We start from the raw sequence: 56,025 nt of genomic DNA on the forward strand, positions 1-56,025 counted from the left end.
CGATGCGGTCAATGTCGGGCAGCTCAATGCCGTCAACGAGACCGCCAACGCCGGCTGGGACATCAGTGCCGAAGGCGAGAATGCCAGCAATGTGGCGCCGGGCGATACCGTCGACCTGGCCAACACCGATGGCAACATCGAGGTTAGCAAGAGTGCAGACAGTGACAATGTTACCTTCGACCTGGCTGATGACCTCAACGCCACCAGCCTGACCCTGGGTGATGAGACCCAGTCCACCACGTTGAACGATAGTGGCCTAAGCATTGCCAATGGCCCGAGCATGACCACTGACGGCATCGATGCCGCGGGTGACGTGATCAGCAATGTCGGCGATGGCGTGGCCGATAGTGATGCGGTCAATGTTGGGCAGTTGAACACCGCCACCAATGACCTGGATGGCGAACTGACCGCCAAGGGCCTCAACTTCGTGGGCAATGAAGGCGGCGAAGTGCACCGCGACCTGGGCCAGACCCTGGCGATCAGCGGCGAGGCCATCACGACCGGCAATTACAGTGGGGCCAACCTCAAGACCGTGACTGACCCGGCCACCGGCGCAGTCCAGCTGCAGCTGGCCGAGTCGCCCCAGTTCGGTGAGGTAACCATCAACACCACGGATGCGGATGGCAATGGTGGTGCGACCATCAATGGCCTGAGCAACACCACCTTCGATGGTGACAACATCACTTCCGGTCAGGCCGCGACGGAAGACCAGTTGGCTGCGGTCAGCGAGACGGCCAACGCCGGCTGGGACATCAGTGCGCAAGGCGAGAACGCCAGCAATGTGGCACCGGGCGACAGCGTCGATCTGGCCAACACTGATGGCAATATCACCATCAGCAAGACGGCAGACAGTGACAATGTCACCTTCGATCTGGCCGATGACCTCAACGCCACCAGCCTGACCCTGGGCGATGAGACGCAGAACACCACGCTGGATGGTAACGGCCTGACGATTGCCAACGGCCCCAGCGTGACCACGGATGGCATCGATGCCGGTGGCGATGTCATCAGCAATGTCGGCGACGGTGTGGCGGATAGCGACGCGGTCAATGTCGGGCAGCTCAATGCCGTCAACGAGATGGCTAACGCCGGCTGGAACCTCACTGCGCAAGGCGAGAACGCCAGCAATGTGGCACCGGGCGACACCGTCGACCTGGCCAACACCGATGGCAACATCGAAGTCAGCAAGACAGCAGACAGCGACAATGTCACCTTCGACCTGGCTGATGACCTCAACGCCACCAGCCTGACCCTGGGTGATGAGACCCAGTCCACCACGTTGAACGATAGTGGCCTAAGCATTGCCAATGGCCCCAGCGTGACCACTGACGGCATCGATGCTGCGGGTGATGTGATTAGCAATGTCGGCGATGGCGTGGCGGACAGCGACGCGGTCAATGTGGGCCAGTTGAATGCTGTCAGTGAAACAGCCAACACCGGCTGGGACATCAGTGCCGAAGGCGAGAATGCCAGCAATGTGGCACCGGGCGACAGCGTCGACCTAGCCAACAACGATGGCAACATCGAGGTCAGCAAGAGTGCAGACAGTGACAATGTGACCTTCGACCTGGCTGATGACCTCAACGCCAACAGCCTGGCCCTGGGCGATACCACCCAGAACACCATGCTGGATGGCAACGGCCTGACGATTGCCAATGGCCCGAGCGTGACCACTGACGGCATCGATGCCGCGGGTGACGTGATCAGCAATGTCGGCGATGGCGTGGCCGATAGCGATGCGGTCAATGTGGGGCAGTTGAACACCACCACCAATGACCTGGATGGCGAACTGACCGCTAAGGGCCTCAACTTCGTGGGCAATGAAGGCGACGTGGTGCATCGTGATCTGGGCCAGACCCTGGCGATCAGTGGCGAGGCCATCACGACCGGCGATTACAGTGGGGCCAACCTCAAGACCGTGACTGACCCGACCACCGGCGCAGTCCAGCTGCAGCTAGCTGAATCACCCCAGTTCGGTGATATCACCATCAATACCGTGGATACCGAAGGCAATGGGGGCGCGACCATCAATGGCCTGAGTAACACCACTTTTGACGCCGACAACTTCATTTCCGGGCAGGCAGCCACGGAAGACCAGTTGGCAAGGGTCGAAGCGATTGCTTCATCTGGCTGGGAATTAGGCACAATAAATGGCAACGGAGGGGTACGCGAAGGTCGGGAACTCGATGATGTCACAACCATCGATCCAGGTGAGGTTGCCGTCTTGTCCAACAACGATCCTAACATCGGTATTGCCATGGACGGCAACGAGGTGGTCTTTAGCCTGGCTGATGACCTGTCCGTCAACAGCATCACTCTAGGTGACGATACTCAGTCGACCATACTGGATGGTAGTGGCCTGAGCATTGCCAATGGCCCGAGCGTGACTACCGATGGTATCGATGCCGGAAATCAGAAAGTCACCAATGTGTCCGCAGGTGAGGAAGACACCGATGCGGTGAACGTGGGGCAGCTCAACCAGGCGGTTACGGAAAGTACCGAGCTGGTGGTGAAATATGACAATGAGAATAAAGATACGGTTACCCTGGAGGGTGAGGAAGGGACGTCTATCACCAACCTTGCAGATGGCAGGATCAGTGAGGAGAGCACTGATGCCATCAATGGTTCTCAGCTTCATGCGACCCATCAGGTGATCAATGAGCTGGGTGATGCATTCACCTTTATCTCGGGTTCCAGCGACACCATCAATCTTGATGAGATGGGGGTTGGTATCCGCTATGCGCGCACCAATGAGACGGGTTTGGAGCAAAGAGACTCCTTTGCTGAAGCGAAAGGGGCCACTGCCGTGGGCTATGAAGCAAGGTCCACGGAGGAGCAGGCACTCGCGCTGGGGTATCAGGCTACCGCTGCTCATCAGGGCAGTGTAGCGCTAGGTGCAGGGGCTCAGACCGATGAAGCGGTGGGTACTGCATCGGTGGTTATCAATGGCCAGACGTATATGTTCGCTGGTGCCAACCCTGTGGCGACCGTCAGTGTTGGTCGTGCCGGAGCCGAACGTACCATTACCCATGTAGCAGCGGGACGTATCAGTGCCGATAGCACCGATGCGATCAACGGTAGCCAGTTGTATGCCACCCATCAGGCCGTCAGTGGCGTTGCCCGTCAGGTAAACAATGTCACCGATGAGGTGAATGAGTTGAGTGATCAGGCCGTCAAGTACGATAGCAATGATGATGGCACCACCAACCACGACGTGATCACGCTAGAAGGCGATGGTGGTACCACGATTGCCAATCTGGCGGATGGCGAAGTCTCTGAAGACAGCACCGACGCGGTCAATGGCAGTCAGTTGTGGGATGTTCAGAACCAGATTACCAATATCGAGCAGGGTGGGTCCCGTTACTTCAAGGCGAATTCCGACAGGGCGGATGCCGTGGCCGTGGGGCGGGAGTCTGTGGCTGCAGGACCACAAAGCGTTGCGCGTGCGGATGACAGTAGTGCCATTGGTGCCAGGGCTGAAGTGACGGCAGATGGTGGCGTGGCGCTTGGTGCTGATGCCGTGGCGGACCGTGAAGGCATGAATGGCAAGCGAGAGCGCTTCTCCAACACGGTAGTGAGTTCCAGTAAAGGCGCCGTGTCGGTGGGGAGTGCTGGCAATGAGCGCCAGATCACCCATGTCGCGGGTGGTACCCAGGCGACGGATGCGGTCAACGTGCGTCAACTGGAAGCCGTTCAGGCTGGTGCCGTCAATTACGACCGCCGCAGCGACGGCAGCACGGACTATACCTCGGTGACCTTTGGTCATGGCGGAGAGCCGACACGCCTGCGCAATGTGGCTCCAGGTGTTGATGCGACGGATGCGGCGAACGTGGGGCAATTGCAGGAAATGGGCAGCCAGTTCAACCATGCCATTTCTGGTGTCTATGACAAGATCGATGAAGTCGAGGAGGGTGCCTACGCAGGTGTGGCGTCGGCCTTGGCAGCAGCTTCCACTCCTCAGGCCACGATGCCTGGCAAGAGCATGTTCTCTGCTGGAGGTGGCTACTACAACGGCGAGTCAGCGGTCGCCGTGGGAGTTTCCCGCTTGTCCGACAATGGGCGTTGGGTGGTCAAGGCAAATGCGACTGGCGATTCGCAGAGTAACTTTGGCGCTGGTGTTGGTGTCGGCTGGCATTGGTAAGGGGAGCGGGAAAATGACTAACAAGCGTAGTTTCCTTCAATCGAAGATCAGGCGATTGGTACCTCTTGCGATAGCCACGGCACTGGTGGGATGCAGCACAGCGGCGACGGATGGAGAGACTATCAAGGCGGGGAATGGATTCCCTGCTCGGGATAGTGCCTGGGTAAAAGGTGGCACCTTTGTTGATCCTGATAGCGTAATGCGTGTCGCTGAAGGCATGAACAAGGATCAGGTGAGATACCTGTTGGGTAATCCTCAGTTCAGCGAAGGTATGTTCGGCGTGAAGGAGTGGAACTATGTGTTCAACTTCTACACGGGTAATGGGCGGGAGTACCTTTCCTGCCAATATCAGGTGCAGTTTGATAGAGACATGAGTGTCGAGACGACACGTTGGCGAGATTCTCAGTGTGCAGAGTTGCTCATACCTGTAGAGGTTGAGTCTGTAGAGGACAATGCCGACCGGGTGGCCCTGAATGGCGATCTGCTGTTCGACTTCGATAGTGCGGTTCTGGGGCTGGAGGGTAAGCGAGCACTGGATCGGGTAGCGATGATCCTGCAGCAGGAATATATCAGTCCAGCCGTGAATGTGCTGGGGTATGCCGACCCGTTGGGTGGTGCCGCCTACAATGAGCGTCTATCGCAGCAACGTGCAGATGTAGTCAAGGAGTACTTGGTGGCACGAGGTCTGTCGAGTAGCCAGATCGTGGCACTGGGCCGAGGAGAAGATGATCCTCTTGCGCACTGCCAGGAGCTCGATTCCCGCAGTGCACTTCAGCAGTGTTTCCAGCCTAATCGAAGAGTCGAGATTGTGATTGCGGAAGCTGACTGAGCGAGCATTCCATCATCCGCATGTTGGATCTTGAAATGCAGATAAATGAAGCTTGAAGGAAGGTCATGTCATGGGTGTGAAGACATATACGTTGGGTCTTGCTGTCGCTGCTGTGGTGGGGATTCTGGTGGGAGCCGCCGGTGTCTATGCCACATCCGGGCAGAACAAGTCAGAGCAGCAGAATCGAGAGCAACCAGGAACGATAGACCAAAGCCAGGTATGTGTTGCCACCACTGACGAGCAGGTGTTGTCCTGTGAAGTCGGCAAGCCTTTCATGGCGAGGCTCAACCTGAATGGCAATGATGTCAGCCCCTTGGCGCTTGAGCAGCGGGTTCTGAATACCATGGCGCTGTACTGTGATACCAACTACCCCATCCACCATACTCAGACCGGAGTGTTGTGTGTACTGACGGATGCCCGCATCGACAAGTTGCCGTCTTCCTCTGGCCAGATCGAAGAAGCGCCAGAGCAGGAGAGTAACAGCTAATCCGTCAATCGTTCGGGGGTTTCCGGGAAGAACTCAGGCCAGAAACTCCAGGTGCATTCAACTATTCTGGTCAACATGCATGAGTTCTTGGCCAGGGAGTGGGGTATGGGACGCAAGTGGATATTGGCCGGAGTGGTCTGGGCCATGGCCATGCCGGCCATGGCAGACTATGCAACAGGTCTGGAAGAATTCCAGCGCGGTAATTATGCGTCTGCACTGTATGAATGGCGCCAGGAAGCAGAGAAAGGTGATGCGAAGTCACAGTTTTCCATGGGCCTGTTGTATGAGCAGGGGCTCGGTACTCGTAAGAGCTTGGAGGATGCCCGTAAATGGTATCGTCTGGCCGCCGACAATGACCATGTGCAAGCCCAGGCCAGGTTGGGGGAGTTGTATCTCACCGGAGAATTGGAAGGGGGAGGTGCTAAAGCGGCCGAGTGGTTCGAAAAGGCAGCAGGTCAGGGGAATGCGCTGGCCCAGTTTCAGCTTGGCATGCTTTATCTGGAAGGTCGCGGGGTGGTGGCCGACCCAGAAAAGGCGGCTGGTTGGCTTGAACAGGCTGCTGAGAAAGGTGTCATTCAAGCGCAGAACAATATCGGCAGCCTGTACGAGAATGGTCAGGGAGTCGAGCAGGATGCTGCCAAGGCTTTCGAGTGGTACGGGAAGGCCGCCAGGCAGGGAGATATCTATGCGCAGAACAACCTCGGCGCCATGTATGCCAAGGGCAAGGGCGTCGAGCGCAATAATGCCTGGGCGGTATTCTGGTTCACTATGGCGGCGAAGGGTGGCAATGAGGTTGCCGTCGACAACATTCCTGAAGTACTCGACCGGTTGGCAATCAAGCAGGTAGCGGGTTCACGCGTCAATATTCGTCGTGGAGCGGGCACCGACTACGACGTGGTGGCAGTGTTGAGGCGTGATGACAACGTTCATGTGCTGGGAGAAACGGAAGGTTGGAGCCAAGTCTATTTTGAGCTGAATGACTTTCCTGAGTTAGGCTGGGTGTCATCATCGTTGTTAAAGTAATCACGTCTGTAGTCATTCTTTTGCATGAATTTTTTGATTCCGCATGCTGAGTCTCGTGATGTTTTGTGCTGAATTTGTCAGATTTTTCTGATCCATGTCATTGACGTAGGCAAGACATGAACGACAAAATTCTCCCCTTTTGAAAACGGTGTTCTATAAAGGGAATGTCATGAAGAAGCGTCTTGCCCTCGCTGCGGCTTTTCTTGTCGGTGCTTGTGTCACGGCATCGAGTGTTCAGGCCGAACAGTGGTATGTGGGCGGTAGTGCGATGTTCTGGGATGCAGATGACAGCCATCATTCCGGTGACGATGATATCGGCTGGCGCCTGAACGGTGGTGCTCAGTTCAATCGCTATTTCGCTGTGGAAGGCCAACTGGGCGGCGGCTCTCATTTCGACTATCTGACGGGGATCTATGCCAAAGGCATTCTGCCGCTGTCCCAGGGCATTCGCCTGTATGGGTTGGCGGGTCTTGCCGAAGTCGACTTCCACCACGGCGATGATAATGATGTTTCCTGGGGATTTGGAGGGGAACTGGACTTGAGCCCCAAGTTGTCCCTGGGAGCCGACTACATGAACTATCTGGATGGTTCGCGTTATGATTTCGATGCTGTCAGCGTAGGCCTGCGCTATCGTTTCTAGGCAGAGCCTTGTTATCGCTGAGCATTATCATCCCTGATCAATCAAAAGCGCCCCTGTCAGTCATCCGGCAGGGGCGCTTTGTGTCTGTCTGGCGATCAAATATCTGAACGCTGGCTCGCCTGAATAGCTGTCAGGGCGATGGTGTAGACGATGTCGTCCACCAGGGCGCCTCGGGACAGGTCATTGACCGGTTTGTTCAGTCCCTGAAGCATGGGACCGATACTGACGACCCGGGCGCTGCGCTGGACTGCCTTGTAAGTGGTGTTTCCTGTATTCAGGTCCGGGAAGACGAAAACCGTCGCACGGCCTGCCACTGGCGAGCCAGGAGCTTTCTGTTGGCCTACGCTGGCGATAGCGGCTGCGTCATATTGCAGAGGGCCGTCAATGGCCAGGTGAGGCGCTCTCTCCTTGGCGATACGCGTGGCTTCACGCACCTTGTCCACATCAGCACCACTCCCGGAGACTCCAGTGGAGTAGCTGATCATGGCCACCCTGGGTTCTATGCCAAAGGCTTGTGCTGAAGCTGCGCTCTGCAGTGCGATTTCGGCAAGCGTTTCGGCATCGGGATCCGGATTCACCGCACAGTCGCCATAGACGACGACCTGCTCAGGCAGCAGCATGAAGAACACTGAAGATACTTGGCGATATCCCGGTGCACTTTTTATCAACTGGAACGCAGGACGTACGGTATTGGCGGTGGTATGAACTGCCCCAGAAACAAGGCCATCCACTTCGCCTTCGGCCAGCATCATGGTGCCCAGCACCACGTTATCCTGTAGCTGATCTTCTGCGGTCAACTCGTTGAGCTTGCCTTTACGACGTTCGACCATAGGGGCGATGAAGCGCGAGCGTTCCTCATCAGGGTCGAGGATCGTCAGTTCCTCGGGCAATTCCAGGCCACGAGTGGCAGCCACTTCCACGATGTCCTGACGTTTGCCCAGCAGGACACAGTCGGCGATGCCTCTGTTCTGGCACAGGATAGCGGCCTCCAGGGTGCGTGGTTCATTGCCTTCAGGAAGCACGATGCGCCGTCGCTGGCACTGGGCCATGCTGACCAGTTTGTGGCGAAAGGCTGCTGGTGACAGGCGCCGAGGGACATCATGCTGTACACACTGGGTCAGCCAGTCGAGGTCGAAGTGGCTGGCTACATAGTGTGCCACCGACTCAGCCCTGTCAGGATCATCGGCAGGAATATGATTGGGCATGTCCTTCAACTGCGACACGGTGGTATAGCTGTCGGTCGCAACGGACAACACCGGCAGGCCGGATTCCAGGGCGGGGCGACAGAAGTCTATCAGGGCGTCGCTGGGGGTTTCGCCATGGGTAAATAGCAGGCCCGCCAATTGGACCCCGTTGCGGGCAGCCAGGGCGGTTGCCAGGATGGTGTCGTCACGATCGGCGGGGGTGACGATCAGCATGCCAGGGCGCAAGGCATAGAGCAGGTGTTCGGCGTTGCGCGCACACAAGGCGGTGCCCGTCACGCGGCGTTGGTGGGCATCGCCCTCGTGCAGCAACCTGGCTCCCAGGGCCTTGGCCACATCCTGGGTACGGGGGGCGCTAAGAGAGGCCCAGTAAGGGACCGCTGCGATCAACGGCAGAGGTTGGCCGGTGAGTGAAGCAACCTGCTGTTGCCAGTGTTGTCGGAGTGACTTGGCGTCACTGTCTGTCACGGCTTCTGCCATGGTTGGCTGAGTCCGCTCGCTGGTGTCTTCCTCCCCTGTTGGAGGGAGGCGCATAAGCATGACCCCTTGGGTGTAATGAGTACCGTAGGCGTCTATGCGCTGGCGGTGCAGGCGCAGACGCTCTATCAACTGCTGGGGTGAAGCGGTGTGGCCATCGGCCACTAGAATCACCTGGGCGTTCAGAGCACTGGCCAATTGTGCATTGACGTCCAGGGCATAGGAAGCCTGCAGGCCTGGTCGTAATCCCTCGACGACAATGATGGCAGGAGCATGGCCGTCGAGGGGCTGGGCGATATGTGCATGCCGTTCCACTACCAGTTCGAGCATGGCATCGCCATCACCCCGATGAACCAGATTCTCAAGAATGTGGTAAGGCACCGGTTCAGGAGAATCCAGCCCTAGAGACGTGGAGACCAGTGTGCGGGTACGCTGTGCTGAATCATCCCCGGCGGGAGCCTGGCACACGGCCTGGAGAAAGCCGGCTTTCAGCCCCAGAGTGTCAATACTACGCAACAGGCCGAGGCAGGCGGAGGTGAGTGCGACGCCAGGGTCGACAGGGACCAGCAGCAAGGTCGAGGGCTCGCGCATCTTCATGCTGGTACCTCCTGGGGATGACGGGATGCTTGCGTGTCACTCATGTTGTCGAGCAGATGCCGTGTCTGCACGGCAATATAGCCTTCTTCATCTGTGGGAATGACCCACAGCTCCAGGCCTCTGCCCACATCGATACGTCCTTCCATGCCACGCGGCAGCTCGCCATTACTGTTGGGGGAGAGATGTACACCAAGGTGGGTGAGGTATGTCAGAGTGCGAGCCCGAATAAGTGGCGAGTTTTCGCCGATGCCGCCCGTGAAAGCAAGACCATGCAGCATGGGTAGTGCACAGGACAAACCCGCAATGCTCTTGGCCAGACGATAGCAGAAGACATCGATGGCCAGTTTGGCCCCAGCGTGGCCTTCTGCAGCTGACTGTTCCAGTTCGCGCATGTCGTTGGTCAAGCCGGATAGCCCCAGCAGCCCGCTGCGTTGATTGAGCAGTTGATCGATATCATGGCTGCTCCAGCCACACTGATGCATCAGGTGCAAAAGGATTCCAGGATCGATATCGCCACTGCGAGTCCCCATCACCAAGCCTTCCAGCGGGGTCATGCCCATGCTGGTATCGATGCTCTGGCCTTGCCAGATGGCCGTTGCCGAAGCGCCATTACCGAGATGGGCAATGATCCAGCCACCACGGCCCTGGGCGCTCAGGATGGACAGTCTTTCCGCCACATAGGCATGACTGCTGCCATGGAAGCCGTAACGGCGGATGCCATGACATTCATAGAGTTCTGCGGGGATGGCGTAACGGTACGCGTGTTCGGGCAATGTCTGATGGAATGCTGTATCGAACACGGCGACTTGAGGGAGTCCGGGAAACAGCTCCTGAGTGGCCGTAATACCTTCGAGGTTGGCTGGATTGTGCAGGGGGGCCAGGGTGGTGGTTTCACGGATATCTTGAACCACGTCCTGGTCGATCAAGGTCGCCTGAGTGAAGCGTTCTCCGCCATGGACGACGCGGTGTCCAATAGCGATTGGCCGGCAGCTGCCCAGATTGTCGAGAATGGCTTTCAAGGCTTCGCCATGGCTCGCTCCAGGCAATTCAATGGTCGTCTTCTCGCCTTGGAGATTGCGTAAGCGCAGGATGGCGCGATCACTTCCGAGTCGCTCGGCAATACCAGACAGGCGGGGCTGGCCTGAAACAGCAGGAATCAGTGCGTACTTGAGCGACGACGAACCGCAGTTGATGACGAGAATGGGAGCGTCCATACCATCTCCATGACGAGAGAAAGGCGCGAACTCTAGCTTGCTGGAACAACGCGACTATTGATCTGGATAGGTATTTCAGGTGCATTGTTTGTAGAGTTTGCCCCTATTTGAACTAGATCAACGGCAAGCGTGTTGTTACTAGACTTTAGTATAGTAATGGGCTATGAGCGTGTTGCTCATAGCCCATTGTTGACGGCATCTCGCTGTTGCGTATCACCCGTTGAGGTGGTTCCTGGCAGCCGGGTCAAACCTCCTTGTACAACTCGGCGCCTTGCTCGCGGAATGCTCGGGCCTTGTCTTCCATGCCACTCATGATGGCATCCGCATCGCCCTTCAGTTCGTGCTGCTCCGCATAATCGCGGACTTCCTGGCTGATTTTCATGGAGCAGAACTTGGGGCCACACATCGAGCAGAAGTGGGCGACCTTGGCCGAGTCCTTGGGCAATGTTTCATCGTGGAATTCCCGTGCTGTATCCGGGTCGAGGCCCAGGTTGAACTGGTCTTCCCAGCGGAACTCGAAGCGTGCCTTGGACAGCGCATTGTCGCGGCGCTGGGCAGCTGGATGCCCCTTCGCCAGGTCCGCTGCATGTGCGGCAATCTTGTAAGTGATAATGCCGGTCTTGACGTCATCCTTGTTGGGCAGCCCCAGGTGCTCCTTGGGTGTTACATAGCAGAGCATGGCGCAGCCGAACCAGCCGATCATGGCAGCACCAATGCCGGAGGTGATGTGATCGTAGCCTGGGGCAATATCCGTCACCAGCGGGCCAAGGGTGTAGAAAGGCGCTTCATCACAGTACTCAAGCTGCTTGTCCATGTTCTCCTTGACCAGGTGCATGGGGACGTGACCTGGGCCTTCGATCATGACCTGGACATCGTGCTTCCAGGCAATGCGGGTCAGTTCTCCCAGCGTCTTGAGCTCTGCCATCTGGGCCTCGTCATTGGCATCGGCCACAGAGCCGGGACGCAGGCCATCCCCGAGGGAGAAGGCGACATCATACTGTTTGCAGATCTCGCAGATTTCCTCGAAATGGGTGTAGAGGAAGCTCTCCTGATGGTGGTACAGGCACCATTTGGCCATGATCGAACCGCCTCGAGAAACGATGCCCGTCACCCGGTTGGCGGTCAGTGGGACATAGCGCAGCAATACCCCGGCATGAATGGTGAAATAATCCACGCCTTGTTCGGCCTGTTCGATCAGGGTGTCGCGGAAGACTTCCCAGGTCAGGTTTTCTGCGACGCCGTTGACCTTTTCAAGGGCCTGGTAAATGGGAACCGTGCCAATGGGAACCGGGGAATTGCGGATGATCCATTCGCGTGTTTCATGAATGTTCTGCCCGGTGGACAGGTCCATGATGGTGTCCGCTCCCCAGCGAATCCCCCAGGTCATCTTGTCGACTTCTTCTTCGATAGAGGAAGTGACGGCTGAGTTACCCAGGTTGCCGTTGATCTTTACCAGGAAGTTGCGCCCGATAATCATCGGTTCAGATTCGGGATGGTTGATATTGCAGGGAATGATGGCACGACCTTCCGCCACTTCCTGGCGTACAAACTCAGGGGTGATCTCTTGCGGCAGGCGTGCACCAAATCCCTGGCCGGGATGCTGGTGGCCCAGAATACGTTCAACTTCTTCACTGCCCAGCTGTTGCCTGCGCTGGTTTTCGCGAATGGCGATGAACTCCATCTCCGGGGTGATGATACCGCGGCGAGCATAGTGGAGTTGGGTGACATTGCCCGGGCTGCCATCGGCATTGGGCTTGGCACGGCGTGGAGTGCGGCTCAGGTCGAAGCGCAGTGGTGCGAGCATGGGATCGGCGGCGCGACGGCGGCCATATTCCGAGGTCGGACCATCAAGCCATTCGGTATCGTCACGCTCGTCAATCCAGCAACGACGCAGCTCTGCCAGTCCCTTGCGCAGGTCGATAGTGGCTCCCGGGTCGGTGTACGGGCCCGAAGTATCGTAGACCAGCAGCGGCGGATTCTGTTCATCTTCCGCGCTGGTGCGGGTCGGCGACAGGGAAATTTCGCGGAAGGGGACGCGGATATCCGGTCGGGAGCCCTCCACATGGATCTTGCGCGACCCTGGCAGTGGTTGAATGGCTGCTTCGTCGACACGGGCGGTTTCCGCCAGAAAATGAGCCGTCTTGGACATGGGCGTTCTCCTCGGTGTGATTATGGTTATTGCCGTGATTGTGGTTATTGTCTTGATGGTGACGATGACAGGGGTGATAGCTTGTCAGGGGCAGTCTTCAGTCGCTGAGATCGAGACCCATCTGCCAGAAATCGATCTCGAGACGAGTGGCGTCGCGGAAGATGGTGGCGAGACGTGAGAAGCGCTGAGGGGAAACCTGGGCCAGTTGAGCGTCGAGCCATTCCTGCTCGGACTGAGCGGCTTGCTGAAATGCTTCACCCTCATACATGGCGATCCAGGCATCGAAGGGGTTGGCCTTGCCGCGCTGAGTGAACGACTGCTGGTTCAGCCAGGTAGCGATGTCGGCATACCCGACCATGCAGGGAGATAGCGCAATGCGCAGGTCGAGCAGGTCTCCACGGCTACCGGTATCAAGTACATAGCGGGTATACGCCAGTGTGGCTCGGGCTTCTGGCAACTCAGCGAGATCCTGTTCATGGATGCCCCACTCGCGGCAGAAGTTGATATGCAACTGGAGTTCGGTATCGAGGATGGTTTGCAGGCCAGCATATGCCGCACGCAGCTCAGTCACGGACTGGCTCTTGTAGGCTGCCAGGGCATAGGCTCGGGCAAACTGGATCAGAAACAGGTAATCCTGCTGCAGGTAATGACGGAATGCCGCACTGTCCAGCGAGCCGTGGCCGAGCTGGCGGACAAAGTCATGCTCGATATAAGCCGTCCATTGCTGGTGGTTGCTATCGATCAGGTCGTTGAAGCAGTAGCCCATATGGCCTCCGGTCATGAAGATCCGGGGCAATTGGGTAGCGAAGAGGCGAGGAGAATATGCGGAGTGGGGACGGTCTGGCAGTAACGGAGAGAAGGTTTTGTCTACCACCTCTTTGTCCACCACCGCCTGATTCCCTACGCCGGTTCACTGGCTGCGTTTGTCATTGAAGGAGCAAACGAAGACCATCACCCGGATCAGGTTCCACGGGACCAGCGCTGTGTGCTGCTTTCCTGCCAGGCAGATTGGACCTGCCTTTCAGATCAACTCGCACTTGCGCCATCTCAGCCGGATTGACCGGCACCCCGTCAAGCGATGCGAAACAGCATAGCACCCCCAAGGGGCTGCGGGAAGCCACGATGCCCACTGATGCTCCAGTATCAGGGCATCAGTGGGCATCGTGGCATGTCCTGCTAATTGCGCTGTCGTTTCAAGAAAGTACGTGGACTCTTGTTCCAGCGACGTGTGAAGGACTGTATCGGCATGTCCTTTGGGAGCTCCGGAGGAGGAGAAGCAGGTTCTGCTGCTTCCGTGGCTGGATCAGGATAGTGCATCTCGGCGATAACGGCTGGTGGTTGGGTTTCACTCGGCACCAGTAACAGGCCGGCGCGGCGCAGACGCCGACCGATGCTCAGGCTGCTGCTCCAACGCACCAACAGTGCCGCCAGGATCAAGCCCAGCCAGACAGGGGTCAGCCACAACCAGAAATCTCGGGTATAGGTCCAGGTCGCGAGGGACCAGATCAACCCTGCTGCGGCCAGCACCCAAGTGTGTTTCCAGGCCATCCCCCAGGGCAAGGCTCGACCCTCACGCGCTTGAGCATTCCAGGGGACGGTGCGGCCACTGATGACCTGAATGACAAAGCGGCTATGGAATACCATCATCAGTGGAGCAATCAGCATCGAAAACAGTGCTTCAAGCAACATGCTCAACGTCAGTCGAATACGACCGCCATAGGCTGGCGCTTCCCGTAACAGACCCAGTATCAGGCCCAGTAGCTTGGGCATCAGCAACATGGCCAGGGTGCCGGTGAGCAATGGCATGATCAGGTTGGGTGGTGCAATGGGCCAGTTGGGGAACAGCTGGTAGCTGGAAGTGAAAAAGTTGGGGGGAATCAGTGCGCGTACCAAGGCATCAAGCGTGCTGATGGTCAGGATCACGAGCCATAACAGAGACGTCAGGTAGGCCAGTGCACCACACAGGAAGTGTATGCGACTGAGGGCGTGCAGGCCGCGTCCGGTCAAGAGGCGAAGATGCTGCAGATTTCCCTGAACCCAACGCCTGTCGCGTTTGGCATAGTCGAGGATGTGGCTTGGCATTTCTTCAAAGCTGCCAGTGAGGTCCGTGCGCATGCGAACCTGCCACCCTGCACGGCGCAGCAGGGCGGCCTCGACGAAGTCATGACTATGGATATCGCCACCGAGAGGTGGTTTGCCTGGCAGTTCCGGCAAGCCGCAATGGTCGGTAAAGGCTGCCACCCGAATGATGGCATTGTGGCCGTAGTAGTTGGCAGCGGTGCCATGCCAGAAGCTCAAGCCCGTGGCCAGCATCGGGGAATAGAGCGCTGCGGCGAATTGATTGGCTCGGCCGAACAGGCTGTCCTGCCTGGCCGGGATGGGGATGGTCTGCACCAACCCGAGCCGGGGATTGGCCATCATCTCATCGATCAGCGCAATGATGCAGTCACCACTCATCAGGCTGTCGGCGTCCAGCACCAGCATGAAGTCGTAGTGCTGTCCCCAGCGTTGGCAGAAGTCGCCAAGGTTGCCTGCCTTGCGCCCGGCATTGCTGTCGCGGTGACGGTAATGAATACGGATATGTCCAGCCAGGCGTTGCTGCAGGGCTGCGATCTGCGTCTTTTCGTGAGCGACGACATCGGCCTCGGTACTGTCACTGAGGACGAAGGCCTCTACTGCCATGTCGGATGGCAACTGGGTAATGTCGCGGCAGGTGGCTTCCAGCCCAGCGACGACCCTGGCCACATCCTCATTGTGGATGGGCATGACCAGCGCGGTACGTGAATGAGTGCCTTCAGGCCGTACGGGAGGATGATATGGTCCTGGTGTGCGACGCTTCAGGCTGAGGGGGTCAATGTTGCAAAGATTCAACAAGAAACCGATCACGGCGCTCCAGAAGGACACCGTGATCCAGCTGAACGTGACGGCAAACAGGATCAGGATGGCAATCTCCACGGGAGTGATGCCACCTGCATGCAGTATGCGGAACATGGTCCAGATACCTAGCGCGCTGGTGGCCGCAATAGCCAGCCCGAGACATAAGCGTCGTAGGCGCAGGCCAGGTACCTTTAGTGCGTAAGTGTCAGAGCTCATTATCGTTCCAGATAGCGTTCCAGGTTTCACTCAACGGGCGTCCCCTCAGGTTCAGCGTAAGACGCATATCGGCGGGGCTGCCGCTTTCTGGTTCAAGGCGGAAGCTGGCACGCCAGGTCTTTCCGTCGGGTAGTGCAGTGACAAAAGCATGGCTGATCTTGCCGCTGGAAGTTGTCAAGGCTGCCTTTACGGGTTGGCTGGGGTCGAGGCCATCAAGATCTTTTCCACGGAAATCGACGATGAACTGCCGGATATTCGCGTCTGGTGGCGTATCGTGGTGTCCGTTGGCTGCCAGCCCTTGACGAGAGCGCACGACTTTAGCCAGGGTGTCATTTTCTGGTGCCGAGGCGAAGGTATAGGTGCGATAGCGATAGGTACGCGACTCTCCTGCCAGCAAGGGCGTCTTCGGTACCCAGTAGGCAGTGATGTTGTCGTTGGCCTCACTGTCAGAGGGAATCTCGACCAGTTCGACGCGGCCTTCTCCCCAGTCTCCTTGCATTTCGACCCATTGGCTGGGGCGCTTCTCATAACGGCCTTCCATGTCCAGATACGCATCGAAAGTACGTGGGCGCTGGACAAGACCAAAGCCTTTGGGAGAGGTGTCCTGCAGGCTGGTGATCTGCAGTGTTTCAGGGTTGTCCAAGACCCTCCAGGTCCATTCGCCGGTACTGGTAGCCATCAACAACCCACTGGAGTCATGCACTCTGGGACGATAGTCGTCCTGTTGATGGCGACCCATCTCACCATGCAGGAACATGCTGGTCAGTGGTGCAATGCCGAGTTTGTTGACGTCCTTGCGAGCGAACAAGCGTGCCTCTGTGACGATCTCGGTGGATTGCCCCGGGGTGATGTCAAAGCGATAAGCGCCAGATAGCGAGGGACTATCCAGCAACGCGATGATGGTCATGTGATCGGCATCGGGCTGCGGGCGAACCAGCCAGAATTCCTTGAAAGAGGGAAATTCTTCCCCCTGGGGTAGGCCTGTATTGATGGCCAGTCCTCGGGCAGACATCCCGTAGCTATTACCTCTGCCGATCAAGCGGAAGTAGGAAGCACCGAGAAATACGGCAAATTCATCGGCAGTATCAGCCCGATTCAGAGGGTAGTGTAGACGAAACCCTGTATAGCCAAGTTTGCTCAGGTCCTGGTCAGCCAGGGAGGCGACCTGGTCATCATAGCTGAAGCGGCTGCTGTCGAAAGGCAGCTCCTTGACCTCTTCACCTTCTACCAGGTGAATGGTCACAGGTTTTTTATAGAGAAAGCCTGGGTGGAACAGCTCGACTTGAAACAGACCTTGGTTGCGCCAGATGGCACGATCCTTGCGGTAGCGAATCTGGCGATATTGGTCATAACTCAATTCGGCAAGCTGCTGCGGCAACTCGCCAGAAAACTTCGGTTCCTCATAGGGGGACTGGGCCAGATCGCGGGCCTGACCGCTGACTTGCTCGAACAGCGCTTCGGGCGTAATGGCAAGTACTGAGGCGCTGAGGCCCCATAATAATAACGCCGCGAATAGTCGCAGTTGTGTTCGAGTCCATCGTTGCATCTAGCACTCCTTGCAAGTCATCCGAAATAGCTCCTGCGATAGGAACCATGCACTTAAATATTGTCGTATGGAAGTATGGAGCTCCAATAAAGGGCTCCATGGATTCGAGGGCAATTATGCAGCAGGGTTCCCTGTCACTTATAGGCGACAAGTAAAGTGGGTTTTGTTGCTGCTGGCAGACATGGTTTCCGTGAATATGGTTTCCATGGCTATTATTTCCGTGGACACCGGTCTGCCAGACATTGGGCTACCAAGCTATCAACATTGAAGTGCCTTGAAATGCCCGCGGGTATTACCCGTGTTTCTTGCCGAGGCTCTTTTTCATGTTACGGCTGCTATACAAGCGGTAGCGATGAAAGTCAGGGTCGTTGCGTTCTTCCTGGGGCGTCTTGGTGTAACGCTTGTATTCCCACTGATACTGAGCGGGGTCGAGAGCTATGGCGGCCTCGACGCTAGCGTTGACCCCCGTGCAGGAGGTGACTTCAACCTCGGAATAGACACGCTCGTCAGCGGCCAGGAAATGCAAGGCATAGCCTTTACCGGGAAGGCGCCGGGCCACGCCGGTAACGACACGTGCGTTGGTCCGGGTGACCAGCTTAGGCAGCAGGGTGGCGGTATATGCCAAGCGTCCATAGAAGGGGGCAAAGGCGCCACTGCCCCAGGCCGGTTCCTGGTCCGGCAGTATCCCCACTGCCTCGCAGCGCTTGAGGGCCTTGAGCAACGCCGCGACACCTCTAGGGTTGGTCGGTACCAGCTTGGCACCATTGCGTTCGCGGCCAGCACGGATGATGGGGTCCAGCGCAGCAAGCTTGGGGGGTTCATACATGGCGGTGAAAGGGAAGTGGCTGGACAGCCAGAAGTTGAGAACTTCCCAGTTGCCGAAATGTGGAGCCAGAACAATGACACCCTGTCCATGAGCACGAGCGTCATCCAGCAACTCTCTGCCATGTACCTCGACAATGCTGGCGGCAACTTTCTCCGTCTTGCCCTGCCAGGCAAACCCCAGTTCCAGCATGGTGGCGGTGGAATGCATCAGGCTGTCGCGGGCCAGGTGGCTACGTTCACCGGCCGTGATATCGGGGTAGACCACATCAAGGTTGATCTGCGTCACTGCTCGTTCACGCCTGAGTACTGATTGGCAAAGTGACACTGCGATCCGGCTCAGGCGCCACAGGGTGGCAGGACTGGCGTTGGCAAGTACGCGCCACAGGGCTGCCACGGCAGTGGCTTGGAACTGTTGGAGTAATGAATGACGCATGATCAGATCAGCCAGCTTTCCAGATTATCGGGAGAGCGGCGTTCCTGCAGAGCCTTGAAGCCTTTGACGCAGCGTACGATGAGCCATACGGCAAGAGCCAGCATCAATGGTACCCCGACCACGATGAGGATCAGGAGGCTGGCAACGCAAAGGTACAGCAGTCCGATCCAGAAGGTGCGAATCTGGTAGCGGTAATGATCGTCGAGCCAGGAGGGGCCTTTGCCACGGTAGATATAGGCGACCACAACACTGATCAACGCAGTGAAGCCGGTAAACAGGTTGGCCAGCAGCAGCGCGTAGCTGATCAGCGCTATGGTGGTATCCGTATCATTCCTGTCGTTGGGAGGTTCCGGTGGTTCGACCTGGGGCTCATGAGGTGTCAGATCGCTACTGCTCATGCATCATATCCCTGTATTGCCATATCCTTGTGTTACTGAGTCCCTAGGTTGCTAATTTCCTAGGCTTCTGGGACTTTCTGACCGCGCACGCGCTGCATAATACCTCGTTGGTAGTAATTTAGCAGGCGGTAGGATCCTTTAGCGGGCGACAGATCTCCAGCAAGTTGCCATCTGGATCGCGTAGATAGAGTGATTCTATCCTGCTGGAGGCTCCCTGGCGTTCGACAGGACCCAGTTCGATTTCCACTGATAATGCATCGAGGTGGCGCTTGACCTCATCCAGTGGCAGTTGGCTACGCAGGCAGATATCAAGGCTTCCTGCAGTAGGTGTGGCTGCACGCGGGACAATGTCTGTGGCCGTCCAATGCAGGCGTAGTGCCATGTCGCCAAGCATCAGGTCGACACGCTCCTGGTCGCGGTAACGCACATCGAGGCCCAGGACACGGGTATAGAAGTCCACGGCTCGGGAAATGTCGGTCACGGTAATGACCAAATGATCCAGACCTGACAGCATGCCTCTCTCCGTAAAGATTTTTCAGTCACAGAGAATACGCCGATGCCGGCTTGTCCGCTATGTTCCAGCAACGCAACTTATCATTTTCATCGCGATGCGCAGCGCGACTATTTCCGTTGTCGTGTGTGCGACCTGATAGCAGTACCTCCGGGCCAGAGGCTGGACCCTGAAGCCGAGAAGGCAGTATACGACCAGCACGACAATCGCCCCGACGATCCGCGGTATCGGGCGTTTCTCTCCAGGCTGTTCATACCGCTGAGTCAACGCCTGAAAGCCGGAGCCGAGGGGCTGGACTTTGGTGCCGGTCCGGGGCCAACGCTCTCGCTGATGTTTGCAGAGGCTGGGTTCCCTACCCAGATTCATGACCCTTTCTTCCATCCCAATCCCACTGCCTTGGCGCAGCAGCACGACTTCATCACAGCCAGTGAAGTGGTCGAGCACTTGTTTGCCCCTGGCAAGATACTCGAGACATTGGTGATGTGCTTGAAGCCTGGTGGCTGGCTGGGTGTGATGACCAAACGCACGCCGGAAGATTTTTCAGCCTGGCATTACAAGCAGGACCCTACTCATGTGGTTTTCTTCAGCGAGGCATCTTTTGTCTGGTTGGCTCGCAAACATGATCTTGATCTGACTTTTCCTGGGCCGGATGTGGTACTACTGCAGCGTCTATAGAGAGTGTGTCGACAAAGGCGTTGACAGCGATAGGTACGGGGGTATATTCCCCGCCCATTGACCCCGTGCCGCGTCTTGGCTGGCCTCAGGGCTGACTACCATCTCCTCTATACGACGTTTCCTTGTCCATTTACTGTCAGAGAGGCTCCTGATGTCCCCGCAATTGTTGGCCATGGCCATTGCCCCTTTGTTAGGGCTGTTCATTCTTGGCATTGGCAATGGTTATCTGACCACTCTGGTTTCACTACGCCTGGATGCGGCAGGGGAGTCCCAGGTCGTGGTGGGTCTGGTGTCCTCGGCCTACTACATTGGCCTTGGGCTGGGGGCGATGATGAATGATCGCCTGTTGCTAAGGATTGGTCACATTCGTGCCTATGGCAGCTTTGCCTCTCTGGTTGCGGTCACGGTGCTGCTGCTGGGGCTTATCTTTGAGCCCATGGTGTGGTTCGTGCTGCGCTTGATAGGTGGCTGGGCCATGGTGGGGGTTTTTCTAGTCATCGAAAGCTGGTTGTTGACCTCCAGTGAACCCAAGGTGCGTGGACGTCTGCTGGCGCTGTACATGATTGCACTGTATGCCTCGGGTGTGATCGGGCAGTTGCTGTTGGGGGCCACGCAGAACATGGGCAAGTTCGAGCCCTTCATGCTGGTGGGGATGATGGCATCATTGTCGGTGTTGCCAATGGCCATGATTCCGCGGGTTACGCCCTTGATCGACAAGGCTGAACCACTACCTCCGTGGCGCTTGATCACCATCACCCCGACCGGTGTGGTCGGCAGTCTTGGTTCTGGGGTACTGGTGGCAGCGGTATATACGCTGCTGCCTCTTTATCTGCAGCGCAACGGTTACCCTGTCAGCCAGGTAGGCATCTACATGGCCATCACCGTACTGGGGGCCATGCTGTTGCAGTACCCGGTGGGACGTTGGTCCGATCGCCACGATCGTCAGATCGTGCTGATCATGATCGGCCTGTTCTGTGTAGCGATCTCCGCGCTGGTCATGCTTGTTCCATTGCCCTGGTGGGGGTTGGCAGGCGTCCTGTTCCTGCTTGGTGGCGGGATCTTCTCGCTTTACCCCGTGGCGGTCAGTCATGCCGCCGACAGGGCGCCTGCTGGCGCTCTGGTATCCATGAGCCAGGGGTTGCTGCTGATCAATGCCATTGGCTCGGCAGCCAGTCCTCCCGCCATCAGTCCCTTGATGGCTGCCATCGGCGATGCAGCGTTGTTCGGCGCCTTTGCTGTACTGGCAGCACTGCTGGTTACCTTCTTCCTGTGGCGACGCATGGTACGGCCGGCACCGGTACCGGTGGCGCCATTCTCTCCATCCACACCCTTGTCATCCGTGGGGGCTGAATTGGCAGTGACCGAGGAGTGGGTGCAGGGGGCCAAGGAGCATGAGCACATGGAAGATCTGTCCGATGTCCTGCCCGAGGTGGAGGTGGCTGAGCCTCTGGTTGGCCCGCCACTGGCAGAAAATGATTATGTGGCCTATTACGATGAGGACGGCTTCCATGAAGGCACGCTTGAAGCGATGCAAGACTCATCCTCCGAGCATGCCGATGGCCACGACGATCAAAAAGGGAACGAGGAACCGGTCGTCGATAGTACGGATGCCGGCGAATCTTCCAAGCGAGATGACGCTTGACCCGTTAGAGACAGCCAGGAAGCTGCTTTGGCTCAAGGGCAGTTCGGCTCAAGGGCAACTAGCGACCTTGGGCTAATAGAGACTCGCAAGTAGGGAAACTACTATCGCGGATATGGTTTTCCTATTCATCCTCTACCTCGGGCTTTCCTATGTTCCCTTATGCTGCCCCTGTCCGTGACATGAGCTTCGTTCTTACGGAGCTCTTGCGTCACGAATCCCTGTCTCTTCCTGCCTTTGCCGACATTTCTCCTGATCTGGTTGATGCGGTGCTCGAAGAAGCCGCCAAACTGGCTTCGGATGTATGGGCCCCACTCAATGCCAGTGGTGACCGCCAGGGCTGTACTCGCCGTGACGATGGTGGCGTGACATTGCCCGATGGATTTATCGAAGCCTACCGCGCCTATGCTGAAGGTGGCTGGAATGGTATCGGCGTCAGTGCCGAGCTGGGTGGTCAGGGATTGCCGGAGGTAGTGGCCACCAGTGTTCAGGAAATGCTCCATGGCGCGAACATGGCACTCGGCCTGTGCCCCATGCTGACCGCCGGAGCGATCGAAGCACTGGCCCATCATGGCAGTGATGGGCAGAAAGCGTTGTATCTGGACAAGCTCATCGAAGGAAGCTGGACCGGCACCATGAATCTCACCGAGCCCCAGGCTGGCTCGGATCTGTCGCGAGTCCGTACCCGGGCGATTCCCTGCGAGGTGACGGAAGGGGACTTTTATCGCATCTTCGGCCAGAAGATCTTCATCACCTGGGGGGAGCACGATGCCTCGGACAATATTGTCCATCTGGTGCTGGCACGTACGCCGGATGCTCCTGAAGGCAACAAGGGCATTTCCCTGTTTCTGGTACCCAAGTTCCTGGTCAACCCGGATGGCACATTGGGGGAGCGCAACGATGTGGTGTGTGCTTCCATCGAGCACAAGATGGGCATTCATGGTAGCCCGACATGCACGTTGAGTTTCGGCGAGAAAGAGGGGGCTATCGGCTATCTGGTCGGTGAACTCGGGCGTGGGCTCAATCATATGTTCACCATGATGAACGAAGCTCGCCACAAGGTCGGTGTTCAGGGGATTGGTGTGGCCGAGCGCGCTTGCCAGCACGCGTTTTCCTATGCTGCCGAACGTTCTCAGGGGCGCATGCCCAACGCCAGGGGGGGGGAGCCTTGCGTGATTGCCGAGCATCTTGATGTGCGCCGCATGCTGCTGTCCATGCGTGCTCGCACCGATGCTCTGCGTGCTCTGGCGCTGTATTGTGCGGCCCTGCTTGATGTGGCCCGTCATCATGCTGATGAGAGTCAACGTCGTTCGGCCCAGGCTCGGGTGGATGTGCTGATACCTGTCGTAAAGGGCTTTTCCACTGATCAGGCAGTGGATATTGCCTCGCTTGGCATCCAGGTTCACGGGGGGATGGGGTATATCGAAGAAACGGGTGCGGCCCAACTGCTGCGTGATGTCCGTATCTCTGCCATCTATGAAGGTACCAACGGTATTCAGGCGTTGGATCTGGCCGGACGCAAGCTGCAAATGGATGATGCTGGGGCCATGTCGTCATTGCTTGATGAAGTGAATGCGACTGCCGCGCAGATGAAGGACAAGCCCGATCTGGCGATGCTGGCCGAGGGGTTGGCGGCCGGAGCGGAAGACTTGCGCGTCTGCGTGTCCAAGGTCCTGGAGGAAGGACGCGATGGTCAGTCAGGACAGGATGCGGTTCAGGCCTATGCCACTCCGCTGCTGTCTCTGGCTGGGCATGTGCTGTGTGCCTGGCAGATGGGGCGTGCTGCACTCAAGGCCCAGCAGGCCGTGGATGCCGGCAGCGACGACGATTTCTATCGGCGCAAGCTGGCGAGTGCTGATTTCGCCATTCGCCAATGGTTACCTGTCGGGCGTGCGCAGCGCCAGGTGATTGAAGCCGGCATGCAGAGTCTTGCTGCATTCACTGTTATCCGTGAGTCCTGAAACCTACGCCAGGGGGAAAAGCATGACTGCATCGATTTTTGAACAGGGAATGCCGCAGACTCCAGCCAATCACGTGGCCCTGTCTCCACTGACATTCATTGAACGTAGTGCTTCCGTCTATCCGGATTACCCGGCAGTGATCTATGGAGATATCCGGCGTGACTGGGCGACGACCTGGGAACGTTGCCGCCGGCTGGCTTCTGCCCTCGAGAAACGCGGTATTCAGGCAGGCGAGACGGTGGCTGCCATGTTGCCGAATGTGCCGGCCATGTTCGAGGCCCATTTTGGCGTGCCCTTGGCCGGCTGTGTGCTCAATACCTTGAATATTCGCCTGGATGCCGATGCCATCGCCTATATGCTCGAGCATGGCGAAGCCAGGGCGGTGCTGGTGGACCCGGAGTTTGCCGATGTCATCGCCCAGGCAGTGGACAAGCTGGATGGCAAGCCGCTGATCATCGATGTGGCGGACGAAGCCTTCTTCCCCGGAGGGCGGGCAATCGGCGAAGTGGAATACGAGTCACTGCTGGCCGAGGGGGATCCGGACTATCCCTATCGCTTGCCCGATGATGAATGGCAGGCGATCTCTCTCAACTACACCTCAGGTACTACCGGGCGACCCAAGGGAGTGGTCTATCATCATCGCGGCGCCTATCTGAATGCCCTGGGCAATCTGTTGGCCTGGGGCATGCCTCAGCACCCGATCTACCTGTGGACCTTGCCCATGTTTCATTGCAATGGCTGGTGCTTTCCATGGGTGATTGCGGCGATGACAGGTACCAACGTATGTCTGCGCAAGGTCGAACCCAAGCGGGTCATGGAGCTGATTGCGGCAGAGAAGGTGAGCCATTTCAGTGGCGCTCCCATTGTACTCAATGGCCTGGTCAATCTACCCGAGGCAGACAAGTGCGTCATCGATCATCCCGTTAAGGCCACCACGGCTGGTGCAGCGCCTCCGGCGGCGGTCATCGCCGGAGTGGAACGCATGGGCATCGATGTCACGCATGTCTATGGACTGACCGAAGTCTATGGGCCGGTGACATCCTGTGCCTGGCGCGAATCCTGGGATGAATTGCCCCTGGAAGAGCGGGCACGCATCAAGTCCCGCCAGGGGGTACGTTATCCGATGCTCGAAGCTGCCTGTGTTGCCGACCCTGATACCCTGGAACTACTGCCCAAGGATGGCAAGACCATGGGGGAAGTGCTGATGCGTGGCAATACCGTCATGAAGGGGTATCTCAAGAACCCTGAAGCCACTGAAGCAGCGCTTGAAGGGGGTTGGTACCATACTGGCGATCTTGCCGTGTGGCATGCCGATGGCTACATCGAGATCAAGGATCGGGCCAAGGACATCATCATTTCGGGCGGAGAGAACATTTCCACCATTGAAGTGGAAGATGCTCTCTATGCTCACCCGGCAGTGGAGGAAGTTGCCGTGGTGGCAAGGCCTGATGAGAAATGGGGCGAGACCCCATGTGCTTTCGTCAAGCTCAAGGACGGCAGTGCTGATGTCTCCGAAGTGGAACTCATCGCATACTGCCGCGAGCACCTGGCTGGCTTCAAGGTTCCCAAGACGATTGTATTTACTGAATTGCCCAAGACGTCTACCGGCAAGATTCAGAAGTTCGTGCTTCGCGAAGAAGCGAGAAATCTTTAGCCAGGGCTTTCAGGAAGCATCGGGCCGTTCCAGCTTCAGGCATGAACCTGAGTAGATCATGGATAAATGGAGAGAAATGGATGAGTCAACAGATTGGCGTGGTCGGTGCGGGAACCATGGGGCAGGGGATTGCCCAGGTACTGCTGCAGAGTGGGTTTGTCGTCACCCTGTATGATGTTGCCGAAGCCCCGCTCGAGCGGGCCAGGAAGGCCATCGACAAGGGGCTCGGCAAGCTGGTGGAAAAAGGCAGGCTCAGTGACGACGAGCGTTCTTCTGCGCAGCAACGCCTGTCTACCACGATATCTCTGGAAGCCCTCGGCAGTTGCGAGGTGGTGATCGAGGCCGCGCCGGAAAAAGCGGAGCTCAAGGAAGCCTTGTTCCGTGACCTCAGTCGCCTGTCGCCAGACATCATCCTGGCTTCCAATACCTCTTCTCTATCTCTGACTCGTCTGGCTGCCGTCTGCGAAGGTCCTGAGCGAGTGATCGGCATGCATTTCTTCAATCCGGTTCCCGTGCTCAAGCTGGTCGAGGTGATTCGTGCCGAACAGACCAGCGATGCCACGGTGGCGCGAGTCGAGGCCTTGGCTGAAGCCATGGGCAAGACCTCCGTTGCCATCGCCGACTCCCCGGGGTTTGCCGTCAATCGTCTGCTGATTCCCATGATCAACGAAGCGATCTTCCTGGTGCATGAAGGAGCTGCCAGTCCAGAGGATATCGATACCGCCATGAAACTGGGGGCTGCACATCCGATTGGCCCTCTGGCCCTGGCTGACCTCATTGGTCTCGATGTGTGCCTGGCGATCATGGAAGTCCTGGCCGACGGTTTTGGTGATCCCAAATACCGCCCTTGTCCGCTGCTCAAGCGCATGGTGGATGCCGGCCAGCTTGGTCGCAAGAGTGGCCGAGGATTCTTCCATTACGCCTGATGTTTCTCCTGTCCCGTGCCTCGGGGCAAGGGTTGGCTGGTCTTGAACGAAAGCCTGCTTGTTTGCCTACCAAGCGTTCGCTAGGGTAGGCCATGGCGAATACGTCTATCAGGTATCAGGAGGGATTATGAGCGAGCAGTTGATCGAAATGGTCGATAACAGTGGTGTGGTGCGCCTGACGATCAGCCGTCCCCAGGCACTCAACGCACTCAACAGTGCTGTGATCGAGACGCTGGAACAGATTCTGGTCGAGCTGGAAGGATGGGACGACCTGCGCGCGGTACTGATCACGGGTGCAGGAGAAAAGTCCTTCGTTGCCGGTGCCGATATCAGCGAGATGCAGCACAAGACCCCGGCAGAGGCTCGCGAGTTTGCTGGCAAGGCACTGCGTACGATCAAGCGTCTCGAGACCTTGCCGGTACCGGTTGTGGCACTGGTCAACGGTTTTTGCCTGGGGGGCGGCTGCGAGCTGGCGCTGGCCTGTGACTGGGCCGTTGCCAGCGACAATGCCATTTTCGGCCAACCGGAAGTTCTGCTTGGCGTGATTCCTGGTTTTGGCGGTACGCAACGCTTGCCGCGTCGGGTTGGCCCTGCCATGGCCCTGGATCTATGTACGACGGGGCGCAAGCTCGATGCTCAGGAAGCTTTGCGTATTGGCTTGGTCAACCAGGTGATGTCTCAGAGCGAGCTGCAGGATTATGCCGACACTCTGACCAAGCAACTGAGCGGCAATGGTCCCCAGGCGGTGCGTAGTGCCAAGCAGGCGATTCACGATGGCATGGACCAGGATCTGGACAGTGCCCTGGCCCTGGAAACAGGTCTCTTTGCACTGTGCTTCGCAGGCGATGAACAACGTGAGGGAATGACGGCTTTCGTCGAGAAGCGCAAGCCCGATTTCTAAGCAGACATGCCATCTCTTCTGCTTGTACCCTGCGATGATCTGCGGGCAGCCCAGGCACTGGTTCGTGGCAACATGGCTGAAGACTATCAGCGGCATGGCTTGAGCTGGGATGAAGACAGCTTTATTCAGCGCTGGCCGAGACTGGAATGGCGGTGGCTGATGCTAGCGAGGCGGCGTTGTGGGCTGTTGGCCTGGGAAGTGCTGGAGGCCCGGCTGTATCTGCGGGAATTGCAGGTAATGGCTGATGAGCGAGGCCGGGGGCTGGGTTCCCTGGCCTTGGGTCGTGTGGAGCAGGAGGCCATGGCGCAGGGCTGCACCGCTGTGCGACTCAAGGTGCTTTCTGGAAGCCGGGCCGCAGCACTGTATCGGCGCTGTGGCTATCAGCAGGTGCAAATGACCCCTACACCGCGGGGACAGACCTATGGGCTGGAGAAGGCATTGCCTTTGAAGATCTAGCCTGATTTTGCCTGGCTTGTGTTGTCTAGCTTGATGTCGTCTTGCTCGTGCGGCGCCATTGCCAGGGGAGCATGCCGGTGGCAACCGCCGTGCCGGCCAGTGTGATGGCCATGCCGATCAGGATACGGCCATTCAATGACTCATCGAGTAGCAGGTATCCCCATAGCAGAGCACTGACGGGCACCAGAAAGGTGACGGTGGAGGCGGCTGTTGCACCAGCACTGGCCAGCAGGCTGAAGTACAGCAGGAAAGCCAGGGCCGAGGAAAGAACGGCAATGGCAATGGCGCTGGCCCAGGCCATGCTGCTGATACTGCCTTGTGGCCACATCAAGAGTCCGGGAATCAGCAGCATCAATCCGGACATGCCGCAACTGCCCGCTGCCAGTACGCGCACCGGCAAGTGGCTGAGGCGGGTCTTGGAATAATTGCCGGCAAGGCCATAACCGCAAGTAGCACCGAGTACCGCCAGGATGTACCAGCCATCGCCGCCTAGCGCGAAATCGAGGCGGTCTGCTGACAGCACATAGACGCCAAGGAACGCCACTGCGAGCCCCAGGTACTGGTGCTTGCGGATCGGAGTGGCAAAGCAGGCTGCTCCGATCAAGGCAGTGAAGATGGGGGTCGTGGCATTGATCAGGGAAGTGAAGCCTGCTTCCAGGCGCATGGTGGCCAATGCAAGGAGCGAGAATGGCAGCACGTGATTAAGAAAACCAAGCAGTGCCAAGGGGCCAAGATTCTCGCGTACCAGTCTCAGATAGTGGCTGGACATCAAGACGAGAGGGGCCAACAGCAAGGCAGCCAGCCCCATGCGGATCAGCACTAGCGGTAGCGGGCCAAATTCTGGTGCGGCGACACGCATGAAGATGAAGGACATACCCCATAGTGTCGATAGCAGCAGAAGCTTGAGAGCGTCAGAGGCTGACATGCTGAATCCTTGGGATCTGGGCGAGCGTGGTGCGTTTGGGCAAAACTCGATCCTATGCTTTATATGTGTTCAGGAAAAGACGAAAACGGAATAGATATCGCCGTGTTGGTCAGTCTCGATGTCAGATGGGGAAGGGCTGAGGCAGGGGTGGCATGGAGACTGGGTCAGGAGACCGGAGCAATGAAAACCATTGGACTGTTGGGTGGCATGAGCTGGGAATCCACCGTGAGTTACTATCAGGCCTTGAATCGCGGGGTGAATCGTCGCCTGGGAGGGCATCATTCGGCGAAGATCCTCATGTTCAGCGTCGACTTTGCCGAGATAGAGGACCTGCAGCGCGAAGGGAACTGGGCCGTGGCGGGAGATCTATTGGCACAAGCCGCGCAGAGATTACAGGGGGCTGGGGCTGAACTGCTGCTGATAGGCACCAATACCATGCATAAGGTGGCCGACCAGGTTGCCAGTGCCATCGATATTCCTCTGCTGCATATTGCCGATGCGACGGCGGATGCCTTGTTGGCGGATGACATGCAGCGCGTGGGGCTACTCGGTACCCGCTTCACCATGGAGCAAGCGTTTTATCGGGAGCGCCTAGAGGACCGTGGCCTGGAAGTTCTGGTTCCTGAGGAAGATGAGCGAGAGTGCGTGCACCGGATCATTTACGACGAGTTGTGTCAGGGAGTCATCGAGCCTGGCTCGCGCGATGCAATGTTGCGTATCATGGATGCCCTGGCGGCCCGTGGTGCCGAGGCCATGATTCTTGGTTGTACCGAAATTGCCTTGTTGGTTTCTCAGCAGGACACGGCAATGCCGCTCTACGATACTGCCGCTTTGCATGCTGAGTGTGCAGTGAAGCATGCACTCGACTGACAAGGACGTATATGCATATCACTCAATTGGCCATTTATCCTGTCAAGTCCCTGCGGGGCATTGTGCTTGACCAGGCCGAACTCACCGAGCGAGGGCTGGCGTTCGATCGTCGCTGGATGATCGTCGACAGCAATGGGGATTTTGTCACCCAGCGCGAAGTGTCTGCCCTGGCCACCATTACGGTGGAGCTGGGAGAGCAGCATCTCACGCTGCGTCATGAAACCTTACCGGCCTTTTCCCTTGCACTTGCCGAACCCAAAGGGGGGGCACGCACGGTACGTGTCTTTCGCTCCTACTGTGAAGCTCTGGATGAAGGCGATGAAGTGGCAGCCTGGCTGGCATCGGTACCCGGTCTGGAGGTGGTGGAAGGGTTACGTCTGATGCGCTTCCCCGAGTCTGGGCGCCGAGAGGTGCCGGCGGATTACCTCGCTGAGGCCGAGAAAGGCTATGTGCATGTGGCCTTTTCTGATGAGTATCCATTGTTGATTGCGCATCAAGCCTCGTTGGATGCCTTGAATGCACAGCTTGAGCAGAAGGGTGAGAGCAGGGTGCCAATGACCCGCTTCCGGCCTAATGTGGTCGTGGAAGGTAGCGATGAACCTTTCGCCGAGCGAGACTGGCGTACCTTGCAAGGGCCCGAATACCGATTGGGTCTGCGTAAGCCCTGCAAGCGCTGCAAGATCGTCACTCAAGACCAGTTGACAGGCATCGCGCCATCGGTGAAGGAACCTCTGCGCACGCTGGTGACGATGGACACTCAGCCCGGATGGAAGGGCGCCTATTTTGGCCAGAATGCTGTGGTGGAGGAGGGTGTCGGGGTGGTACTGCGAGTCGGGGATGTCTTGAGTCTGGCCTGAACCTGATTGATCACCACGCGCCGACTTTGTCAGATTGCCTTGGGAACCCTGTTGCTCCGGTCACTCCGGGACGTCATGCAGGCGGCGGTGTAGCTCGCGAATCTCTTCCGCAAGCTCTGCCGCAGGCCCTTCCACCTGGGCAGCAGGGACGATATCGGTAATCGGCAAGGCGGCCACTGGCCCCGGAGCAATGTCCCACTGTGCCAGCCACTCGCCCAGTTGCTGGGTGGAGCTGGCATAGACGATTCTTCCCAATCCTACCCAGCCGTGAGCGGCGGCACACATCGGGCAATGTTCCCCCGAGGTGTAGACAGTCGCCGCGGCTCTTTGCTGCGGTGTCATGTGCTCCGCTGCCCAGCGAGCAATGGCGAATTCAGGATGACGGGTGGCATCACCTCCGGCCACACGGTTGCGGTCCTCGAAGCGCACTTCGCCGTTGGCGTCGACCAGTAGCGAACCGAAGGGCTCGTCGCCGTCTTCCAGTGCCGCCCGGGCCAGGCTGACGCAGCGGCGCAGGTGTTGCAGATCAGTGCTGTTCATGGGGTGTTCCTCTTGAAGGGCAGGGCTTGAATGGTCAGGACGATGGCTCACGGTCATCGGGTAATGTATCGACCAGTTCCAGCGCTACGGCGAGACGTACCAGTTGCGGCAGGCTGGCGGCGTCAAGGGCCTTCATGATGCGGTAGCGGTATACCTCCACCGTCTTGGTGCTCAAATCCAGGTGAGTGGCGATGTCCCGACTGGTATGGCCACGAGCGACTTCGACCAGTACCTCCTGTTCCTTTGGCCTCAGGGCCTGATAACGCTGCCTGAGCCTGTCCAATTGCTGATGACGCTGCAAGGCTTGAGCTTGTCTGGCCAGTGCCTGCTGGATGACGTCGATCAACTGTTGCTGGTTGAAAGGCTTTTCGATGAAGTCAAAGGCGCCGGCCTTGAGGGCGCAAACGGCCATGGGGACATCGCCGTGGCCGGTCATCATGATCAAGGGCGGGCATCGCTCGAGAGCATTGAGCTGTTGTTGCACTTGCAGGCCACTCAGGCCTGGCATGCGCACATCGAGCAGCAAGACGGCGTGGCCTTCTACCCCGGCATGAAGAAATTCATCACCACTAGCGTAGCTGACTGTCTCGAGTCCTACCGACTCAAGCAACCAGGAGAGCGACTGACGCAGGTCGTCATCATCGTCGATGATGGCAATGCGTGGTGCTGGAGAGTGGCCTGGGGCGGTGGGGCGACTCATGGGGTGTCCTTAGGTGGTTGTCGGTATGACAGCGAGTTCATGCGAAAGGCAGTATCACTCGGAAGGTAGCGCCACCTTCGTCGGGTTTTTCATGCTCAAGGCTGTTATCTGGCTCAAGGCTGTCTTTTCGCTCAAGGCTGTCCACCAAGGTAAGGCTCCCCCCCATGGCTTCGGCCAGTGAATGGCTGATCGAAAGGCCCATGCCAAGGCCATTGTCGTGGCCGCTGACGAAGGGGGCAAAGATCTCCTGGCGCTTTTCCTTGGCAATGCCGGGGCCGTTGTCAGCCACTTCAATATAAAGCTCGATGGGTGAGGCCCGCCTGGCGCTGACACGGATTCGGCCGGGACTGCCGACATGGCGGCAGGCTTCATATTGGCAGGCTTCCAGGCTGTTGAGCAGCAGGTTGACCAGAATCTGCTCCAGCCCGATAGGGTCGGCCAGCGTTGCTGGCAAGTCCGGCTCAATCAGGCGATCAAGACTGACGCCTTGTTGATGACATTGCCACTGGCATAGCAGGCAGGCTTGTTCGATGACGTCATGGACGGCTACGGGAATCGGGCGGATATCACCGTGGCGGACAAACCGACGGATATGACGCAGGCGTGCAGATAGCCGTTCGACCTGTTCACTGATCCGGGTAAGTGGCATGGCCAGGTGCGAAGCAGGTTGGTCCGGGTTGTGCTCGAGTTGTATCAAGGCGCCATGGGCATAGTTGGCCATGGTGGCAAGAGGCTGGTTGCACTCGTGGGCAATATTGCTGGCCAGTTCCCCCAGCGTTGCCAAGCGATTGGCATGGGCGATGTATTGCTGATGGCGGCGCGACTCTGCTTCGGCAATAACACGGCGGCTGACATCCCGGGAAACGCACAGCACATCGAGCAGCTCACCGCTGGATGGGTCGCGGCGGGTGCGGCTGGTCGTCTCGAACCATACATAATGCCCATTCTTGGCCCGAAATCGGTAAGTCTGTTGATAGAAGCCTTCGTAGTAGTAGATGAGCGGCGACTTGCTCAGCAGTGCCTCGAGGTCATCTGGATGAAAGAGATCGTAGGCAGAAACGCCCAATAACTCGTCGGGTTCGTAGCCGAGGAGGTCCCGGGCCGCATGTGAGGCGTACAGGAACACGCCATTGCGATCATGACGGGAGATCATGTCGGTCGTGCTTTCTGCCAACCATTGATAGTGGCGTTTCTCGGCTTCGAGGAAGGCCACTTCGGCTTCCAGTTCACGTATTCGCTGGCTCTCGCTCATTGGCCACCTCATTCGGCTATCGCATCCGCCCTTCAGAATCAGTGAGCGGGATCGATAACGCCGCCCAGTGATGCGTTGCGTCGGAACCAGCCGGCAATGCTGCTGCGTGGCTGTCGAGCCGGAAGCACTTCGTGAGGGACCTGCTCAGACAGGAAACAGGCAAAAGTGCCAGCCTTGGGTATCACTCGAGCCACCTCGCGGTCAGGGTTCTCGGCATCATAGATGACCATCTCTCCTCCGCCATCATCAGGCCAGTCCGGATTGAGATAGCCCACGGTGGAAACGACGCGATTGGCACGTCCACGGAAGCTGTCCAGATGGCGCTGGTAAAAGGCGCCAACAGGATAATGGGCGAAATGCGCCTCGTATTCGAACAGTCCCAGGTACAGCGCGGCATTGAGTGACTGCTGCAGTGCGCCCATGGCTTCCAGATAACGGCGCTGGGCCAGACTTTCGCGGTCCAGCCAATGAATGGCATCACCTCGGATATCGCGGCGCAGTTCGAAGTCATGGCCGCGACCGATGCCGGCCTGGGACAGTTCCTGCTGCTGGTGCATGATCTCGATTTCCTGGTGCAGGGCCAGGCATAGCTGAGGGTCGAGCAGTGATTCGCCGATATACCAGCCTTGTTCCACCAGGGCATCGATCAGTTCGTTGATACGTTCAGCAGGCAAGGGACAGGCATCAGGATAGCCCGTGGAGTGGTTCATTGATGTCGTGCTCAATCAATTGGAAACGAGCCGTAGTTTACCCTCAGGACGCTGTAGAACACTCATGGATAATCCAAACCCCTCGGACATCAGTTCTACCAGCATCATGGCGGATAGTCCCCAGATGATGTAATCGTCCATTCCTGGCTCGGCAGGAATCCGGTAGCTGGGGATATACACCTTATTACCGTTGCGCTGGATCACATCAGTATGAGTGCGGCGATCTTCGAGGAAGTGTTCAAGTGGCACTTCGAAAATGGCATCCAGCTCGTTTTCGTCGGCGACCAGGGGCAAGTCAGGGGGAATGATTCCGACGAAGGGAGTGACCTTCAAGCCGTGCAACGACAGCACATCCGACAACTGGCCAATGACCGTCACCTGGTGACGGGGCAGGGCAATCTCTTCTTCAGATTCGCGCAATGCAGTGACAAGCAGATCGTCATCCTGCGGTTCGCGTTTACCTCCGGGGAAGGCCACCTGGCCACTATGAGTCGACAGGTGACTGGCTCGAAGGGTAAACAACAATGTCGGTTCAGGGCGAGCAACGATGGGGACGAGTACGGCCGCTTCCGCCAGCTTGGCATGCATGCGGCGTGGCCGGTGGGCTTGCAGTCGTTGGCGCAGGGTTTCTAACATGGGGGAATCCAATGCGTTCAGGTGGCACTGGGTAAGGCTGCCGACAGATGTCGCGGAGCTTTTTCTCTCCGGCCTCCAGCACTCTGCGATATGCTGTCTAGATTAACTCAATCTCCGTCCCGGGAGCGACATGAACTACTGTAGCCACTGTGGCCAGCCGGTCAGCTTTACCATTCCAGAAGGGGATGATCGCCCGCGATATGTCTGCCGTTCCTGTGGCACTATCCATTATCAGAACCCGATCATCGTGGCCGGCACCTTGCCCACGAGCGGCAGTCGGGTGTTGCTGTGCAAGCGAGCCATAGAGCCGCGCAAGGGCTATTGGACTCTGCCGGCAGGATTCATGGAAAACGGAGAGACCACACTACAGGCAGCAGCGCGGGAAACGCTGGAAGAAGCCTGTGCTGAAGTGGCTCTGGATAATCTCTATACGTTGATCAACCTGCCTCATATCAATCAGGTATTCATGATATTCCGTGCCAGGCTCCAGGGCAGTTTTCATCCTGGGCCCGAAAGTCTGGAAGTCGCCTTGTTCGAGGAACATGAGATTCCCTGGGATACCCTGGCCTTTCCGACGATCGAACGCACCTTGCGTCACTTCTTCGCCGACCGGCCTCAGTGCGATTTTCCGTTACATGTCAGTGATATCACCCTGGAAGATCGGCAGCGCTATTTCCGAGGGGCAGCCTCCTGATAAAGGGCTTGTCAGATCAGGCCTCAGTGTTCAGGGAATGCCTCCCTCAAGGGAGTCTATATCTCTTCCAGGCGCCAGACATCGTAGGCAGGCTCTTCATAAGGGTGGGCATGCTTCAGCGCTGCTACGGCATCGATGATCAGGTGGTCGGCACAGACAAGTTCCACTTTCAGTTCATCGACATGTTCCAGATTGTCGACCTGTCCGAGGTGTGGGGTGGCGCCTGCCAGCGGGCGGAACTGTCCCTGGCCTGGCGTTTGGAAGCAACAGGCTTCATAGTTACCGATACGTCCGGCGCCGGTGGCAAACACGGCCTCCTTGACCGCTTCCGCATTTTCCCGTGGAACAAAGAAGGCGAGCTTGTACATGCGAGGCTCCTTGTGATTGGCACTGTTATGGTTGGCGTCACTATGTTTGAGTCGCCATGGTCAGCGGGGCTGATTATGCCTTGAACAGGCGATGCCACCAGCGCGTACGAGGTGGCACAGAAGTCGTCCTAAGATATGGTGTGTCGAGGAAGGTGCGAATAGGTTCCACTTGCTCTGATCGGTCTAGCATCGGTGCATGACCACAGCCGGGGGCGACCAGGACCTCGAGTTCTGGCTGGTGTTCAGCCATGCGGCGTACGATATCCTCGGAAATCAATCGGGACTCGGCGCCACGGATTACCATCAATGGGCAACGGATTGCATCCCAGTCAGCCCAGGTATCGCGGGGGGTATCATGGATGAATTGCTCGCCTATACGCGGATCGTAGTGAAAGGTCCAGCTACCATCAGGAAGGCGTCGGGCGCTTTCCAGGGTCATGCGCTGCCAGGCTTCATCGCTTTGAATACCGAAACTGGCATAGTGTTGTCGCAGCTCTGTCTCAAGCTGACTCAGTCGGCTGAAACGATGGGGGATGGTGAAATATCTGGCCAGGTCGGCCAGACCATCCAGTTCCAGTTCCGGCCCCACGTCATTCAGCACCAGACGCTCGATGCGTGCCTGGGTCCTGGGAGAGGCTGCCAGCAGCATACCCAGCAATCCCCCCATCGACGTGCCAATCCAGGACACTTTGTCTAGGTTGAAGTGATCCAATATGGATACTGCAATGGTCTCATAGTGGGAATAGAGGTAATCATGGGCAGGATGCAGCGACCAGCTCGACAAGCCGCGACCAGGAGTATCAGGGGCGAGGATGCGCCATTCTGGCCCCAACAACCTGGCCATGTCCTCGAAGTCACCGCCATGACGAGCCAGGCCATGCCAGGCAATGACGGTGCGAGGGGCATCCGGGTGCCATATCCGCACTGCGATTTCCAGCTCTCTCACCGTTACCATACCAAGGCTATCCATATCGGCTCCTGCATTCGTCCAGAGAATGGGCCACGGGAGGGGCAATGGCCGGGAATACTGCATAGCAGCGTAGCGACAGGTCGATCCGATGTGCAAGGCGGCGAAATTTCCACCACTCTTGCACGATCGACTTTAGTTTTTTGCGTTAAACATGCGACAATGTATGTAAATGAACCTCCGCTAAGGAACAGACTCGAGGAATCTCCCATGACGCCTTCTCGTCTCGATTCACCGGCAGCCCGTCCGAACATGTCCCGACGGCTACTCGGTGCAATGGTGGCGGCATTGTTGGCTGGCCAGGTGCAGGCCGCTGACCTTCTCACTATCACTCGCGATGCTCTGGACAACAACTCGACGCTGGCGTCTGAACGTGCCACTACCAGTGCGACGGAAGAAAATCGCAACGTCGCTCGAGCCGACTTGCTGCCGCAGCTGACTGCCGCTGGTGAAGTGGCTTATAACAGTGTCTTCGAACAGCAGAGTCAGAAAGGCTTCAGCGGTACGGCGGGCGATGATCGCTACACCAGTTATGGCCTCAACCTTGAGGCGACGCAAGCGATCTACGATGCTCGCAACAGTCGTGAGGTAGGGGTTGCCGAGAAGCAGATCGATCAGCAGACCTATGCTCTGGCTGCTACCGAGCAGCAAGTATTGATCGATACGGCAACCGCATATTTCAACATTCTGCGGGCCAACGATATTCTTGATGCGCGTCGCGCCCAGGAACGTGCGATTGGCCGTCAGCTTGAGCAGGTCCAGGAGCAGTTCGACGTGGGCCTGGTGGCTATCACCGATGTGGAAGAGGCACGTGCCACCTTTGACCAGTCTCGGGCCGATCGCATTTCTGCCGAAAGCGATCTCCAGGTCGCCTTCGAACAGCTCGAGCGTTTGACTGGCAAGCGTTACGACAGTATCGACAAGCTCCAGGACGAGTTGCCGATCTCCCTACCGACGCCTAGCAGTCGTGATGCCTGGATTGATACGGCGCTGGAAAGCAGCCCGGACCTGCTGGCACAGAAGTCTGGCGTGGACGTGGCACGTGAGCAGGTCGGTGTATCCAAAGCCGATCGCCTGCCGGTGGTGTCAGGCTTCGTCAACTACTCCTACGCTGATGACGATCAGGATTACCTGGAGGATTACAACTCCACTGGCCAGGTCGGCATCAATGCCTCGATGCCTCTGTATACGGGTGGCCGCACCAGCGCATCCATTCGTCAGAGTACCTATAGCCTCGAGTCCAGCCAGTTCGACTTCGAGTCTCAGCGCCGCGAGACCATTCAGCAGGTGCGTGCCCTGTACACCCAGGTCAGCAACGATGTCTCTACCGTAGCGGCACGTCAGCAGGCCATTGTCTCCTCCCAGAGTGCACTGGATGCGACGCGCGCCGGGTATGAGGTCGGTACCCGTAACATCGTCGATGTGTTGAGTGCCGAGCAGAACCTGTACAACGCCATCGCCAATTATGCCGATGCTCGCTACAGCTATGTGACCAACCTCCTTACACTGCGCCGTCAGGCGGGGGTGCTGGATGAGGCGGCTATTGAGACCATCAATCAATACCTGCAGTCGAATGGTCAGGTGACATTCACGCTGCCGGAGAATAATGGGGGCAGTTACGACGCTGCTCTGGATATTGGTGAGCGCCCACAACTGGAACAATAACGGTGTCTCGGGATACGTAGAAATGAGACAGAGCGCCGGCCGGGCATGGCCGGCCTCTTGTTGATAGATTCACCCCCCCTGAGGAAGTTAAGGGATGAAAATCGCATACTCACGAGGCCGCCCGCTGGTGGTCCTGGCGGCGGCGCTATGGCTTGCCGGTTGTGGCCAAGACGAAGGACAGAATCAAGGGGGAGCTGGTCAAGCCCCAGCCAAGCCTGTGGAAGTGGCTGCTCTTGAACGGCAGGATGTGCCACTGGACAAGTCCTACCCCTCAAAGTTGACCAGTGACGAGGAAGTCATTTTGGTCGCGCGTGTTACCGGTATCATCGAGGAAAGACGCTTCGAGCCGGGTGATATTGTGGAAAAGGGGCAAAGCCTGTATTCCATCGAACCGGATCTGTATCAGGCAACCGTGAACGAACGCAAAGCGGATCTGGAAAGCGCTCAGGCACAAAAGGCCCGAGCCGAAAGTGATGCTGCTCGCTATCAGGCTCTGGCCAACCAGAATTCTGTCAGCCGCCAGCAGCTTGACCAAGCCCTGGCCGATGCACGAGTAGCGAGAGCCAATGTGGCTCAAGCCCAGGCAGCCCTGGAAACAGCGCAGCTGGACCTGAACTATGCCGCAGTAAAGGCGCCGGTATCGGGCCTAATTGGACTGAGTGAAGTCAATATCGGCAACCTGGTCAGCTCCGGTACCGAACTGACCACCATCACGCCGCTGGATCCGCTGGAAGTACGCTTCCAGTTGCCCCAGGCGGATGCCTTCGAGCTGCGTCGCCAGCTCAAGAGCCAATCGCTTTCCGATATCAAGGCAACACTCGAGATTCCTGGATTGGGTGGCGGTGAGTCGGGGCAACTGGAGGGCCAGATGGATTTCCTGGGGTCCCGTATCGATCCTTCGACTAGTACGGTTCAGGCTCAGGCCAAGTTCGCCAATCCCGAGGGGCACTTCCTCCCAGGGCAGTTCGTGCGTGTGCACCTGTCAGGCATGAAACGCTACAACGTTCTGGCCGTGCCAGAACTGGCCTTGACCCAAGGGTTGATGGGACCGCAGGTCTATGTGCTGGATCAGGATAATACTGCTCGTGCACGCCCTGTACAGCTTGGCGAAGAAGCTGGGCCATGGCAGATCCTGCTGGATGGTGTCAAACCCGGCGAGCGCGTCATCGTGGGGGACCCTGCCAGCATTCAGCCAGGTATGCCAATTGATCCACAGCCGTTTGATGGTGATGCCGCTGCCTTGATGAAACGTATTCAAGAAGCCAAGGCGGCGGCTGAAGCGAAGGCTCAGGGTGGTGCTGCTCCTGCCGCTGGTGGCGAGAGCCAGGCCCAGGATCCGTCGCAAGAGCAGGCTCCTGCCGCACAACCTGACGCAACTGAAACAGCGCCAGAAGGTAATGCTGAACCCTCCAATAGTGATGTCAATGCCGCGCAACAGGCACCGATGTCCAGTGGCGGGGACAGCCAGGAGGCGCAGGAGGCGCAGGGAGAGGGTAACGAATGAATTTCGCCAACTTCTTCATCAAGCGACCGATCTTCGCCACGGTCTTGGCGCTGATATTGACGATCATCGGTGCCATGAGCATGCGAGTACTGCCGATCGAGCAGTACCCGAGCGTGGTGCCGCCGACGGTCTCTGTATCCGCGACCTTCCCGGGCGCGGATGCCGAGACGGTGGCGCAGACCGTGGCCGCCCCCTTGGCTGAAGCCATCAACGGTGTCGAGAACATGATCTACATGACCTCGACCAGTTCCGACAACGGTACGATGAGCCTGTCGGTAGCCTTTGATATCGGAACCGATGGCGATATCAATACCATCAACGTCAACAACAAGGTGCAGGGTGCCCTGTCGCAGTTGCCGGAAGCGGTGCAACAGCAGGGTGTGACCGTGGAGCTGAGTTCCAGCTCCATCCTGATGCTGGTGGCGCTGATTTCTCCTCAGGGGGACTACGACAACATCTACATGCAGAACTACGCGACCCTGAATATCCTCGATGAACTGCGCCAGTTGCCTGGTGTCGGTGAGGCCGAGGTGCTGGGTGGTGGCGAGTTTGCCATGCGCATCTGGATGGACCCCAACAAGCTGGCCGAGTATGACCTGACGCCCAGCGAAGTGGCGACGGCTATCCGTTCCCAGAACACCGAGGTACCGGCAGGTAGTCTGGCGTCCACGCCGATCGATAATCCGCGTGCGTTCACCTACACCATCACTGCTGGTGGCCGTCTGGCCAGTGCCGATGAGTTCCGCGACATTCTGCTGCGCACCAATCCGGATGGCTCGGCGTTGCGGCTCAAGGATGTAGCGCGTATCGAGCTGGGTGCATCGTCCTATGGGGTTGATGCACGCTTGAATGGGGCCACCATGGCGCCCATCATCATCAACCAGCAGCCCGGGGCCAATGCTCTGGAAACTGCAGATCTGGTCAAGGCCAAGATGGAGGAGCTTCAAGGGCGCTTCCCGCCGGGTCTGGAGTTCGTGACACCTTATGACACCACACTGTTCATCGACGCGTCGGTAGAGACAGTACTGCATACCTTCATCGAAGCGTTCCTGATTGTGGGTGTCATTCTATTCATCTTCCTGCAGAACTGGCGTTTCACAGTAATCGCCATGTCGGTGGTGCCGGTTTCGGTGCTGGCGACCTTTGCGGGCTTCTATGCCTTTGGTTTCTCCATCAACCTGCTGACCCTGTTTGCCTTGGTGCTATCGATAGGTATCGTGGTCGATGACGCCATTCTGGTGGTGGAGAACGTCGAACGTGTTCTGTCGGAAGATGAAGATGTCACTGTCCGGCAAGCCACCATTCGGGCCATGAAGGAAGTCGGCGGTCCGGTCATCGCAACATCGTTGATCATGGCCGCTATCTTCGTCCCCGTGGCCTTCCTGGGTGGCTTCACCGGACAGATCTATCAGCAGTTCGCCTTGACCATCGCCATCTCGGTGGCATTCTCGGCGCTGATGGCGCTGACCTTCACTCCGGCCTTGTCGGCGATCTTCATCAAGCACGACCTGCATCAGAAAGAGTCGGCAGTCATGCGTGCACTACGCACGCCATTGCGTTTGTTCGACCGCTTCTTTGCCGGCTGTACCCATGTGTTCATGATCGTGGTGAGATTGCTGATCAGGGCATGGTGGTTGACGCTGGTGCTGGTGGCGTTGGTCGGCTTTGGCTCCTGGTGGCTGTATAGCCATACGCCATCGACGTTGGTGCCTGAAACTGACCAGGGGATTGTCATCGCTGCGGTACAGCTTCCAGACTCCGCTTCCTTGGCCCGAACCAATGAGTACATGCGCAAGGTCAGTGAGAAGATCGAAGAATTCCCAGGAGTACAATATTCTTCGGCCATCGCAGGCTACGACATGCTCACCGGCTCGGTGAACACTGCCCGGGGGGTCATCTTCATCAATATGGAGCCCTGGGAGGAGCGTACCACCTCTGCCTATGACCTGATCGGCCGCGTGATGCAGATCGGAGCGGAAGTGGATGGCGGTACGACGCTGGCCTTCAACATGCCACCGATCATCGGCTTGTCCACCACCGGTGGTTTTGAAGGCTACCTGCAGTCTTATGGCGGGGCTACGCCGGAAGAGATCTACATGGCCTCGCTCAAGGTGATGCAGAAGGCCAACGCCGATCCAGAGCTGAACCAGGTGTTCTCTACCTTCAGCGTCAATGTGCCGTCCTATCGTGCCGAGATCGATCAACAGAAGGCACTGAGCTATGGTGTCTCGCTGACTGACCTCAATGCGACTCTGTCGAACACCTTTGGTAACGGTTTTGTCAACTTCTTCAGTTATCAGAACCGTAACTTCCAGGTGTATCTGCAGAATGAGGCGGAATATCGTGACACGCCTGAGGACATCAACCACGTTTATGTCCGCGGTGGCAATGGCGAGCGTATCCCGTTGTCCGAGTTCGTGACGCTCAAGCGGCAGGCTGCTCCGTCAGTCGTGACTCGCTTTGGCGTATATGCGGCAGCACAGTTCCAGGGTGGACCCGCTCCAGGCTACTCTTCGACCCAGGCCATCCAAGCGATGGATCGCATTGTGCAGGATACCCTGGGCTCGGAATGGGGCATGGGTTGGACCGGTACGGCGTATCAGGAAAGCTCCCAGGGTAATGCTGGCACCATTGCCATCGTCTTTGGTCTGATCATGGTGTTCCTGATCCTGGCTGCCCAGTATGAAAGCTGGTCACTGCCTCTGGCGGTACTTACCGCAACACCCTTTGCCTTCCTTGGTGGTATCACGGGGATCGCCATGCGAGGTCTGGATACCAGTGTCTATGTGCAGATCGGGGTGCTGGTGGTCATCGGGTTGGCAGCGAAGAATGCCATTCTGATCGTTGAGTTCGCTGAACTTCAGCGCAAGGAGATGGGCAAGACCATCCGTGAGGCAGCTGAAACGGCGGCACACCTACGTTTCCGTCCGATCGTGATGACCTCCATGGCATTCATCTTTGGTACCTTGCCGCTAGCGATAGCGACAGGTGCCAGTGACACCAGCAGTCACCACATCGGTACTACTGTCGCTATGGGGATGGCATCCGTTGCTGTCCTGGGAAGCTGCTTCGTTCCTTCGTTCTATGCCATGATCGCTACCGTTTCCCATAAGCTGTTCGGCAACAAGGATAGTGAGGAAGATGACGGTGACAAGGATGACGAGGCTCCGGCCCTGGAGTCGCCCAAGTCCTGATCCGCTTCTGCAGGTAATAGCGTTGGAAGCAAATGACTGAACGAACACCGCCAATTGGCGGTGTTCGTTTTTTTGTGCGATGCAACATGTTGTTGGAAAAGGAAATTTTTCAATTAGACATGGCTGATTGAGTGCCTGAGGGACTATTCTGAAAGAGTAGAGGAAACCTGAAGGCAGACAGGCAAACCGTCAAACCGGGGGGAGACGACCATGGACATGAGTGTGATTGTTGACGTTGCTCTCAGTTATCCGCTGATCTTCTTCACGCTGCTACTTCCTGTGATGGCGTTTTACTGGCTACTGGTGGCGATGCATATTGCGCCACTGCAACTGTTCGAGCACGACAGCCTACGTAATGACAATCTGGCCAGCACCATGGTGTCACTGGGTTTTGCGGGTATCCCGGTGTCCGTTGCGCTGACGGTCCTGTTTGTTTTTGCCGGAGCCTTCACATTACTCGCCGAGTTGCTGGTTCTGCGTTGGTTCGATCTGAAGGTCGTCATCATTCCGTTGGGTCTGGTTGTGCTGTGGGCGGCACTGGCGGTATCTGCGCCACTGGCTGCACGGGCCTGTCGCAGGTTGTTGCGCAAGTTTCGTGACAATCCTGCTGTCAATCAGCGTTGTCTGCTGGGAGAGCGGGTTCAGGTTGTAGGCTATGTCGATGCCGCAGGCTGCTGCCGAGCGGTGCTGTGCTCAGATGGCTCCCGCGAGGTCTGCTTGCATGGCAAGCCCGGATGCATGCCCAAGGAGGGCGAAGTGCGTGTGCTGGTCAAGTATCTGGCCGATGAAGATCGTTATCGCTCAGTCGCAGAACAGGACTTTCTGGATGCACGGACGCGGCTCGTGCGACTGCATCTGATCGAACGCCATGAGCCGGAACGGCATCACCCTCATGGCCATGGGACAGAACACTCCCACCATCACAACCATTCCCATCATAACCACGCTCATCACTGAGGTGATGAGCGACGCATCATATCGATCAGCTTATCAATCAGCACAGGGCCTTGTTGGCTCAAGGAAAAGGCCTCCGGTGCACGTAACCACTCCCAGAACATGCCGCTGAGTGAATAATGGAAGATGTCAGTGGCCAGTTCTGGGGTGAGGTCCTCCCGCAACTGGCCCTTGTTGTGCGCTTCGCGGAAATGCTGCAGCAAGGTGTGATGTGTCTCGCAGACGAACTCATCCTTGATGGACATTGGGTCGAAGCTTGATGTGCGTTCACAGTGATGCAATAGAATTCCATGCACACGCCGATGACGAGGCGTATCGAGATGACGAGCACCTGCATGGCAAGCCAGACGAATGGCATCCAATGGGCGGTCGGCCAGGGTTGGGTCGTCAAGTCCCGAGATCAGTTCCTGAAAAGGAATGCTGACACGGTTTATCATCGCGCGGAACAGGTCTTCCTTGTTACGGAAATGCCAATAGAGCGCGCCCCGGGTCAGGCCGGCACAGCGCGAAATCTGTTCCAGAGATGCGCGTGTTACCCCTACTTCAAGAAACACTTGTTCAGCAGCATCCAGTAGTGCTTCCTTGGTTTCAGCGGCTTCAGCCTTGGTGCGACGCGCCATCGTGGGGTGAAATCTCTTGTGGTTGACGTAGGTCTCTATTCTACCGAAATATGCTGCGTGGCGCAGAGGGTTCAACAAGACCTAAGCCAGCTTGAGTGTAACGAGCGCCACCAACGACATCTCCGTTATATCACGGTATAAGGATCTTTGACCGAGGTCATGCCGACCGCCGGAAGCCGTGAAATTAAGGAAGACCCATGGCTCGTGCTCCCTTTGAATTGGCCGGGATACGTGTGGCTCCCGGTAGTCGTATTCAAATCGACGTTCCTGTCGCCAAGCTATACACCCATGCTCCGCTGGATATTCCTGTGGAAGTGGTTCATGGCCGTCAGCATGGGCCGACTCTGCTGGTATGTAGTGCGATTCACGGAGATGAAATCAATGGAGTCGAAATCGTTCGGCGCCTGTTGCGCTCCCGGCAGATCAATCGTCTGAAAGGTACCTTGATCGCGGTGCCTATCGTCAACGTCTTCGGTTTTGTGCAGCATAGCCGTTATCTACCGGACCGCCGTGACCTCAACCGTTGCTTCCCCGGTAGCGAATCAGGATCTCTGGGGGGGCGTATTGCCTCGTTGTTCCGTGAGCAGATCGTCGATCATGCCAGCCATATCATTGACCTGCATACAGGCGCGATTCACCGCACCAATCTGCCGCAGATTCGAGCACAGTTGAATGGGGCGGGAGATGAGACACGGCGCATGGCAGATGCCTTCGGTGCCCCGATCATTCTCAATGCTGAACTGCGCGAGGGCAGTCTGCGTCATTATGCTCAAGGAAAGGGCATTCCTGTGTTGACCTATGAGGCGGGAGAGGCTCTGCGCTTCGATGAGTGGGCCATCACTGCGGGGGTGCGGGGAGTGCTGCGGGTCATGCGGCGCCTTGGCATGCTCAGCGGCGAACAGCGCCGTCGTCCGCCGGCACCTGCAGAAATCGCCAATGGATCGAGCTGGGCCAGGGCGCCTATCGATGGCATTCTTCGGCCCCACGTCCGCCTTGGAGCCCGAGTATCCAAAGGCGAGCGCCTGGGAGTGGTAGCGGGCCCATTTGGTAACGCGGAAGGAGAGGTACTTTCCATGGCCGATGGCATTGTGATCGGCATGAGTCGCCTGCCGCTGGCCAATGAAGGTGAAGCGCTGTTCCACATCGCTCGTTTCGACGCGATAGAAGAAGCCGAAAGTGCCATCGAGACCTTTCAATCCAGTCTTGAGCCGCCCCCTGATGCTCTGTATTGACCCTTGCACGGGTGTCCTTGACGAGAAGAACCTTCGGGACACATCTGTGGAATGGATAGACGCCGCCCAAGGGGGCGGCGTCTTGATTGAGGAATAGTGAAAACCGAACCTCTCAGTCAGGCTCGGTAGGGTTGAGAATCTTGGGGTTGGAATTGCCCCACATGGTATAGACATCCGCCAGCAGTGAGCCGTTGAGGTCCTCCAGTTCGGCGATGGAGATGTGTCCTTTGTCCTGGACGCCATAGAGCACCACTTCATCCCCGGCTTCTACGCTAGGCAGGTCGGTGACATCCACCATGATGGTGTTCATGGAAACCCGTCCTAATACGGGCACTCGTTCACCATGGATCAGCACATGGGCTTTATCGCTGAACACTCGACGATAGCCATCGGAGTATCCTACGGGAAGGTTGGCCAGAACGCTGTCGCGTTCCAATGCGTGGATATTGTCATAGCCTACGCCACTACCAGCAGGATAGTCGTTGACTGAAGCCACTCGAGTCTTGAAGGACATGACCGGGTGGAACTGGGGGTAGTGTGGCAAGTCGCCATAAAGCAGACCGCCAGGACGCACCATATCCAGACGTGCCTCTGGAACTTCCATGGTGGTGAAAGAGTTGGCGGTATGCAGGGTCAGGGCGTCACGATCCAGGTTGGCCTTCTCGATCAGCCAGTCGCTCTGTTCCTCGAAACGTGCCAACCCCTGGCGAACCCAGTCGACGTCCTCGAAGGCAAAGTGGGTCATGATGCCCGTCAGCTCAAGATGGGGAAGGCCGACCAGGGCCAAGGCTTCCTCGCGTCCTGATTCAGTATCCAGTTCCAGGCCATTACGTCCCATGCCACCGGCATTGAGTCCCAGATGATAGCGCAGCGTGATGCCCGCTTCCGCAGCCATGTCGGCTGCCTCTTGTGCTGCACTGAGATCGCCAAACAGCTCTTCCATCTGATACTCGAAGGCACCTTGAATCTCTTCCGGTGTGGCGTTTCGCACCCGCATCAGACGTCCCTCGAAACCACTGGCCCGTACTGCCCGGGCATCTTCGTTGCTGGCGACACCAACACAGGAAACGCCCATGGCGATGATCGACGGCATGAGATTGGAAATGCCATGACCATAGGCATCTGCCTTCATGATGGCGCACATGTCCGATGCTTCGCCGAGCAGCTCCTGAACCTTGCGGATGTTGTCCTCGAAGACAGCCTGATTGATTTCGACCCAGGCATTGGCCTCGAGATGTTCAGCGTCACCTACTTTGATGATGTCGGTGCTCAGTAACGGTGCGGCTTGCACAGGGCCTGCCAGGGCCGCGGCAATTGCCGCGGCGATCAGGGTGGGGGTCAGTTTCATCATGATCCTTGTCGTACCTTATGAGGTTATTGTCAGTACTGCCTTGCCACCCTAATCGTCTGCACGAATCGCGGCGAGATACCTCGCCGCGAATAGAAAAGAACTGACGGATAATCTAAAAACTGCTCCCCATTGCGGTTTCGCTGCGTTCTGTTTTCATGCCTGAATCATGATCGCTGCTGGTCAGCAGGAACGTGATCACGGTATCCATGAATTCGGTGGGGAGCTCGATGTTTGGCAGATGTACCGAGGATAGGACTTGCAGTGTCGAGCCAGGAATTGTCGCGGCGATCTGCTCTCCATGAGCAAGGGCCGTCACGTTGTCGTACTGGCCGGCAATCACCAATGTTGGGCACTCGACAAGTGCAATGATGCGGCGGAGGTCCATGTCACGAATAGCCGCGTAAGCTCCTGACAAGCCTTGTGGGTCCGTAGCCAGCACCATGCGTCGAAAGTCTTCTGTTACAGGATCTTGAGCTTCCAGCATATGTGCCGGGAACCAGTTGTTGAGGAACATGCTGGCGAACTCTGACATGTCGGAAGCTTGCTGCGTGGAGGCAATCAACTGGTCCCACTGGCCAGCGGGCCCCAGGTAAGGCGAAGTGTTACTCAGGATCAGGCGATCTATCCGATCAGGTGCGTGGACTCCCAGCCACTGGCCAATGATTCCTCCGAGTGACAGGCCCAGGAAGTGCACATGCTCGATGTCCAGGGCATCAAGTAGCTCAATGACATCGCGGCCGAAGCGATCGAGGGAGTAGGGGCCAGCGGGAACGCTGGAGGCACCGTGCCCGCGGGTGTCATAACGCAGTACCTGAAAATGTCTTGTCAGTTCCTGAATCTGGTCATCCCACATCTGCAAGGTGGTGGCGATGGAGTTGGACAGGAGCAAGACCGGCTTGTCGCCATCGCCATCGAAGCGGTAGTGGATGCGAGCGCCGTCACCGGTGGTAATAAAAGTTCGTGTGTTCATGAATGTCATCTCCTCAACAGGATCAGTTTCTGGGCTACCAGAGCGACATCATCTGTGCGCCTGGGCATTCCCATCGGCCAGTGCCATGAATCCTAGTTGCGGATGCTTTCAACTGATATTACAAAGAATCTAATAGCTCTGTAGGTATAGCTGACAGAGATGGTCAGACTGGGGAGAGAGACAGAGTGAAGCCGACATGAGCCATTTCACCTTGCATGAGTTGCAGTGCTTTGATGCCGTGATACGTGGCGGTGGTTTCCAGGCAGCTGCCCTGGAACTGAATCGCTCACATCCAGCGGTATTTGCTGCCGTTGCCAAGCTGGAACAGCAGCTTGGCCTTGGTTTGCTGGACCGCAGTGGCTATCGGGTACAACCAACCGAGGCAGGGCGTTCGTTTCATCGTCGGGCACAAAGGTTGCTACGTGAAATGGAAGGCCTGCGTACTCACGCCGAGCAACTGGCCATGGGGGAGGAAAGTGAACTGCATGTGGTGATCGGTGATTTCTGTCCGCGTGCGGAGATCCTCGGCCTGCTGGGCAGGTTCTTTGCCTGCCACCCTGATACCCGATTGCATCTGCATTTCGAAGCCGTCACCGGACCTTGGGAGCGATTGCTCGATGGCGATGCTGACCTGATTCTGCATCGTGTCGATAAACGAGATCCACGGATCGAATGGATTGATCTGTGCAAGGTGCCATTTATTCCGGTGATCGCTGATAGCTTGTTGCCAGCAGCGGCTCCAAGAGTGCTCGAGCCTGAACATATGCGTGACTACACCCAGTGCATCATGCGTGATACGGCACGCCATACGCCATCATCGGATTACTTCATGTTGGCGGATGCCCACCAGTGCACGGTAGCCGATCAGTTGATGAAAAAGGACTTTATTCTGCAGGGCCTAGGGTGGGGGCATATGCCACGTTTTCTGATAGAAGAAGAATTGCATGATGGCCGATTGCGCTCGATCGCCAACGACTGTTTGCCGGGCAGCATGGAGGAACTGGTGGCAGCAAGACGGCGAGATAGACCGCATGGACCTGTCATGAACCAGCTGTGGTGTCATCTGCAACAGCAGGCACTGATGCTGCAAAGTGCCCTCAAATCTGATTGAGAGCACTTTGCATGGCCAATCATTTCGCCGATGGCATCGCATGACACTCCTTGATGCCGCATGCTTCGCTGATGCTTTCTCCTCTGCTGTATTCGCCACTACAGCCTTCCTCTTCACTATCTGAAGTCTCCATTCCCTGGAGTCGACATGTCGACAGGGCACTCAATGCATCTTCCTTGAGCGGGAGGCGTAGTGCCCACACCAGGTCACCATGTCGGAACCCCATGTCTGCCAGCAGTGCATCGTCATATTCCAGTAGTGGCTGCACACTGCGGCGGAAATGCCGACGGCGGCGATAGGTCCACCACCAGTATTCGAGTGCATGAATCAGCCCCAACGGCGGCGTGGCAGGCATGTAGTAGTCCAACCTTTCCGGCGGTGATGGTGGGGCGTCCTTGTCAAACTGGGCATGAGCAAGTGGATCGTGCTGATTCATCTGATACCTCCCTGCACACAGCCGCTGCATGTGACTGGTGCGAATCGGGTTGAAGGGGGAGGGTCGCGACCTCTGGATGACAGCATGGATCTGAATCTTTGATCAATCCAACGAAAAGCTCTACATTCATCTTTAAGAAAAATTGAAAGGTGAGTCCATGAACCAGATATCCACTGCTCCCGGCCGTGCCGCACTGCCGCTACTGGATACCGAAGTACTGCGCACCTTCGTTGCCATCGCCGAGAGTGGTAGTTTCACGCGTGCTGCGCGATTGGTATTCCGTACGCCTTCGGCGCTGAGCATGCAGATCAAGCGCCTGGAAGAGATGCTGGGCCAGACATTGTTCGTGCGTGAGGCGCGCCAGGTTCGCCTGACCGCGGAAGGCGAAATGCTGTTGGGTTACGGGCGACGCTTGCTCAAGCTCAACGAGGAAGCCGTGACCCAGTTCCTGGCCCCTTCCCTGGAGGGAAGGGTGGGCCTGGGGACAACCGACGATGTCGGTACCCGCATTCTGCCTGGGGTATTGTCTCAGTTTGCTCGTTCACATCCTGCGGTGCAGGTCGATGTCGTGGTCGGCAGCAGTGTGGAGATGCTGAAACGTCTGGATAGTGGAGAACTGGATCTGGCATTGGTCACTGCTGGGATGAATGGTCAGACGACATTCGGTGAGGTTGTGCATAGTGAGCCTCTGGTATGGGTCGGGCGCGAAGGTGGGGTGGCCGCCCGGCGCACGCCCTTGCCTGTTGCCTTGGCCAATCATGGCTGCCCTTGGCGCAAGGTTGCACTGGATGCCCTGGACCATGCCGGCGTGGACTATCGTGTCGCATATACCTGTGAGCATTGCGCAGGGCAGGAAGCGGCCATGCTTTCCGACCTGGCCGTGGCACCTTTTCCTCTGGCGCTTATCCGTTCTCCATTGCGGCGCCTTGAGCAGGGCAGCCTGCCGCCTTTAGGTGACTATCAGGTGGCCCTGGTGCGTCGGGATGGCCTGGGTAGTGCAGGAGAGGTCTTGGCAGAGCGGGTGGTGGAAGCTTTCAATGATCTACGCAGCTAGGTCTGCCAGACAACATTCCTTGTTTCGACAACAAGACAGAGGACGTCCATGTGCCAACATATGTTCGTGATCACGGGAGCGCCGGGGTCTGGTAAAAGCAGCCTGCTGGAAGCGCTGGCCAGACAGGGCATTCGTTACATGCCAGAAGCCGGGCGGGCGATCATCCAGGATCAGATGGCCATCAAGGGAAGCGCACTTCCGTGGGCCGATCAGTCGCTTTTTGCTGAGCTGATGCTGAACTGGGAACTGCGGTCGTGCCGCGAAGCGCGTGCGATCAAGGAGCCTGTGCTGATGGACCGTGGTGTGGCCGATGTCCTGGGCTACTTGACGTTGTGCAATCTGCCAATACCCGACCACGTAAAGAGAGCGGCGGATCAGTACCGCTATAACCGGCAGGTATTCATTGCGCCCTATTGGGCGGAGATTTTCGGCCAGGATGCCGAACGCAAGCAGGATAGGGCAGAGGCAGAAGCCACCTATCATGTCATGGCCAGGACCTATGCCGAACTGGGCTATGAGCTGATCCAACTGCCTTTGGCCAGTATCGAGGAACGGGCCGCCTTTGTGCGCAAGCATATCCTTGGCTGAACCGGTTTCATATCAGATCGCCAGGTGACAGACCGCTTCGATGTTGTAGCCATCAGGATCGATGATGAAGCAAGCATAGTAATACGGGTGGTATCGAGGGCGTAGCCCAGGGGGGCCATTATCTGTGCCGCCTGCCTGAATCGCTGCCCTGAAGAAGGCGTCCACTTCCTCTCTGTTGGCAGCGCTGAAGGCCAGGTGAGGGAGAGGCGGTGCCACATTACCTTGTGCGATCCAGAAGTCACCATCCGGGTCCAACGATCTGCGTCTGCCTGCCAATATCCCGAACCCCACCGCTTCGCTGTCACCCCTGGTCATCTGGTAGCCCAAGGGTGCAAGCACCGCCGCGTAGAAACGCCGGCTGAGGGAGAGGTTCGAGACATTGATGCATAGATGATCGAGCATGATGCAACCTCCCGGGTAAGCTCTGGTAAAAAGATAGCTTGGGAGAACGTTCTGCGTGTCAGGTTGGATGAGCTTGTTGTGACTTGGCTTTCCATACCGAGGATACGATGTCTATCTGAGGCATAGCCGTTCCAGGGCATGCCTCTCTGGTGGCTCAGGTACATATAGGGGGCAGGATGACACAGTGGATCGTGCATTACGCTAATGCATGCGGCCAGTTGGATGGTTGGATCGAACGTATAGGAGAAGGCATAGCAGAAGCGCGTTATCGAGCAGAACAAGTCTTGCCTGCCATCGACCTGGATGTGGTGGTTCAAGTCTGGCCAGGATGCGTTGTCAAGGAAATGGGGTTCGTTGGCTACGCGCCTACTGGCACTATGATCCAGTTAACCTTCGATCCAGATAACGAAAACCTGTCCCGAAATATAGGAGAACCGCTTGAGCGAATGGTAGCCCATGAGCTTCACCACGTTATGCGCTGGCGAGGTCCAGGGTATGGGACTACGCTGGGCGAGGCACTGGTATCTGAAGGATTGGCAGGGCACTTTTGTCGTCAGCTCTATGACTCGCCACCAGAGCTTTGGGAAGCGGAAGTGAGCGGGAAAGATCTTGCCACATGTGCTGAAAAGGCACAGTTACACTGGCACGATTCTCGCTACCATCATGGCGCATGGTTCTCTGGCCAGGGCGATCTTCCCCGTTGGGCCGGCTATAGGCTCGGCTATGCCTTGGTCGGCAGGTACCTGGATGGGCATGCTGGAGAGAGTGCTGCATCATTGGTACATGTACCAGCAGAGCGCTTTCTTGCCTATTTAGGGACATGAGCGAAGCATGGTGTACTGACGATCCTCGAATAAAGCACGATACCCATATTGTTTCGTTCAGTCAGGCGCTGTCTGCATTGAGCGGATGAATGCTTCGGCCTCTGAATGGCTGCGCAGTTGAACGAAGCGGATATGCTGGTACTGCGCATTCTGCATGTCACTCAGATAGCGTACTCGATTGCGGCGCCATGTCTTGATGGACCAGAGAATGATCGAGTGGCGACTGAAAAAGGACTGGCGGAAGCTCTCCCGGTTTCCCGTGCCGGGCCACAGTTCCTGCTTGCTCCAGGCGCGCCTGACCGCTCGGGACACGACTTGGGAAATCGTTTGCCAAAAGCCATAGTCGACCCATACCACCAGATCGACCTCCTGCCATTTAATGGGGCGCGATCGATCGTAGTTACCGTCCAGCACCCAGCCGGGTGATGCTTCGAGCAGGCTGGCGAGTTCGGCAAGGAACTGGTCGTCAGGCTTCTCCTGCCAATCCGGCAGCCAATGCAGGACATCCATCTCGATATGCGGCAGGGACAATGCTTCGGCCAGTCGGCGAGCCAGTGTCGTTTTACCTGATCCACTGGTACCCACCACGTTAATCTTCATTGCATGGCCTCTGTCGTTATCTTTTGCGGCGCACGATTCTACGCTGGTCATGAGGCCAAGGAAAACCTGGCGGATCACTGGTTGGAAAGGATGCAGTGGCATACTTCGCGAACCGCTGGGCGCAATGCCCGATGACATAAGAAGCCATTGTCGACGTGATACTGGGGCACCTGGCTCCTAAGATTGCTAGCAGTATTGACCTTCGTTGCCAATTTTTGTGCTTGTTCTGATATAGAATGGCTCCACCGCTTGAAGAAACTGAGTCAATGCCTTGTATTTCAGAGTTTTACGGGATCATGATCTACTTCTACTGGAACGATCATCAGACTCCCCACTTTCATGCAAAATACGGCGAATTCGAAATACTGGTAAACATCAATACACTTGAAATCATCGAAGGAAAGTTTCCAGCCCGTGCAAAAGCCATGGTTCTGGAGTGGGCATCAGAACACCGAGCCGCATTGATAGAGGATTGGGAATTATGCAAATCCAAGCAGCAGCCAAACAAGATTCCACCGCTGGCATAACGCCAGCGGTTATCAAATGGCGCGTCAGGTCGGTAGAGGTGAAAGACCACCTTTCACTATGGGTGACCTTCAGTGACGATACTCAAGGACCTGTCACCATCAGTTCCGAGTGGTTGACTGGCGTACTTTCAGACTTGAAAAAACCGGAAGTATTCAAGACGGCATTTGTTGAGCATGGTGCTGTCACCTGGGAGAACGGCGTGGACCTGGATCCCAAGGCCATGTACGACGCCATACGGGCAAACGGCCAGTACCATATCGAGTGACATCATGAACGAAGAGCTGATGACCGAACAAAACAGGTTCGAGTGTGTCTGGGATGTACTGTGTGGCACGAAAGAAGAAGCGCTCAATATGAAGGTTCGCAGCAGCCTGATGATGGTGCTGGCCGATACTTTTAAGTCGGAAGATGGACCAGTGCGAAGTCGCTGAGCGCTTAGGCGTCTCACAGCCTCGCATTAATGGTCTGCTCAAGGGACGCATTGACCGCTTCACGGAGGACACGCTTTTAAATATGGCCTCTCAGCCGACATTTTCGTAAAAGTGAGTATCGCTAAGCCAGGCCAATAACAGCTTGGTGCTTCTTCTGCCCAACTTCAGCCACAAATCCTGCTATTGGTAGCACTGGCTCAAGCTGTCGAGCATGGGCGGCAACTCAATAGCATCCGAGAGCGTGACTCCACACCACTTGGCCATTACCAAGCCACGAGGATTGATCAGTCCCAATTCATGGCACTTGGCGCATTCTCCAGCGACGGCTGTCTTCGGGAAAGAACAAGGCTCAGAATGGCTATGACCATTGCGAGCAATGCGGATCTTGGCCAATTATGAGAAACTGCTGTCCCTTTTACGGTGCTCGCGAATCGTCGCCATCGGAACCTCCCTGTTACATCAGATCGAGACGGGCCTTTGTACCAACTGAGTCCCCGGTACTACTGAAAACAGGGTGAGCTGCTGTAAATATGTACAAGCATGATTGAGAAGGCACTCCGTCAACCCGTATGAAGCCTGCCACAGTGACAACTACCCTAGACAGAACGTTCTCCATAGCCCCCATGATGGATTGGACGACCAGAGACTACCGTGTCTTTGCGCGTACCCTGAGCCGGCATGCTTTGCTGTATACGGAGATGGTGACGACCGGCGCAATTCTGCATGGACGCCCGCGGGAGCGGTTTCTGGGCTTCGATGCTCTGGAGCACCCGATCGCGCTGCAACTGGGCGGCAGCGATGCTGGTGAGTTGGCGGAATGTGCTGCCATTGCCGAAGAGTGGGGTTATGACGAGATCAACCTCAATGTCGGTTGCCCTAGTGATCGGGTCCAGAACAACCTGATTGGTGCGTGCCTGATGGGCCATCCTCACAAGGTGGCTGCGGCTGTTCGGGCAATGCGCGATGCGGTGTCGATTCCCGTCACGGTGAAATGCCGTATCGGCATTGATGACCAGGACGAAGATGCCGATCTGGAGAACTTCATTCATCTGGTGGCGGATGCGGGCTGCGAGGTGTTTATCGTTCATGCTCGCAAGGCTTGGCTGCAAGGGCTTTCACCCAAGGAAAATCGCGATGTACCGCCACTGAACTATGCGCGCGTCCATCGTCTCAAGGCCAGCCGCCCGGAGCTGCATATTGGTATCAACGGCGGCATCAAGACACTGGCGGAATGCCGTTCACAGCTGGATCATGTAGATAGTGTCATGGTCGGACGCGAGGCTTACCAAAATCCCTGGATGCTGGCGAGCGTGGACCCGGAACTCTACGGAGAGTCAGGCCCCTCGGCGACACGCCATGCAGCAGCGCGTGCCATGCGCCCTTATATCGCCCGGCGTCTGGAAGAGGGGGCGAAGCTCAACCACATCACTCGCCATATGTTGGGGTTGTTCCAGGGGTGTCCTGGAGGTCGTCGCTTCCGTCGTCATTTATCGGAAAATGCCCATAAAGAAGGGGCTGGCCTGGCCGTGTACGACGATGCCTTGGGCATGGTGCCAGAAGTGGAGGCAGAAACCCTGGCCTAGGCGCTGTCGACCTCCAGCGGTGTGATAGAGATGACGCTGTCGACAGGAATGCCCGGAATGCGTGCCAGTGGCCGTTGCCAAGGCTCGCTGTCGGTGGGGGCGCGCCACTCGATCTGCTCGGCGAAAGGTGCAATATCCACCTCGAGCAGCATGGGATGCTCATCGGCGGTGAAGTAGGTGTTGGTGGTATAGGCGATGACTTGGGGCAGGCACAGGTGAACGCCATCAGCACGGTGGTCGTTACCGCAGCGCGGCACGGTACCTTGAGCCTGGGCCTGTTTCCATGTGGCCGAAGAGACGACTCGGAACAATGTTGTTACGGGCAATGTTGTTACGGGCAATGTTTTCATAAGCATCCTTGCTGTCAGTGCATCCTGCATGGTCAATATGTGGTGTCTCCCTGGCCAGATTAGCTGATTGCTCTCCTGCCATCGATCAGGCGGCGGAGATTGGCAGGGTTACTGTCACGCAGAACAGCAGGCAGCAGCGCCTGGGGCAGGTTCTGGTAACACACCGGGCGCAGGAAGCGCTGGATCGCGGAGGTGCCCACCGAGGTGGTGCGGGCGTCCGAGGTGGCAGGGAAGGGGCCGCCGTGAACCATGGCGTCGCAGACTTCCACGCCGGTGGGCCAGCCGTTGGCCATCACCCTTCCGGCACGGCGCTCGAGGATCGGCAACAGCTC

At 57.3% G+C, this 56,025-nt stretch carries 53 protein-coding genes, 1 pseudogene and 1 riboswitch; of the genes and pseudogenes, 29 read left to right on the forward strand and 25 right to left on the reverse strand.

Annotated features, from left to right (window positions below; all coding sequences use genetic code 11):
• From Q1K07_RS18885 to Q1K07_RS18905, 5 genes are all read left to right on the forward strand, one after another.
• Window positions 1-4,141: YadA-like family protein (locus Q1K07_RS18885; protein WP_300314694.1), on the forward strand; the 4,141-nt coding region annotated here is incomplete at its 5' end.
• 13 nt (window positions 4,142-4,154) lie between these two features.
• Window positions 4,155-4,970 carry an OmpA family protein gene (locus Q1K07_RS18890; protein WP_300314697.1) on the forward strand — a complete coding sequence of 272 codons (816 nt, stop codon included), beginning with the start codon at window positions 4,155-4,157 and terminating at the stop codon, window positions 4,968-4,970.
• Window positions 4,971-5,040: 70 nt separating this feature from the next.
• The gene (locus tag Q1K07_RS18895) at window positions 5,041-5,457 is read left to right on the forward strand and encodes a hypothetical protein (protein WP_300314699.1); all 417 of its coding nucleotides are present in this window, start codon (window positions 5,041-5,043) and stop codon (window positions 5,455-5,457) included.
• Between the two features lie 51 nt (window positions 5,458-5,508).
• Window positions 5,509-6,480: an SH3 domain-containing protein gene (locus Q1K07_RS18900; protein WP_300314701.1), complete on the forward strand. Its 972-nt coding sequence runs from the start codon at window positions 5,509-5,511 to the stop codon at window positions 6,478-6,480.
• 169 nt (window positions 6,481-6,649) lie between these two features.
• Window positions 6,650-7,120 carry an outer membrane beta-barrel protein gene (locus tag Q1K07_RS18905; protein WP_300314704.1) on the forward strand — a complete coding sequence of 157 codons (471 nt, stop codon included), beginning with the start codon at window positions 6,650-6,652 and terminating at the stop codon, window positions 7,118-7,120.
• 95 nt (window positions 7,121-7,215) lie between these two features.
• On the opposite strand, the gene pta is transcribed toward Q1K07_RS18905, so the two are convergent.
• The 9 genes from pta to Q1K07_RS18950 all read right to left on the reverse strand — a co-directional run bounded on the left by pta (window position 7,216) and on the right by Q1K07_RS18950 (window position 19,568).
• Complete coding sequence (gene pta / locus Q1K07_RS18910) at window positions 7,216-9,396, reverse strand: phosphate acetyltransferase (RefSeq protein WP_300314708.1); 2,181 nt, start codon at window positions 9,394-9,396, stop codon at window positions 7,216-7,218.
• Window positions 9,393-10,610: an acetate kinase gene (locus Q1K07_RS18915; protein ID WP_300314711.1), complete on the reverse strand. Its 1,218-nt coding sequence runs from the start codon at window positions 10,608-10,610 to the stop codon at window positions 9,393-9,395. The genes pta and Q1K07_RS18915 overlap by 4 nt, the downstream gene beginning before the upstream one ends.
• A 244-nt stretch (window positions 10,611-10,854) precedes the next feature.
• Window positions 10,855-12,759: a phosphomethylpyrimidine synthase ThiC gene (gene thiC, locus Q1K07_RS18920; protein ID WP_300314714.1), complete on the reverse strand. Its 1,905-nt coding sequence runs from the start codon at window positions 12,757-12,759 to the stop codon at window positions 10,855-10,857.
• 97 nt (window positions 12,760-12,856) lie between these two features.
• Window positions 12,857-13,525 carry a thiaminase II gene (gene tenA / locus Q1K07_RS18925; protein ID WP_300314843.1) on the reverse strand — a complete coding sequence of 223 codons (669 nt, stop codon included), beginning with the start codon at window positions 13,523-13,525 and terminating at the stop codon, window positions 12,857-12,859.
• A 113-nt stretch (window positions 13,526-13,638) separates the two neighbouring features.
• Window positions 13,639-13,840: riboswitch (TPP riboswitch) on the reverse strand.
• 95 nt (window positions 13,841-13,935) lie between these two features.
• Window positions 13,936-15,852: a glucans biosynthesis glucosyltransferase MdoH gene (gene mdoH, locus Q1K07_RS18930; RefSeq protein WP_300314716.1), complete on the reverse strand. Its 1,917-nt coding sequence runs from the start codon at window positions 15,850-15,852 to the stop codon at window positions 13,936-13,938.
• Window positions 15,842-17,398 carry a glucan biosynthesis protein gene (locus Q1K07_RS18935; RefSeq protein ID WP_300314719.1) on the reverse strand — a complete coding sequence of 519 codons (1,557 nt, stop codon included), beginning with the start codon at window positions 17,396-17,398 and terminating at the stop codon, window positions 15,842-15,844. Before Q1K07_RS18935 ends, mdoH begins: the two co-directional genes overlap by 11 nt.
• Window positions 17,399-17,690: 292 nt before the next feature.
• Window positions 17,691-18,656 (reverse strand): lipid A biosynthesis acyltransferase, encoded by a 966-nt coding sequence (locus tag Q1K07_RS18940; protein WP_300314722.1) that lies wholly within the window; start codon window positions 18,654-18,656, stop codon window positions 17,691-17,693.
• 2 nt (window positions 18,657-18,658) lie between these two features.
• Window positions 18,659-19,054, reverse strand: coding sequence for a DUF4870 domain-containing protein (locus tag Q1K07_RS18945; RefSeq protein WP_300314725.1), 396 nt, complete (start codon window positions 19,052-19,054; stop codon window positions 18,659-18,661).
• 118 nt (window positions 19,055-19,172) lie between these two features.
• The gene (locus tag Q1K07_RS18950; RefSeq protein ID WP_300314728.1) at window positions 19,173-19,568 is read right to left on the reverse strand and encodes a VOC family protein; all 396 of its coding nucleotides are present in this window, start codon (window positions 19,566-19,568) and stop codon (window positions 19,173-19,175) included.
• Window positions 19,569-19,610: 42 nt separating this feature from the next.
• On the opposite strand from Q1K07_RS18950, the gene Q1K07_RS18955 reads away from it, so the two are divergent.
• From Q1K07_RS18955 to Q1K07_RS18985, 7 genes are all read left to right on the forward strand, one after another.
• The gene (locus Q1K07_RS18955) at window positions 19,611-20,240 is read left to right on the forward strand and encodes a class I SAM-dependent methyltransferase (protein ID WP_300314730.1); all 630 of its coding nucleotides are present in this window, start codon (window positions 19,611-19,613) and stop codon (window positions 20,238-20,240) included.
• A gap of 151 nt (window positions 20,241-20,391) precedes the next feature.
• Window positions 20,392-21,882 (forward strand): MFS transporter, encoded by a 1,491-nt coding sequence (locus Q1K07_RS18960; RefSeq protein WP_300314733.1) that lies wholly within the window; start codon window positions 20,392-20,394, stop codon window positions 21,880-21,882.
• Between the two features lie 149 nt (window positions 21,883-22,031).
• Window positions 22,032-23,840: an acyl-CoA dehydrogenase gene (locus Q1K07_RS18965; RefSeq protein WP_300314736.1), complete on the forward strand. Its 1,809-nt coding sequence runs from the start codon at window positions 22,032-22,034 to the stop codon at window positions 23,838-23,840.
• Between the two features lie 22 nt (window positions 23,841-23,862).
• On the forward strand, window positions 23,863-25,494 hold the full coding sequence (locus Q1K07_RS18970) for an acyl-CoA synthetase (RefSeq protein ID WP_300314739.1): 1,632 nt from the start codon (window positions 23,863-23,865) through the stop codon (window positions 25,492-25,494).
• A gap of 80 nt (window positions 25,495-25,574) precedes the next feature.
• Window positions 25,575-26,420 (forward strand): 3-hydroxyacyl-CoA dehydrogenase NAD-binding domain-containing protein, encoded by an 846-nt coding sequence (locus Q1K07_RS18975; protein WP_300314742.1) that lies wholly within the window; start codon window positions 25,575-25,577, stop codon window positions 26,418-26,420.
• Window positions 26,421-26,547: 127 nt separating this feature from the next.
• Complete coding sequence (locus Q1K07_RS18980; RefSeq protein ID WP_300314745.1) at window positions 26,548-27,321, forward strand: enoyl-CoA hydratase-related protein; 774 nt, start codon at window positions 26,548-26,550, stop codon at window positions 27,319-27,321.
• A gap of 6 nt (window positions 27,322-27,327) precedes the next feature.
• Complete coding sequence (locus tag Q1K07_RS18985; protein WP_300314748.1) at window positions 27,328-27,777, forward strand: N-acetyltransferase; 450 nt, start codon at window positions 27,328-27,330, stop codon at window positions 27,775-27,777.
• A 25-nt stretch (window positions 27,778-27,802) separates the two neighbouring features.
• Here Q1K07_RS18985 and Q1K07_RS18990 read toward each other — a convergent pair whose 3' ends face one another.
• Window positions 27,803-28,702, reverse strand: a complete 900-nt coding sequence (locus Q1K07_RS18990) for a DMT family transporter (RefSeq protein WP_300314751.1) — start codon at window positions 28,700-28,702, stop codon at window positions 27,803-27,805.
• A gap of 180 nt (window positions 28,703-28,882) precedes the next feature.
• On the opposite strand from Q1K07_RS18990, the gene Q1K07_RS18995 reads away from it, so the two are divergent.
• Both Q1K07_RS18995 and Q1K07_RS19000 read left to right on the forward strand, forming a co-directional pair.
• Window positions 28,883-29,572 carry an aspartate/glutamate racemase family protein gene (locus tag Q1K07_RS18995; RefSeq protein ID WP_300314754.1) on the forward strand — a complete coding sequence of 230 codons (690 nt, stop codon included), beginning with the start codon at window positions 28,883-28,885 and terminating at the stop codon, window positions 29,570-29,572.
• A gap of 11 nt (window positions 29,573-29,583) precedes the next feature.
• The gene (locus tag Q1K07_RS19000) at window positions 29,584-30,429 is read left to right on the forward strand and encodes an MOSC N-terminal beta barrel domain-containing protein (RefSeq protein ID WP_300314757.1); all 846 of its coding nucleotides are present in this window, start codon (window positions 29,584-29,586) and stop codon (window positions 30,427-30,429) included.
• A gap of 60 nt (window positions 30,430-30,489) precedes the next feature.
• Here Q1K07_RS19000 and Q1K07_RS19005 read toward each other — a convergent pair whose 3' ends face one another.
• From Q1K07_RS19005 to Q1K07_RS19025, 5 genes are read right to left on the reverse strand one after another with little or no spacing between them, the layout of a single operon-like run.
• Window positions 30,490-30,969 (reverse strand): nucleoside deaminase, encoded by a 480-nt coding sequence (locus tag Q1K07_RS19005; RefSeq protein ID WP_300314760.1) that lies wholly within the window; start codon window positions 30,967-30,969, stop codon window positions 30,490-30,492.
• Between the two features lie 34 nt (window positions 30,970-31,003).
• Window positions 31,004-31,669, reverse strand: a complete 666-nt coding sequence (locus tag Q1K07_RS19010) for a response regulator (RefSeq protein WP_300314763.1) — start codon at window positions 31,667-31,669, stop codon at window positions 31,004-31,006.
• A 37-nt stretch (window positions 31,670-31,706) separates the two neighbouring features.
• Window positions 31,707-32,921, reverse strand: a complete 1,215-nt coding sequence (locus Q1K07_RS19015) for an ATP-binding protein (RefSeq protein ID WP_300314766.1) — start codon at window positions 32,919-32,921, stop codon at window positions 31,707-31,709.
• Window positions 32,922-32,959: 38 nt separating this feature from the next.
• Entirely contained in the window at window positions 32,960-33,631 is a 672-nt protein-coding gene (locus tag Q1K07_RS19020) for a 2OG-Fe(II) oxygenase (protein ID WP_300314769.1), read from the reverse strand.
• Window positions 33,632-33,646: 15 nt separating this feature from the next.
• Window positions 33,647-34,267 (reverse strand): CoA pyrophosphatase, encoded by a 621-nt coding sequence (locus Q1K07_RS19025; protein ID WP_300314772.1) that lies wholly within the window; start codon window positions 34,265-34,267, stop codon window positions 33,647-33,649.
• A gap of 130 nt (window positions 34,268-34,397) precedes the next feature.
• Between Q1K07_RS19025 and Q1K07_RS19030 the strand changes: the two genes are divergently transcribed.
• Entirely contained in the window at window positions 34,398-34,961 is a 564-nt protein-coding gene (locus Q1K07_RS19030; RefSeq protein ID WP_300314775.1) for an NUDIX hydrolase, read from the forward strand.
• Between the two features lie 56 nt (window positions 34,962-35,017).
• Here the strand turns inward: Q1K07_RS19030 and Q1K07_RS19035 are convergent, their stop codons facing one another.
• A complete protein-coding gene (locus Q1K07_RS19035; RefSeq protein WP_300314778.1) occupies window positions 35,018-35,329 on the reverse strand; it encodes a YqfO family protein in 312 nt (103 codons plus the stop codon).
• Between the two features lie 73 nt (window positions 35,330-35,402).
• A complete protein-coding gene (locus Q1K07_RS19040; protein WP_300314781.1) occupies window positions 35,403-36,299 on the reverse strand; it encodes an alpha/beta hydrolase in 897 nt (298 codons plus the stop codon).
• Window positions 36,300-36,506: 207 nt separating this feature from the next.
• Here Q1K07_RS19040 and Q1K07_RS19045 point away from each other — a divergent pair, with 207 nt between their 5' ends.
• The 4 genes from Q1K07_RS19045 to Q1K07_RS19060 all read left to right on the forward strand — a co-directional run bounded on the left by Q1K07_RS19045 (window position 36,507) and on the right by Q1K07_RS19060 (window position 43,616).
• Window positions 36,507-37,961: a TolC family outer membrane protein gene (locus Q1K07_RS19045; RefSeq protein ID WP_300314784.1), complete on the forward strand. Its 1,455-nt coding sequence runs from the start codon at window positions 36,507-36,509 to the stop codon at window positions 37,959-37,961.
• Between the two features lie 94 nt (window positions 37,962-38,055).
• Window positions 38,056-39,465: an efflux RND transporter periplasmic adaptor subunit gene (locus tag Q1K07_RS19050; RefSeq protein WP_300314788.1), complete on the forward strand. Its 1,410-nt coding sequence runs from the start codon at window positions 38,056-38,058 to the stop codon at window positions 39,463-39,465.
• Entirely contained in the window at window positions 39,462-42,659 is a 3,198-nt protein-coding gene (locus Q1K07_RS19055; protein ID WP_300314791.1) for an efflux RND transporter permease subunit, read from the forward strand. Before Q1K07_RS19050 ends, Q1K07_RS19055 begins: the two co-directional genes overlap by 4 nt.
• A 216-nt stretch (window positions 42,660-42,875) precedes the next feature.
• Window positions 42,876-43,616 (forward strand): hypothetical protein, encoded by a 741-nt coding sequence (locus tag Q1K07_RS19060; RefSeq protein WP_300314793.1) that lies wholly within the window; start codon window positions 42,876-42,878, stop codon window positions 43,614-43,616.
• Here the strand turns inward: Q1K07_RS19060 and Q1K07_RS19065 are convergent.
• The gene (locus Q1K07_RS19065; protein WP_300314797.1) at window positions 43,610-44,233 is read right to left on the reverse strand and encodes a TetR family transcriptional regulator; all 624 of its coding nucleotides are present in this window, start codon (window positions 44,231-44,233) and stop codon (window positions 43,610-43,612) included. The two genes, Q1K07_RS19060 and Q1K07_RS19065, sit on opposite strands and share 7 nt — an antisense overlap.
• A gap of 197 nt (window positions 44,234-44,430) precedes the next feature.
• Here Q1K07_RS19065 and Q1K07_RS19070 point away from each other — a divergent pair, with 197 nt between their 5' ends.
• On the forward strand, window positions 44,431-45,465 hold the full coding sequence (locus Q1K07_RS19070) for a succinylglutamate desuccinylase/aspartoacylase family protein (protein WP_300314800.1): 1,035 nt from the start codon (window positions 44,431-44,433) through the stop codon (window positions 45,463-45,465).
• Between the two features lie 112 nt (window positions 45,466-45,577).
• On the opposite strand, the gene alr is transcribed toward Q1K07_RS19070, so the two are convergent.
• Together alr and pcaD are read right to left on the reverse strand one after the other, a co-directional pair.
• Window positions 45,578-46,816 carry an alanine racemase gene (gene alr, locus Q1K07_RS19075; RefSeq protein WP_300314802.1) on the reverse strand — a complete coding sequence of 413 codons (1,239 nt, stop codon included), beginning with the start codon at window positions 46,814-46,816 and terminating at the stop codon, window positions 45,578-45,580.
• Window positions 46,817-46,928: 112 nt separating this feature from the next.
• Entirely contained in the window at window positions 46,929-47,786 is an 858-nt protein-coding gene (gene pcaD, locus Q1K07_RS19080; protein WP_300314806.1) for a 3-oxoadipate enol-lactonase, read from the reverse strand.
• Between the two features lie 196 nt (window positions 47,787-47,982).
• Between pcaD and Q1K07_RS19085 the strand changes: the two genes are divergently transcribed.
• Window positions 47,983-48,897: a LysR family transcriptional regulator gene (locus tag Q1K07_RS19085; protein ID WP_300314809.1), complete on the forward strand. Its 915-nt coding sequence runs from the start codon at window positions 47,983-47,985 to the stop codon at window positions 48,895-48,897.
• 19 nt (window positions 48,898-48,916) lie between these two features.
• Here Q1K07_RS19085 and Q1K07_RS19090 read toward each other — a convergent pair whose 3' ends face one another.
• The gene (locus Q1K07_RS19090; RefSeq protein ID WP_300314812.1) at window positions 48,917-49,333 is read right to left on the reverse strand and encodes a hypothetical protein; all 417 of its coding nucleotides are present in this window, start codon (window positions 49,331-49,333) and stop codon (window positions 48,917-48,919) included.
• Window positions 49,334-49,490: 157 nt separating this feature from the next.
• Here Q1K07_RS19090 and Q1K07_RS19095 point away from each other — a divergent pair, with 157 nt between their 5' ends.
• The gene (locus tag Q1K07_RS19095) at window positions 49,491-50,387 is read left to right on the forward strand and encodes a LysR substrate-binding domain-containing protein (RefSeq protein WP_300314815.1); all 897 of its coding nucleotides are present in this window, start codon (window positions 49,491-49,493) and stop codon (window positions 50,385-50,387) included.
• Window positions 50,388-50,435: 48 nt separating this feature from the next.
• Entirely contained in the window at window positions 50,436-50,975 is a 540-nt protein-coding gene (locus tag Q1K07_RS19100) for an AAA family ATPase (RefSeq protein WP_300314818.1), read from the forward strand.
• Between the two features lie 12 nt (window positions 50,976-50,987).
• On the opposite strand, the gene Q1K07_RS19105 is transcribed toward Q1K07_RS19100, so the two are convergent.
• Entirely contained in the window at window positions 50,988-51,377 is a 390-nt protein-coding gene (locus Q1K07_RS19105) for a VOC family protein (RefSeq protein ID WP_300314820.1), read from the reverse strand.
• Window positions 51,378-51,553: 176 nt separating this feature from the next.
• Between Q1K07_RS19105 and Q1K07_RS19110 the strand changes: the two genes are divergently transcribed.
• Complete coding sequence (locus Q1K07_RS19110; protein WP_300314823.1) at window positions 51,554-52,201, forward strand: DUF2268 domain-containing putative Zn-dependent protease; 648 nt, start codon at window positions 51,554-51,556, stop codon at window positions 52,199-52,201.
• A gap of 57 nt (window positions 52,202-52,258) precedes the next feature.
• Here Q1K07_RS19110 and Q1K07_RS19115 read toward each other — a convergent pair whose 3' ends face one another.
• Complete coding sequence (locus Q1K07_RS19115) at window positions 52,259-52,801, reverse strand: adenylate kinase (protein WP_300314826.1); 543 nt, start codon at window positions 52,799-52,801, stop codon at window positions 52,259-52,261.
• 236 nt (window positions 52,802-53,037) lie between these two features.
• Here Q1K07_RS19115 and Q1K07_RS19120 point away from each other — a divergent pair, with 236 nt between their 5' ends.
• The 5 genes from Q1K07_RS19120 to dusA all read left to right on the forward strand — a co-directional run bounded on the left by Q1K07_RS19120 (window position 53,038) and on the right by dusA (window position 55,343).
• The gene (locus tag Q1K07_RS19120) at window positions 53,038-53,328 is read left to right on the forward strand and encodes a DUF4160 domain-containing protein (protein ID WP_300314829.1); all 291 of its coding nucleotides are present in this window, start codon (window positions 53,038-53,040) and stop codon (window positions 53,326-53,328) included.
• Window positions 53,283-53,594, forward strand: a complete 312-nt coding sequence (locus Q1K07_RS19125; RefSeq protein WP_300314831.1) for a DUF2442 domain-containing protein — start codon at window positions 53,283-53,285, stop codon at window positions 53,592-53,594. Before Q1K07_RS19120 ends, Q1K07_RS19125 begins: the two co-directional genes overlap by 46 nt.
• 4 nt (window positions 53,595-53,598) lie before the next feature.
• Complete coding sequence (locus Q1K07_RS19130) at window positions 53,599-53,760, forward strand: hypothetical protein (protein ID WP_300314835.1); 162 nt, start codon at window positions 53,599-53,601, stop codon at window positions 53,758-53,760.
• A complete protein-coding gene (locus Q1K07_RS21285) occupies window positions 53,738-53,869 on the forward strand; it encodes an XRE family transcriptional regulator (protein ID WP_366945095.1) in 132 nt (43 codons plus the stop codon). Before Q1K07_RS19130 ends, Q1K07_RS21285 begins: the two co-directional genes overlap by 23 nt.
• 460 nt (window positions 53,870-54,329) lie before the next feature.
• Complete coding sequence (gene dusA / locus Q1K07_RS19135; RefSeq protein WP_300314837.1) at window positions 54,330-55,343, forward strand: tRNA dihydrouridine(20/20a) synthase DusA; 1,014 nt, start codon at window positions 54,330-54,332, stop codon at window positions 55,341-55,343.
• Here the strand turns inward: dusA and Q1K07_RS19140 are convergent.
• Window positions 55,340-55,693 (reverse strand): DUF952 domain-containing protein, encoded by a 354-nt coding sequence (locus Q1K07_RS19140; RefSeq protein ID WP_300314840.1) that lies wholly within the window; start codon window positions 55,691-55,693, stop codon window positions 55,340-55,342. The two genes, dusA and Q1K07_RS19140, sit on opposite strands and share 4 nt — an antisense overlap.
• Before the next feature lie 59 nt (window positions 55,694-55,752).
• Window positions 55,753-56,025: pseudogene (locus Q1K07_RS19145) on the reverse strand (aldehyde dehydrogenase (NADP(+))); the annotation flags it as partial.

The sequence above is a fragment of the Halomonas sp. genome (genome assembly GCF_029263665.1).
Lineage (GTDB): Bacteria > Pseudomonadota > Gammaproteobacteria > Pseudomonadales > Halomonadaceae > Halomonas.

Coding starts and splice junctions, on each gene's coding strand:
- Q1K07_RS19125 (WP_300314831.1), top strand. CDS start 53,283: ATGCAAATCCAAGCAGCAGCCAAACAAGATTCCACCGCTGGCATAACG.
- Q1K07_RS18960 (WP_300314733.1), top strand. CDS start 20,392: ATGTCCCCGCAATTGTTGGCCATGGCCATTGCCCCTTTGTTAGGGCTG.
- Q1K07_RS19100 (WP_300314818.1), top strand. CDS start 50,436: ATGTGCCAACATATGTTCGTGATCACGGGAGCGCCGGGGTCTGGTAAA.
- Q1K07_RS19140 (WP_300314840.1), bottom strand. CDS start 55,693: ATGAAAACATTGCCCGTAACAACATTGCCCGTAACAACATTGTTCCGA.
- dusA (WP_300314837.1), top strand. CDS start 54,330: ATGAAGCCTGCCACAGTGACAACTACCCTAGACAGAACGTTCTCCATA.
- Q1K07_RS18915 (WP_300314711.1), bottom strand. CDS start 10,610: ATGGACGCTCCCATTCTCGTCATCAACTGCGGTTCGTCGTCGCTCAAG.
- Q1K07_RS19090 (WP_300314812.1), bottom strand. CDS start 49,333: ATGAATCAGCACGATCCACTTGCTCATGCCCAGTTTGACAAGGACGCC.
- pcaD (WP_300314806.1), bottom strand. CDS start 47,786: ATGAACACACGAACTTTTATTACCACCGGTGACGGCGCTCGCATCCAC.
- Q1K07_RS19030 (WP_300314775.1), top strand. CDS start 34,398: ATGAACTACTGTAGCCACTGTGGCCAGCCGGTCAGCTTTACCATTCCA.
- Q1K07_RS19050 (WP_300314788.1), top strand. CDS start 38,056: ATGAAAATCGCATACTCACGAGGCCGCCCGCTGGTGGTCCTGGCGGCG.
- Q1K07_RS19010 (WP_300314763.1), bottom strand. CDS start 31,669: ATGAGTCGCCCCACCGCCCCAGGCCACTCTCCAGCACCACGCATTGCC.
- Q1K07_RS19060 (WP_300314793.1), top strand. CDS start 42,876: ATGAGTGTGATTGTTGACGTTGCTCTCAGTTATCCGCTGATCTTCTTC.
- Q1K07_RS18945 (WP_300314725.1), bottom strand. CDS start 19,054: ATGAGCAGTAGCGATCTGACACCTCATGAGCCCCAGGTCGAACCACCG.
- Q1K07_RS18965 (WP_300314736.1), top strand. CDS start 22,032: ATGTTCCCTTATGCTGCCCCTGTCCGTGACATGAGCTTCGTTCTTACG.
- Q1K07_RS18905 (WP_300314704.1), top strand. CDS start 6,650: ATGAAGAAGCGTCTTGCCCTCGCTGCGGCTTTTCTTGTCGGTGCTTGT.
- Q1K07_RS19070 (WP_300314800.1), top strand. CDS start 44,431: ATGGCTCGTGCTCCCTTTGAATTGGCCGGGATACGTGTGGCTCCCGGT.
- Q1K07_RS18985 (WP_300314748.1), top strand. CDS start 27,328: ATGCCATCTCTTCTGCTTGTACCCTGCGATGATCTGCGGGCAGCCCAG.
- Q1K07_RS18995 (WP_300314754.1), top strand. CDS start 28,883: ATGAAAACCATTGGACTGTTGGGTGGCATGAGCTGGGAATCCACCGTG.
- Q1K07_RS21285 (WP_366945095.1), top strand. CDS start 53,738: ATGGACCAGTGCGAAGTCGCTGAGCGCTTAGGCGTCTCACAGCCTCGC.
- Q1K07_RS19115 (WP_300314826.1), bottom strand. CDS start 52,801: ATGAAGATTAACGTGGTGGGTACCAGTGGATCAGGTAAAACGACACTG.
- Q1K07_RS19085 (WP_300314809.1), top strand. CDS start 47,983: ATGAGCCATTTCACCTTGCATGAGTTGCAGTGCTTTGATGCCGTGATA.
- Q1K07_RS19035 (WP_300314778.1), bottom strand. CDS start 35,329: ATGTACAAGCTCGCCTTCTTTGTTCCACGGGAAAATGCGGAAGCGGTC.
- Q1K07_RS19065 (WP_300314797.1), bottom strand. CDS start 44,233: ATGGCGCGTCGCACCAAGGCTGAAGCCGCTGAAACCAAGGAAGCACTA.
- thiC (WP_300314714.1), bottom strand. CDS start 12,759: ATGTCCAAGACGGCTCATTTTCTGGCGGAAACCGCCCGTGTCGACGAA.
- Q1K07_RS18990 (WP_300314751.1), bottom strand. CDS start 28,702: ATGTCAGCCTCTGACGCTCTCAAGCTTCTGCTGCTATCGACACTATGG.
- Q1K07_RS19095 (WP_300314815.1), top strand. CDS start 49,491: ATGAACCAGATATCCACTGCTCCCGGCCGTGCCGCACTGCCGCTACTG.
- Q1K07_RS19045 (WP_300314784.1), top strand. CDS start 36,507: ATGACGCCTTCTCGTCTCGATTCACCGGCAGCCCGTCCGAACATGTCC.
- Q1K07_RS19025 (WP_300314772.1), bottom strand. CDS start 34,267: ATGTTAGAAACCCTGCGCCAACGACTGCAAGCCCACCGGCCACGCCGC.
- Q1K07_RS18975 (WP_300314742.1), top strand. CDS start 25,575: ATGAGTCAACAGATTGGCGTGGTCGGTGCGGGAACCATGGGGCAGGGG.
- Q1K07_RS19020 (WP_300314769.1), bottom strand. CDS start 33,631: ATGAACCACTCCACGGGCTATCCTGATGCCTGTCCCTTGCCTGCTGAA.
- Q1K07_RS18950 (WP_300314728.1), bottom strand. CDS start 19,568: ATGCTGTCAGGTCTGGATCATTTGGTCATTACCGTGACCGACATTTCC.
- alr (WP_300314802.1), bottom strand. CDS start 46,816: ATGATGAAACTGACCCCCACCCTGATCGCCGCGGCAATTGCCGCGGCC.
- mdoH (WP_300314716.1), bottom strand. CDS start 15,852: ATGAGCTCTGACACTTACGCACTAAAGGTACCTGGCCTGCGCCTACGA.
- Q1K07_RS19000 (WP_300314757.1), top strand. CDS start 29,584: ATGCATATCACTCAATTGGCCATTTATCCTGTCAAGTCCCTGCGGGGC.
- tenA (WP_300314843.1), bottom strand. CDS start 13,525: ATGGGCTACTGCTTCAACGACCTGATCGATAGCAACCACCAGCAATGG.
- Q1K07_RS18980 (WP_300314745.1), top strand. CDS start 26,548: ATGAGCGAGCAGTTGATCGAAATGGTCGATAACAGTGGTGTGGTGCGC.
- Q1K07_RS19130 (WP_300314835.1), top strand. CDS start 53,599: ATGAACGAAGAGCTGATGACCGAACAAAACAGGTTCGAGTGTGTCTGG.
- Q1K07_RS18940 (WP_300314722.1), bottom strand. CDS start 18,656: ATGCGTCATTCATTACTCCAACAGTTCCAAGCCACTGCCGTGGCAGCC.
- Q1K07_RS18955 (WP_300314730.1), top strand. CDS start 19,611: ATGCCGGCTTGTCCGCTATGTTCCAGCAACGCAACTTATCATTTTCAT.
- Q1K07_RS19015 (WP_300314766.1), bottom strand. CDS start 32,921: ATGAGCGAGAGCCAGCGAATACGTGAACTGGAAGCCGAAGTGGCCTTC.
- Q1K07_RS18895 (WP_300314699.1), top strand. CDS start 5,041: ATGGGTGTGAAGACATATACGTTGGGTCTTGCTGTCGCTGCTGTGGTG.
- pta (WP_300314708.1), bottom strand. CDS start 9,396: ATGAAGATGCGCGAGCCCTCGACCTTGCTGCTGGTCCCTGTCGACCCT.
- Q1K07_RS19040 (WP_300314781.1), bottom strand. CDS start 36,299: ATGGATAGCCTTGGTATGGTAACGGTGAGAGAGCTGGAAATCGCAGTG.
- Q1K07_RS19110 (WP_300314823.1), top strand. CDS start 51,554: ATGACACAGTGGATCGTGCATTACGCTAATGCATGCGGCCAGTTGGAT.
- Q1K07_RS19005 (WP_300314760.1), bottom strand. CDS start 30,969: ATGAACAGCACTGATCTGCAACACCTGCGCCGCTGCGTCAGCCTGGCC.
- Q1K07_RS19120 (WP_300314829.1), top strand. CDS start 53,038: ATGGCTCCACCGCTTGAAGAAACTGAGTCAATGCCTTGTATTTCAGAG.
- Q1K07_RS19055 (WP_300314791.1), top strand. CDS start 39,462: ATGAATTTCGCCAACTTCTTCATCAAGCGACCGATCTTCGCCACGGTC.
- Q1K07_RS18890 (WP_300314697.1), top strand. CDS start 4,155: ATGACTAACAAGCGTAGTTTCCTTCAATCGAAGATCAGGCGATTGGTA.
- Q1K07_RS19105 (WP_300314820.1), bottom strand. CDS start 51,377: ATGCTCGATCATCTATGCATCAATGTCTCGAACCTCTCCCTCAGCCGG.
- Q1K07_RS18935 (WP_300314719.1), bottom strand. CDS start 17,398: ATGCAACGATGGACTCGAACACAACTGCGACTATTCGCGGCGTTATTA.
- Q1K07_RS18970 (WP_300314739.1), top strand. CDS start 23,863: ATGACTGCATCGATTTTTGAACAGGGAATGCCGCAGACTCCAGCCAAT.